The sequence below is a fragment of the Halomonas sp. CSM-2 genome (genome assembly GCF_002119345.1).
Classification (GTDB): Bacteria; Pseudomonadota; Gammaproteobacteria; order Pseudomonadales; family Halomonadaceae; genus Vreelandella; species Vreelandella janggokensis.
The window spans coordinates 1-45,746 of sequence record NZ_NBYR01000025.1 but is presented as its reverse complement, the minus strand read 5'-3'; the positions used below and the strand labels follow the sequence as shown (position 1 = coordinate 45,746).

The following is a 45,746-nucleotide window of genomic DNA, read 5'->3' as shown; positions in this document are numbered from 1 at the left end:
GCGCCAAAGCGATCACGCCGGAAGACGCCAGTGGCAACTACCTGCACTATGGCGTGCGCGAGTTTGGCATGGGCGCGGTCATGAACGGGATTGGCCTGCACGGCGGCTTTGTGCCGTTCGGGGCGACCTTCCTGATTTTCATGGAGTACATGCGTAATTCAGTGCGCATGGCATCGCTGATGGGGCAACAGGCGATTTACGTCTTCACCCATGACTCCATCGGCCTTGGCGAAGATGGCCCGACCCACCAACCGATCGAGCAGCTGACCAGCCTGCGCACCACGCCCAACCTGAACACCTGGCGCCCCTGCGATGCGGTGGAAACCGTGGCGGCCTGGGACGCCGCCCTCAAACGCCACTCCGGCCCCACCGCGCTGGTTCTCTCGCGTCAGGGCCTGCCCCATCAGCAGCGCACCAAGGCACAGCTGGCGTCGATTCAAAACGGGGCGTACGTGCTTAAAGACCCTGTTCTCAAGGACAGTGAAGGCACGCCCGTAACGCCCGAGCTGATTCTGATTGCCACCGGCTCAGAAGTGTCATTGGCGATGGACGCCGCCGCTGAGCTCGAGCAGCAGGGCAAGGCCGTCCGCGTGGTGTCCATGCCCTCGGCCTACCGTTTTAACGGCCAGGATGCCGAATACCGTGAAAGCGTACTGCCCAAGGTGGTCACCAAGCGTATCGCCATCGAAGCCGGGCATGCGGACTACTGGTACAAGTACGTGGGCCTGGATGGCCGGGTGATCGGCATGACCACCTACGGCGAATCGGCTCCGGCGGGCGACCTGTTCAAGCATTTCGGTTTTACCGTCGAAAACGTCGTCAAACAGGCCAATGAGCTACTCGGCTAGGCCTTGATCGCATTGCAACAGCGCCTCGCGCTGGCACAAGGCCAGAGGAGCCTATTCATTGCGGGATCAGTAAGGCTGTGGAATCTCGCCATCATCATCGCCATCGTCGCGCATGCGCGCCTGTCGCTCGGCTTCTTCCTCTTTGGCGTCGTCGATGACTTCCATCAGTTCATCCACGTCGGCGATATGGGTATCAAAGTCGAAATGACCGGTAAGCTTGCTGTCGGGGTGCAGCTCGCCGGATTCGTACAGTGCCCACATTTCTTTACCATAATGGGTGTCGAGAAGCGCGGGTGCATACTGGCCGAAGTAGTTGCGCATGTTATCCACATCGCGATACAGCATCGCCGCGGCGCTGTTATTACCGGCGGCGTCAACGGCCTGGGGCAGGTCGATAATCACCGGGCCATGGGCATCCACCAGCACATTGAACTCCGACAGGTCGCCGTGGATCAAACCGGCGCACAGCATGCGCACCACGTCCTGAATCACCTTCGCGAAGTAGGCCTCTGCCTGCTCCGGCGTCAAGGTGACTTCATCCAGGCGTGGGGCCACGTTGCCGTCGGCGTCGGTGATCATTTCCATCAGCAGGACGCCATCCACAAAGCCGTGGGGCTCGGGTACCCGTACGCCTGCACCGGCCAGCCGGTAAAGCGCATCGACTTCCGCGTTGAGCCAGGCCTGCTCCTGCTCTTTCTGGCCGTAACGGGTTTTCTTGGACATCGCTCTGGCGCGGCGGGTGTTACGCTCTTTACGTCCTTCCTGGTACTGGGCCGCCTGCTTGAAGCTACGCTGCTTGGCTTCCTTGAAGACCTTCGCGCAGCGCTCCTCTTCACCGCAGCGCACCACATAGACCTGGGCTTCCTTACCGCTCATCAATTGCATCAGTACTTCGTCGATCATGCCGTCATCGACCAAGGGCTGTAATCGTTTAGGAATTTTCATGGGTCGCTGCGTTGGCTCCTTTTCAGTTCACGCTCAAATAGACACTTAATGGCGAATGCGACGGACGCGAAAGGCTCGCCCTTTCAACTTATCACGCTCAAGCTTTGCCTGGGCCTGCTGAACTCTGTCCCGCTCAACCGCCACGTAGGCGCTGCGAGCAAGCACTTTTATCTTGCCTACCTGGTCACCGCGCAAGCCGCCTTCACTGGTCAGTGCACCCAAAATATCGCCGGGGCGCAACTTGTCTTTCTTGCCGCCGGCCAGTTGCAGGGTGGCCATGGGCGGCTCGAACGGCAAAGCGTTTGTTGCCTTGGGCAGCGGCTCGGTGGTCAGGGTTTCACCCAACACGTCGGCCAGCTTTTCCAGCCGGTAGGTTTCCTTGGGGGTTACCAGGGTGCAGGCAATGCCGCTCGCCCCAGCCCGCCCGGTGCGACCCACGCGGTGGACGTGGACATCCAGCTCACGGGCGATCTGGTAGTTGAACACCGCATCCAATTGGGCAATATCCAATCCACGGGCTGCCACGTCGGTGGCTACCAAAATAGACGCGCTTTGATTGGCAAACAAGACAAGCAGTCGGTCGCGGTCTTTCTGCTCCAGATCACCGTGCAGCGCGACCGCACTAAAACCGGCATCTACCAGTTGGTCGGCCACCGCCTGAGTCTCGCGCTTGGTATTGCAGAACACCACGCTGGTGGTCGGCCGGTTAACCAACAGCAGCTGTTTGAGTGCGGCAAAGCGGGCGTCTTCACTTGCGACTTGATAGAAATGCTGGTCGATGGTGGTGGCGTCATGAACCTCGGCCACCTTGACCGTCACCGGGTCCTGCATCACGCCGCGTGTCATCGCCGCCAGTCCGCCGGATGTCTGCTCATCGGGGAAGGTGGCGCTAAACAGCAGCGTCTGGCGGTCGGCCGGGGTGTCGGCAATGATGGCGTCGATCGTTTCCTGAAAGCCCATATCCAGCATGCGGTCAGCTTCATCCAGCACCAGAGTCGTTAGCGAGCCAAGCGTCAGAGAGCCTTTACGCAAGTGCTCGTCAATGCGCCCCGGTGTGCCGACCACGATATGCGCACCGTGGTCCAACGACGAAAGCTGTGGCCCCAGCGGCGCGCCCCCGCAAAGTGTGAGGATTTTCACGTTGGGCATTGCCCGGGCCAGGCGGCGTAGTTCCTCCGCCACCTGATCAGCAAGCTCCCGGGTGGGGCACAGCACCAGCCCCTGAACGGCGAACGCCTCGACGCGCAGCTCGGCCAGCAATGCCAGTCCAAAGGCGGCGGTTTTACCCGAGCCGGTTTTGGCCTGGGCCATGACATCGCGGCCGGCCAGCATGGGCGGCAGGCTTTGTGCCTGAACCGGCGTCATGTGGTGATAGCCCAGCGAGTCGAGATTACTGGCGAGTGCACTGGGCAGCGCCAGAGAAGCAAAAGAAGTGTCGGACACAGAAAAATTCCTGAAGGGGCAAAAATACCCCGCTAAGCATGAGCGGCCTTAATGCCTCGCACCATACCAGAAAGCGCCTCCTCGCGCCCTGTTGTCATGCCAGGATAGGGGCCAGTTGCGCTTGGCTGAGGGCTTGCAGATCCTTGGGCGCCAGCTCGATTTCAAGCCCGCGCCTTCCAGCGCTGACATAAATCGTGGCGAACGCGTCGGCAGAGCAGTCGATAAAGGTAGCCAGACGCTTTTTCTGCCCCAGCGGGCTGACACCCCCCAGCACATAACCCGTTGTGCGTTCCACTTCATCGGGTTGCGCCATGGCGGCTTTTTTGGCCCCGGCGGCTTTGGCGATCTGTTTCAGGTTCAACTGCCCGGTGACGGGCACAATGCCCACCGCCAGCTGCTTGCCATCCAGCTTGACGACCAGGGTCTTGAATACCTGCTCAGCCGCAATGCCGAGCTTCTCCGCTGCTTCCATACCGTAGGATTCGGCCGTCGGCTCGTGAGTGTATTCGTGAACTTGAAAGGCAATGCCTGCGCGTTTTGCGCTATTAATCGCGGGTGTCATGGAAACCTCATCGCCAACACAGTGTTCTTCGTTTAAGTCGTCGGATTGATACGCGGCAACGGGCGAGTTTGCGCTCCAAGCGCCGTCATCGACGATAGCATAATAGATGCCAGCCTCAGAGCGCTCGCTTCGCGTTGACATCGTTCGTTGAAAGAGATTTATTGGCAAAAAACACCAATGCCTTCCAAGCTATTAAAAAGCGCTAAATAAGGAGGTACCAGGACACGCCATCTTAACGACACAGGCAAGTGTCATTAGGACGTAAGACGCACCTGCCAGTGTCGACGTTGCCGTCAACCACGGAGTGAATGCCACGATGGTACGACTCGATAAGAAAGCAACCAGGCTTTACGTGTTGGACACCAATGTCCTGATTCATGACCCCGCCGCGCTCTACCACTTTGACGAGCACGATGTCGTTATCCCCATGACCGTCCTGGAGGAGTTGGACAAGCACAAAAACGGTATCCGCGAAATCGCCCGTACAGCGCGCCAGATCAGCCGTACGCTTTCAGACCTCACCAGCCAGGTCACCTTCGACGAAATTCAAAGCGGCATCCCGATTCCACGTATCACCGGGGAGTCCGGCAAGCTGCATTTTCTTTGCTACCGCGACCTCAAACCCTTTGACTCCCTGGACGACAGCCCCGATAACCGTATCCTCGCCGAAACCTGTCGGCTGCGCGAAGAACGCCCCGATGCCTCGGTGATCCTGATCACCAAAGATATCAACCTGCGCGTCAAGGCAGCAGCGTTGAAAGTGCCCGTCGAGGATTACCTGAATGATCGTGCGTTCGACGACAGCGACGCGATGATCGAAGGCGCCCAGGTATACACCTCTGCAGGCCCGCACGGCGCCTCGCTTTGGGAAGCGCTTAACGTGGAGGTGACCGTCGAACGCATCGACCATCACACCTTCTACCAACTAAGTGGCGACATGCCGCGTCACTGGCACGTGGGTATGCTGGTGTCGGATAGCGAAAACGGTGCTGAGTTCGAGGCGATCATCCGCGAGCTGGGGCCTACCTCGGCACGGCTGCAACTGCTCACCAACTACCGTCACCATGCGGGCGTTTGGGGAGTTCACGCCCACGACAGTCGGCAAAACTTCACCCTCAACCTGCTGATGGATCCGGAGATCGACCTGGTCACCATCGCCGGTAACGCGGGTACCGGCAAAACCTACATGACACTAGCCGCCGCCTTCCAGCAGACCCTGGATCAAAAGCAGTTCGAACGCATTGTGTTTACCCGCGCGCCGATTCCCATGGGCGAGGATATCGGCTTTCTACCCGGCACCGAGGAGGAGAAAATGTCGCCGTGGATGGGCGCCTTCCACGACAACATGGATAACCTGTTACGTAACGATGAAGGCGAGTCCACCTGGGACAACGGCGCCACACGGCAGCTGATCGGCTCTCGGGTACAAATACGCGCGCCCAGCTTCATGCGCGGGCGTACCCTCAACGACACCTTTCTGATCATCGACGAGGCGCAGAACTTCACGCCCAAGCAGCTAAAATCGCTGGTCACCCGGGCCGGGCGCAATACCAAAATCGTCTGCTTGGGCAATGTAGGACAGATCGACACCCCTTACCTGACCGCCAATACCTGCGGCATGGCCGCCGTGGTAGAGCGATTCCGCGACTGGCCCCATGCCGGGCATATCACGCTGAAAAGCGTCGAGCGTTCCCGCCTGGCCCTGGCCGCCGAAGAACTCCTGTAACGCTTTAAAACCAAGCCCGCCTCCTGCCCTAAGGCAGGAGGCGGAGCGCATCAGATTAGTCGTGGCGGTTATTATCCCCCGGCATTTTGGTGTCGTCCTTTTCGTGCCACGGATGCTGACGCCCCAGGGTGTCGGCGGCGTAGGCCTCGCGCTGTCCCAGCGGGCGTTCCTGACCAATGGTCGTGTCCTGGCGGGTCTGACGCTCCAGCTCGCAGTTGATTTCGGCACCCAGCAATACCACAAATGCCGAGAGTAAAAACCACAGCATCAGTACCACTACAGCCCCCAGGGAGCCGTATAGCTCGCTGAAGTTGGAAAAGTAGCGCACGTAAAGCGACAGTCCGCCCGACCCCAACAGCCAAAGCAGCGTTGCCACCATGGTGCCGACACTCAGCCACTCCCATTTTGCGGCACGCCGGTAGGGCGCAAAGCGATAAAGCAGCGCGATGACAGCACTCATCATCACCAGCAAGGCTGGCCAGCGCATAAAATCAATAATCCGGTCCAGAGGGGTAACAACCGCCAATGCATCGACCAGCATCGGCACCAGGCCTATGAATCCCAGCGTCAGAAGCGTCATGCCAATCATGCCGAGCGTCATGGTGGTAACCAGCAAAGCCAAACGCCAAACGCTGCGTTGCTCCTGTTCGCCATACACCACGTTCAGCCCCACGATCAGGCCACTGACCCCCTTGGAGGCGATATACATGGCAATCAACAGGCTCACCAGCGCCGCCATTTCATTACTCGACCCAACGCTATCCACCACCTCCTGAGCCTGGTTGTCGATCAGTTGTGCCGCCTCGGGGGGCATCAAACGGATGAGGTTGTAGAGTTGCTGGCTTGCTTCATTCGGATCGGAAAACAGCCCCCATAGAGAGATAACCGCCGCAATGGTCGGAAACAACGCAAGCAGCGCGTAGAAGGCAACACCCGCTGCCAGCAGCATGATGCGGTCACGACGTGCCGAGCGCAAAACACGCCAGACGATGTCGTGCCAGCCTGGCTTGGGAATTTCGTTGGGGAGTTCGGCTTGGCGGCCACGCGAGGGTCGAAACATGCGCCTACTCCTGAAATAACGCTTACCAGCACAGCGTCAATGTTTTAATTAGCTGCTCAGGCGCTGTAAAAGCCAGCGCCCAATATCGCTTACCTGCTGAGGGCAAAGCGAGTGGGCCATGGAGTACTGCCGGTAATTGACGGCATAGCCCAGACTCGTTAAGCGGTCAGCGCCGCTTTTGCCCAAGCTTTCCGGCACGATGGGGTCAAAGCTGCCATGCTGAACCTCAATGGGAATCTGTCGATTGGCTTCGGCCAGATCAATGCTGTCGGCGGTGGCGAAGTAGGTCGACATTGCCAAGAGTCCGCCAAGCGGCTCGGGAAACGAAAGCGCGGCATGATAAGCAACGGCGCCGCCCTGGGAAAATCCCGCCACAATAATCCGCTGGCTATCGATACCCTGATCAATCTGCTCATGAATCAGCGTTTGAATACGCTTGGCCGAAACCTTTAGCTGCGCTTCATCGACCCGGCGGCCCAGGTCCATCGCCAGGATATCGTACCAGGCAGGCATCACCATCCCGCCGTTGATGGTCACCGGCAAACGCGGGGCGTGAGGCATGATAAAACGTACATTGGCGCTGGCCGGCAAACCCAGCGCGGGAACTAAAGGTTCAAAATCATGCCCGTCGGCACCTAAACCATGCAATATGAACACACACGCATCGGCGGGTTTACCGCTTTTCGGCTCGATAATGAGTTCGCCAGGCGCTGTCATGATGATTCATCCCTTGCTTAAAAAAACCTCACCCTAGCGCAAAGCAACGTCTAGGGCGAGTAATGTGGCGATTTTTCATACACATACAAAAAACCCCGCATAAGCGGGGTTTTTCAGCACATCAGCTATCGGCTGATGGCACACATCACCGTTCTGAATTACAGAACTTTGATGTTGGAAGCCTGAAGGCCTTTTTTACCCTGGGTGACGTCGAAGGAAACCTTCTGACCGTCTTGCAGAGTTTTGAAGCCGTCAGCCTGAATTTCGGAGAAATGCGCGAACAGGTCGTCGCCGTTGTCGTCCGGAGAAATGAAGCCGAAGCCTTTAGTGTCGTTAAACCACTTAACGGTACCAGTTGCCATGATCGAAATCCTCGATAAAGCGTATTTAAAGCCGGGTAATACCCGAGTTGCAGTGGGTAGAACAAGAAACTTTCACCAGACTCAACGCTTGCGGCGCTTCGATACTGCTGACAACGTTCGACTTGCTAACCTACTGCTCAGAAGAATGCGCCTTGTTTCAGCACACGTCAATACTATCGCGTAAAAAAGTGTCAGTACGATGACCGCGCCGAAAGTATCCACCCTGCGGCTTTTTCAGCGATCATCAGCGTCGGTGAATTGGTGTTGCCGCTGGTGATCGTCGGCATCACGCTGGCATCCGCTACCCGAAGGCCAGTGACACCCCGAACCCGCAGTCGGCTATCGACCACGGCCATGGGATCGTCGTCTCGCCCCATCCGCGCGGTGCCCACCGGATGAAAAATCGTCGTGCCAATATCACCTGCCAGGCGCGCCAGCTCGTCGTCGCTCTGGTACTCAAGGCCCGGTTTTACTTCCTCAGGCTGATACTTCGCAAAGGCCGGCTGCTCGGCAATTCTACGCGTGACCCGCAAGGAATCAGCCGCCACCTGGCGATCCTCCGGCGTACTCAGGTAATTCGGCGCTATCGCCGGTGCCTGGCGCGGGTCGCGGCTTTTAATCCTGACCGTCCCGCGGCTGCTGGGATTCAGGTTACACACGCTCGCCGTAATCGCGGCATAGGGGTGCAGCGGCTGACCAAACGCTTCCAGGCTTAACGGCTGAACGTGATACTGGATATTGGCGTCGTCATACTCCTCGGAGCTGCGCGTAAATATGCACAGCTGTGACGGCGCCATGCTCATGGGACCAGTACGTTTAAGGGCATATTCCAGGCCAATTTTAGCCTTGCCTACCAGGGAATTGGCTATCGTGTTGAGCGTTTTACCCCCCTGAACCTTATACACCGAGCGGATTTGCAGGTGATCCTGCAGGTTTTCGCCCACGCCGGGCAAGGCGCTCACTGCCTCGATATCGTGCTCGGCCAGCAGGTCAGCGGGACCAATGCCGGAAAGCTGCAACAACTGAGGGGAACCAATCGACCCGGCAGACAGGATCACTTCCCGGTTGGCGCCCACACGCAGCGTTTCACCGTTGCGCACCACCTCGGCACCCACACAGCGGGGTGTTGTGCCATCGTTAGCAAATAGGAGTTGGTTGACATGGGTTGAGTGCCAGATGGTCAGGTTATGACGCTGTCGCACCGGCTTCAAAAACGCTTTTGATGTATTCCAACGCCAACCGGCACGCTGATTGACCTCAAAGTAGTCCACCCCTTCGTTGTCGCCGCGATTAAAGTCGCGTGTCCGGGGAATACCTGACTGTGCCGCTGCTTCAGCAAAATCATCCAGCACTTGCCAGCTTAACCGCTGCTTTTCCACCCGCCATTCACCGCCGTGGCCATGGAAGTCGCGGTGCTCGGGATCAGCATCGCCACCTTCGTCCAGACGATGATGGTGTTCGTGCTTGATAAAATCAGGCAGGCAGTTTTCCCAGCGCCAGGCATCGTCGCCGGTCACCTCGGCCCAGTGGTTATAATCCCGCGCCTGGCCTCGGATATACAGCATGCCGTTGATGCTCGAACAGCCGCCCAGGGTCTTGCCCCGCGGGTAAATCAACGAGCGACCGTTGAGCCCTTTATCCGGCTCGGTGCGGAACATCCAGTCAGTGCGCGGGTTATTGATGCAATACAGATAGCCCACCGGAATATGAATCCAGTGATAGTTATCGCGCCCGCCCGCCTCGATCAGTAGCACCCGATGATCGGGGTTGGCGCTCAATCGATTGGCCAGCAGGCACCCCGCGGTGCCTGCCCCCACGACAATAAAGTCAAAGGTATTGTTTGTTGTATCGGTCATGAGTTGGCTCCCGCAACGCGTCGGCGTTTACTTGGCGGTGGGCATGACAAAGTCTGCGCCACCATCAATCGAGTCGGACCAGCGCTGCATGATCGACTTCTGCTTGGTGTAGAAACGCACGCCTTCTTCACCGTAGGCATGGGTGTCGCCAAACAGCGAACGCTTCCAGCCGCCGAAGCCATGCCAGGCCATGGGCACCGGGATGGGCACGTTGATACCCACCATGCCCACTTGAATGCGACGACCAAACTCCCGTGCCACGCTGCCGCTTTCAGTGAAACAGCTGACGCCGTTGCCAAACTCATGGTCGTTGATCAATTGAATCGCCGTGGCCGCATCGGGTACCCGCACGCAGACCAGTACCGGGCCAAAAATCTCTTCTTTGTAGATCGTCATGTCCGGGGTGACGTGGTCAAACAGCGTACCGCCCATCCAGAAACCATCTGCGCAGCCGTCGCCGGTCTGTGAAGCGTCAAACTCGCGCCCGTCAACCAGCAGTTCGGCCCCCTCGGCCACGCCTTTGTCGATGTAACCGGTAATGCGCTGGTGCGCTTCGCGGGTCACAATCGGGCCCATTTCAGCGTCCACTTGCATACCGTTTTTCACTTTGAGGGACTTGGCGCGCTCCGCAAGCGCTGGCACGATCTTATCGGCCACATCACCCACCAACACGGCCACACTGATTGCCATGCAGCGCTCGCCCGCCGAGCCATAGGCGGCGCCGACCAGAGCATCAACGGCCTTATCCAGATGTGCATCGGGCATCACCACCATATGGTTTTTCGCCCCGCCGAGCGCCTGGACGCGTTTCCCGTGGCGGGCACCGCGCTCGTAAATGAGGTTGGCGATGGGCGTGGAGCCGACAAACGACAGTGCCTTGACGTCAGGGTGATCCAGCAGCCGCTCAACCGCGTCTTTACCGCCCTGCAGCACGTTGAACACACCATCGGGCAAACCGGCCTGCTTGAGCAGGTCGGCAATCATCAACGAGGCGCTGGGGTCCAGCGGGCTCGGCTTGAGGATAAACGTATTACCCGTCGCAATGGCCACAGGAAACATCCACATGGGCACCATGACGGGGAAGTTGAACGGCGTAATCCCCGCCACTACACCTAGCGGCTGGCGTACCGTCCAGTTATCGATGCCGGTGCTCACCTGTTCGGTATAGTCGCCCTTCATCAACTGGGGAATACCGCAGGCGAACTCGACGATATCGATACCCCGGGCCACTTCGCCCTGAGCATCGGTAAACACCTTACCGTGCTCTTTAGTGATCGCCTCGGCCAAGGCATCTTTATTGGCGTTGAGCAACTCCAGAAACCTGAACATCACCCGCGCGCGACGAATGGCCGGCGTATCGGCCCAGGCAGGAAACGCAGCCTGGGCGGCGTCCACGGCGGCATTCACATCGTGCTCACCGGCTAACGACACGCGCCCGCTAACCTGGCCCGTCGCGGGATTAAACACGTCCTGGGCATCGCCAGTGCCCTGGCTTACCTGGCCATTAATAAAATGCTGGATAGCGGTGGTCGTTGTGGTGGTCATGGAAGCAACCTTTATAAGTATCGTGATAGTTAAAATAGCGGTAACACCAGATTAACCGCCTAACGGGGGCAATCAATTGAGTAATTTTTAACCACGATATAAGCTTGATTAATAACAATGCGCATCAAGAAGGTCGCCCATGCAGGAATACGCCACACTACGGGCGTTCGTGGCGGTTGCCCGCGCTGGCAGCGTGTCACGCGCCGCCGAGCAACTGCACCTCACCCAGCCCGCCGTAAGCCTAAAGTTGAAGCAGCTTCAGGCCAGCCTGGGGCTCGCTCTCTTCAACCGACGTCCTCAAGGCCTGAGCCTGACCGCCGACGGCCTTGCTCTCCTGCCGGCCGCCGAAAAGGCATTGGCCAGCGCCAGCGCTTTTGAACAAACCGCCAGCGCCCTGCACAGCACGCTGCGCGGCAAACTGACCATCGGCACCATCGTCGACCCCGAGTTTATTCGTCTGGGAGCTTTTTTAAGCCGCCTGATGCTCAGGGCGCCACAGCTGGAAACCGAGCTGCACCACGGCATGAGTGGCCGCGTACTGACGCGCATTGAAAAGGGTGAGCTGGACGTGGGCTTTTACCTGGCGCCCCCGGGTGAAGGTACCGGCCACTCGGCGCTGGCCTGGCGAGAGCTGACCCAGTTTGACTATCACGTGATTGCCCCTGCCGGCTGGGAGGCGCGGCTGGCAGACACCCGCTGGACGTCTCTGGCCCGTCTACCGTGGATCGTCACGCCCCCCGACTCCGTCCACCACCGGCTCCTTCACCATCGCCTGGCCGACGGCGGCATCACGCCAAACCGTGTCGCCCAGGTCGACCAGGAAGCCTGCATGCTCGATCTAGTGCGCGCCGGCGTGGGCCTTAGCCTGGCAAGGGATGCCCTGGCCATGGCGGAACGTCAGGAGAGCGGCCTGGCCGTGGCGGAGCATGTTCGCCTGCCCTGTTCACTGGGCCTGATTTGGCGACACGATCGTTCCGTCGAGCCACCCATCGCCGCCGCGCTAAAAACCCTGGACGACGTATGGCCCCCACGCCACGGCCGGGTTTAACGAGGGGATAGCGTTCGCTTATAAGGAAAGTGAACTACCCGGCGACTTAACAACTCAGAACTGACGACAGCATGGTTCACCTACCGGGAGTCAACCTCATGATGCAACACCTACCGTTTCGCCCGTTAGCTCTGGGTATCGCTACGGCCGCCATTGGCATCACCAGTACATCGCTGCAGGCTGAAACGCCCGCGGAAGCGGTATTTGCCGGGGGTTGCTTCTGGTGCATGGAACCCCCTTACGACCGCCAGCCCGGCGTGACGGCGACCATTTCCGGCTATGCCGGCGGCGAGCTGGAAAACCCCACTTACGATGACGTCAGCAGTGGCAACACCGACCACATCGAAGTGGTCAAGGTCGAATACGACGAGGACCAGATCAGCTACGAGCAGTTGCTGGAAATTTACTGGCGCAACATCGACCCCTTCGCGGTCGGCCGCCAGTTCTGCGATGTCGGCGACCAGTACCGTTCGGCGATCTTTTATCAGAATGACGAACAGCGCGAACTGGCCGAAGCTTCCAAGGAAGAGATGGAAGAACGCTTCGAAGAGAGCGTAACCACGGAGATACTGCCGGGGGACGCTTTTTGGGCGGCCGAGGAATACCACCAGAACTACTACGAGAAGAACCCGGTCCGCTACAAGTTCTACCGCTTCAGTTGCGGACGCGACGACCGCCTGGAAGAAGTCTGGGGCGACGAGGCCGGCGGGCCCACCTTTGACTGACCGAGACGTTTATCTCCCCATAGTGAGAGGCTATTAGGCAACACCCTCTATCTTCTACTATATTACCAAGACATTCATAATAGACCAGTCGGTCAACGACTAGCGACGCGCCAGGACGCGGTTCTAAGAGCAGCGTTGATTCCACCATGTTGATCTATAGATAGGAGATCTTATGAGCAACAGCATCACCACCGTCAATCCCACCACTGGCGAAACACTCCAGACCTATGCGCTGATGGATGAAAGCCAGGCGATGCAGATCGTGGAGGCCAGCCATCAGGCATTTCTCGACTGGCGGCTCAAGCCTCTCGAACACCGTGCCAAGGTGGTCAAGGCCATTGGCGAGGCGCTCAAGGCGCACAAAGAAGAACTTGCCGACTTCATGGTCAAGGAAATGGGCAAGCTGCCCTCGCAGGCCTATCAGGAAGTCGACCTGTGTGTGGGCATCTGCGATTACACTGCCGAGCGCGGCCCGGAATCCCTTGCCGATGAAACGCGCAACCCGAGCAACGGTGAACGCGGCATCGTGACCTATTCGCCGATGGGCGTCATCTACGGCATTCAGCCGTGGAACTTCCCCGCTTATCAAGTCGTGCGTTATTCCATCGCCAACATCATGGCGGGTAACGCCGTGCTGCTGAAGCATGCCGAATGCGTCACCGGTAGCGGCCTGCTGCTGGAAAAAATCTACCGCGAGGCGGGCCTGCCGGAAAACGTTTTCCGTACGCTGGTGATTTCCCACGACGTCTCCGACCAGGTCATCGCCCATAAGGCGGTGCGCGGCGTCACGCTGACCGGCAGCGACGGTGCAGGCCGCAAGGTCGCCGCCAAGGCCGCCGAGCACCTGAAAAAGACCGTGCTCGAACTGGGCTCCAACGACGCCTATCTGGTACTCGACGACGCCGACCTGGACGTCGCCGTGGACACCTGCGTGATGGGTCGTGTCTACAACACCGGGCAAACCTGCGTGGCCGCCAAACGCTTTGTGGTGACCGAGGCCAACTACGAGGCCTTCAAGGAGCGTTTCGTCGAGCGGATGAACGCCCTGCAGGTGGGCGACCCCACGCAAGACGGCATCGATGTCGGCCCCATGGCGCGCGTCGATTTACGCGACGACCTCCATGAGCAGGTGGAAGAAAGCGTACGCCAGGGCGCGACGATCCTATGCGGCGGCCAGAAGCCCGACGGCCAAGGCGCCTTCTATCCGGTCACCGTGCTGGATAACGTCACCCCCGGCCAGCCCGCCTACGATGACGAGCTGTTTGGCCCGGTGGCGGCCTTGATTCGCGCCAAGGATGACGACGATGCCATGCGCATTGCCAATGACAGCCGTTATGGCCTCGGCGGTGGGATCATTTCCAAGGATGTGAAGCGTGCCACCGAGCTTGCCAGCCAGTACTTCGATACCGGCATGGTATTTATCAACGGCTTTGGCGTGGCCACCCCGGAAATGCCGTTTGGCGGCGTGAAAGACTCCGGTTACGGCCGAGAGCATGGCGGCTTCGGTATGCACGAATTCGTCAACGCCAAGTCGGTCATCGTCGTCAAGGAATAGGCTTCGATAAGTACAACTTGATGCAATGACGAAAAGCGCCGCAGTTTTAGCCTGCGGCGCTTTTTAGTTCAGGCGCATTGTCAGGTACTTTTTAGCGTTCGGCGTTGCCAGAACTTCAACAGTAGCGCCAGCACGACCCAGGTCACAAGGGCTGCAATCACGTCGTCCAGCACAATACCCAAGCCGCCATGAACATATTCGGCCAGGTGAATCGGCGGCGGCTTCAAGCCATCGAAAAAACGGTAGACCGCAAACGCCAGCAGCATGACCAGCGGCTGGCGCGCGGCCGTTAACCCGATGACGGCCAATGGAAAGGCGACATATTCATCGGCAACGATACTGCCGTGATCCAGACCCGCGTAATGCCAGGCAGCGACGTGACATACCGGCACTGCCACTACCAATAGCACCGCGATCACCGCTACCTGATAGCCAACGGGCCGGCCCAGCAACCACCACGCCAACGGTATGCCAATCAGCGAACCGAAGGTACCCGGGGCCACCGGCGCCAACCCCAGACCAAAACCGGTAGCGACCCAGAAATTGAGCGTATCAAGCATCAGCCGGCCTGTTGGGCTTGTTGTTCAAGCTCGCGGGCCATGTCAGGCGATAACTCAAGGGCGCTTGCCAACTGATCGAGCCAGGCGCGCTCCATGGGGTTTTGCTCGTCGGTCACGGCCACGCTGATCAGGTACATTTCCCGCGCTGCCTGGGGTGAATCCGCTTCACGGGCCAGTGCCTGGGCGTCCAGCGGTGCCTTTAGCTGCCGCTCGACCCAGTTATGCATTTCCTGATCGGCGCCCAGTTCATCAATCTGCTCGGTGATCAGCGCCTGCTCCTGCTCGTCGATGTGACCATCAGCCCGGGCGGCCATGATCATCGCTTGCAGCAACTCCAGGCTGCGGCGCTCCTGATACTCGCCGTCCAGCACCTCGACGCGCTCCCCTTCGGCGCTGCCCTGCGACTCGCCGGACGCGTTTTTGCCAGCCTGTGAGCTTTGCCAGGCCTTCCAGGCCAATACCCCGACACCCGCAATGGCACCGTACTTGAGGGCCTTGCCGCCCAGCTTACGGCCGCGCTTGGAGCCGACCAGCATGCCCATGGCGCCCCCACCCAGCAGGCTTTTCATATCGAACCCGCTCGATGAACCGCCGCTTGACTTGCCGCCCTGGTCACTCCCGCCGAGCTGTTTAGAGAGGCCACTCAGCATGCCTTTGACATCGACGCCACCACTGCTGCCGCCCTTCTGGCTACCGCCTGCCTGTTGCATCAGTTGCTGTAAAATCTTGCTTGCGTTCATCCTTGTACTCCTAAGTAGAGAGTCTTTTCAGGACTCGCTGACGACCAACCCACGTTATAGAACATGCTGCATGAACGCAGCATGAACCATGCCTGCAAAACCTAATGCCCCCTGGCATTAACGCAGTGCACCCTTTATGCCCACCGAGCTTCCTTGACGACTCGACCGCACGTCAACACGGACCGGGATTTGCTCCTTGAGTTCGCTGACGTGGGAAATAATCCCGATCATGCGACCGCCCATTTGCAGCTCACTAAGCATGGCAATCGCCTGGTCCAGCGCATCCTGGTCGAGGCTGCCAAAGCCTTCATCGATAAATAGCGTATCCAGCTGAATGCCGCCAGCGTAGGCCTGCACCACATCGGAAAGCCCCAGTGCCAGAGAGAGCGCGGCCATAAAGGATTCACCGCCCGATAACGTCGCCACCGGACGGTTCTTGCCGGTGTAGGTATCGGCCACGTCAAGCTCCAGCCCCGAGGCGCGATTGCCTTTGGATGGGTCTTCCCGGCGCACCAACTGATAGCGACCGCGGCTCATGTGCACCAGGCGTTCGGAGGCTTGAATCAGCACGTCGTCCAGCAGGACGCCGAGCACAAACCGCTGCAGGCTGATGCGGTGCCCCGTGCGGCCGTTGGCGACCTCGCTCAATGTACCCCATACCCGATACTGGGCTTCAAGGGATGCCTGGGCGGCATGGGCGGCGTCAAGCTTTTCTCGCGTGGCATCCAAGTGCTCAATCCTCGTGGCCAGCTGCTGATAGTTTTTTTCAAAGACCTGCTCCTGGGCCTTTGCCTCAGCGACCTGTTCTGCCAGGGCGGTTAGATCCGGCAATGCCTGCCCCTCAAGGCGAGTGTGAATTGCCTCCAACTGCCCTTCCAGCTTGGCCTGTTCGCGCTGAAAGTGGGCCACCGACTCGTTGAGCCGTCGCGCCTCGTCATCGGTTAACCGCGACTGGTTGAACGCTTCTTCGTCGTCGAAGACACTCTCAGCCAGGGCGTTTTGCCACGCCTGCTGCGCCTCATCAAGGGCACTACTGGCGCGGGCTTGGCGCTTTTTAGCGTCGTCCAGCGTTGTCTCGGCGCGAGCCAGCGCCGTCTGGGCCTGCTGGGCTTTTTCCTGAGCGGTTTGCCAGGCGGTTTCGGCGGCTTGCATATCGGCCTTGAGCTTGGCCTGCGCGGCTTCCAGCGCCTCCAGCGAGGACTGCTCACCCAGTTCGTCGCGTAGTCCCTGACAATGCGAGGCCTTGTCGGCGAGTTGCTGGCTTAGCTGCGCATGGTGCTGCTCGGCTTTCGAGAGCGCCTGACGGGCTTTATCGAACGCTGTACGGGCCTGTTTGACCTCGGCCTGGGTCACCGGCGCCTGTTCGGCGCTCGCCGGGGCCGGGTGGTCGAGACTGCCACAGACCGGGCAAGGCATTCGGGTTTCCAGGCGCGCCGCCAGAAGCGCCGCCTGCCCCTGATGCCAGCGCATTTCCTGCGCGGTGGCATGCTGCTCTGCGGCTTCAACGCCTGGCCGCAGTCGCGTGACCTCGGCCGCCGCGCTTTCAACCTCCTGGGCAAGCTGCTCACGCTGGCTCTCAAGCGCAGCCAGTTCCTGGCATTGCTCAACGGCACGGTGCAAGCGAAACGCCTGCTCGCGCATCGCAGGTAGCTGCTCAAACGGCGGCTTGGCATCCGCCAGCGCTCGCTGGGCATCGGCCTGCGCGACTCGCTGGTCGGCCACAGTGCGTTCTGCCTGGGCGAGCTCATCACGGGTCGACCGGGCCGTTTGCTGGGCGGCTTGCAGGCGCTGGTAAACCGTTGCCAACGCCTGTGTCTGGGCATGAGCGGCCAGCCTTGCCTGGGCGTCGTCGATGTCGTCTTTCTGATCTAGCAGTTCTTTCCTGGCCGCCTTGAGCCTGGCCTGTTGATCAAACTGGACCTGTAACTCCCTGCCCTGGCGCTCGGCGTTTTCAGCGGCCTCACGGCGCGCCCTGACCTCGGCAAGGTCGTGCTGGGCGGCCTGGCGCCGGGGCTCCAGAGAACGGCGTTCCTCGTCGAGCGCGGCATCGTTTTCCACATCGCTGGCCTGCAGGATACCCTGCACCCGCTGGCGGTGGTTATTGACGTCGCGCTCGATCTGGTTGGCCTGGGTCCGCAGATGCTCTTCGATGCGTTGAAAAATCTGTGTTTGAAACAGCTGAGAAAAGATTTTTTCGCGGTCTTTCGAGTCCGCCAGCAACATCTCGCGAAACTTGCCCTGGGGCAACACCATCACCTGGCGGAACTGGCTGGCGTCGAGCCCTATCAGGCCCTGGACCTGAGTCGTGGCGTCGTTGACGCTTTTGGCGACCAGGCAGTCGCCCTGCTCGCCTTCAGCCGTCAGTTGCCAAAGCTGGGCTTCCGCGTTTTGCGTGGTGGTTCCTTCGCCACGCGCCTTGGGGCGCTCCTGCTGGGGTACGCGGCGTATCCGGTAGGCGTTGCCGCGCAGGCGAAAGTCCAGCGTCACTTCGGTAAGCGCATCCGCCGCGGCCTGGTCGCAGCGCATCTGGCTGGCGTCACGTTCGGCACCGGTAGTCTGGCCATAAAGCGCAAAGCACAGGGCGTCCAGAATCGAGCTTTTGCCCGCACCAGTGGGGCCGTTGATCAGAAACAGCGGGCTTTGCCCCAGCGCGGTGAAGTCGAGGGTTTCACGACCGGCGAAGGGGCCAAAGGCCTGCATGGTCAAGCTTAGCGGCGTCATCGGTTCTCCTCGTCACGGTTGAGCTGGCTGATCAGCTCGTTCATGACCTCGGCCTGCTCGTCGGTCATCGCCTCGCCGCTGGTCTGGGCGAAGAAATCACTGAACATGTCCAGCGCGCTGAACCGCAGCCGCTCGCGATCCAGCTGTTGGCGGCCGCGGGATTCCAGCATGCCCGGCTTTTCCAGGTGCATGACGTTGGGGTAGACCTCCCGCAGCTTGCCCATGGGGTCGAGGATGGCATGGCGGTCGGTCAGGCGAACCAGTAGGTAGTCGTCTGCATGAGGGTCGCCAAGCCCCTGGGCAATAAGCGAATCCAGCTCGCCTTCCAGGACGCGCACGTCCAGGCGCGGCGTCAAAGGGCGGTGCTCGATGTGGCAGACACCCTGTTCGTCGATATCCACCAGGGTAACGCCCTTGCGCTGGCTTGCTTCGGAAAAGCTGTACTTGAGCAGGGAGCCACTGTAGCGGATGTGCTCTCCGCCACGGTATTGGGGGCCGTGCAAATGCCCCAACGCCACGTAGTCGAACGATTGCATGGGCTCCCAGGCGACGCTCTCGGCACCGCCGAGCGTCAACGGACGCTCGGAGTCGGATGCGCTGCCACCATCCACAAAGCAGTGGCTCATCAGCACCGTCGGGCGTGTTGGGTGGCGCTGGGCGTTGATACGCTCGACCAGGTAGCGATGGGCGCCGTCGAAGTCGCGCACGTCTACCTCTAACTGGCTGCGCACATATTCCGGGTCGGCGTAGGGAATGCCGAAGATGTCCACCTCCACGCCTTTGGCAGACAGCGTTACCGGCCGCTCGATGTCCGTCAGATCAGACAGAATGTGCAGCCCCGCCTGGCGTAAATGGCTTGCGCCAAAGCCCAGCCGCTGGGCGCTGTCGTGGTTGCCGGAAATCATCACCACCGGCAGGTTGCGTTCGCTGCACAGCGCCGTCAGCACGTCATCCAGCAATGCCACTGCTGAAGCAGGCGGCACCGAGCGGTCGTAGATATCCCCGGCGATCAACACCGCCTCGACGCCTTCGCGGTCGATGATATCGACCAGTTGATCGAGGACGTAACGCTGGTCATCCAGCAGCGAAAGGTTGTGAAACAGCCGACCCAGGTGCCAGTCGGCGGTGTGCAGTAGGCGCATGGCAAACTCAGCAAAAAGAAGAATGACGGCATCATACTAGCAAAACGCCCCGCTGTTGGCGGGGCGTTAAAGGACAAGCTCAACCGTCAGTGAATCAGCGGCGGAAAGCGTCGGGGTAGCTGGTCAAATCAACGCCCCACATCATCGGCAGCAGGATATAGACCGCCGCGACGATCAACACCAGCGCCAGGATATTGAGCCCGAAGCCGTTGCGCACCATCTCGGCGATCTTGATTTTGCCCGTGGCGAAAATGATCGCGTTGGGCGGCGTACCCACCGGCAGCATGAAGGCGCAGTTGGCGGCCATGGCCGCGGGCACCATCAGCACGAAGGGATGCACGTTTAGCGCCAGCGCCAACGACGCCAGCACCGGCAAAATCATCGTCGCCGTGGCGGTATTCGAGGTGATCTCGGTCAGGAACAGTACCATGGCGCTGGCCATCAGAATCACCAGCAGAAAGTTGACGCCTTCCAGCACGCTCATCTGCTCGCCGATCCACTCGGCCAGTCCCGAGGCGCTGAAGCCCGCCGCAATCGCCAGACCGCCACCGAACAGCAGCAGAATGCCCCAGGGCACATCCTTGGCCACCTCCCAGTCCAGCAAGCAGCCGCCGCGACGTTTGGAGGGAATCAAAAACAGCGCAATGGCCGCCACCATGGCAATCATGGTGTCGTTGATGCCGGGAATATTGAGCAACTGTCCTTCCCATAAAAACGAGCGCGTGATCCACATAAAGGCGGCGAACAGGAACACGGCCAGCACGGCTTTTTCTTCAAAGCGCGTGGCGCCCAGGGCCTGCTTTTCCTTGTCGATCACCGCCTTGCCCCCAGGCAAATCGGCAAACCTGACGCGATAAACTACCTTGGTCAGCAACAGCCAGGCCGCAAAGAGCAGAATCACCACCACGGGAAAGGCGAAGAACATCCATTCGGCAAAGGAAATCTGAACCCCAAACAGCTCCGACACGGTGGCTGCCAGGATGATATTGGGCGGCGTGCCAATCAAGGTGCCCAGGCCACCAATGGTGCCGCCGTAGCCGATACCAAATATCAGCGCCTTGCTGAATTTATCGATATCGTCGCTGTGGTCGCCATCTGTTTTGCTCAGCTCCTGGGTAACCTGGTACACAATCGCCGTGCCAATCGGCAGCATCATCATCACCGAGGCGGTGTTGGACACCCACATCGACAAAAAGCCGGTGGCCGCCATGAAGCCAAGCACGATGCGATTGATACTGGTTCCCAGCAGGCCAATGATCACCAGCGCAATACGCTTGTGCAGCCCCCATTTCTCCATGGCCAGGGCGATCATGAAGCCGCCCAGGAACAGGAAGATAATCGGGTTGCCGTAGGCCGCTGTCACCCGACTGCTTTCCAGCGCCCCGGTGATCGGCAGCAAGACAATGGGCAGTAGCGACGTGGCCGGAATCGGGATCGCCTCGGTAATCCACCACACCGCGACCCATAGCGTCGTGGCCAGCACCATCCGGCCTTCAAAACTCAGGTCGGCAGGATGAAAGAACAACACCACAAAGGCGAACAGCAGCGGGCCAAGCAGCAGCCCTACTTTTTGCGGCTTTGTATACGCCGGTGGACGCGGCTCGGGGCCCGCGCCGTTATTGCCAGACGCACTACCGCTTCCCGAACCGCCCGTGGTAGGTAGCGCGCACAGTAACAGGGTTTTTGCCTGCTGGTGGGAAGCCCAAAGCTGGTTCCACACCGTCATCATTCCATTGCTTAGCATACGACGTACTTCGCTCACCGAAAGTGTGTAAGGTTATGAAGAATACACACGACCCACCCATAGCGACCGGAACCGTCAGGGCAAGCGCCTTCTTCGGCCCCCGTTTTCCATGCCCCTGCGCCTGGCGTCCAGTGATTTATTCATCATTGATACTAAAGTATAACGACTTTAGTTTAATTCATAAGCATGGCCTCATAGGTCGGGTCGCCGCTCGGCCGGTATGTTAGCTTACTGGTTTCATCGTCATTCACCCCAAGGAGCGCCGTATGCTAGACCGCTGGACCATGCCCCTGACCCATCGCCCACTTGAACGGCTCGCCCATCGGCTTACCGGGCGTGCCACGCCCGACCAGGTGACCTTTATCGCTTTCCTGATCGGCATCACTGCTCTGCCCTTGTTGGCATGGGAGCATTACGCGCTTGCCTTGGTGGCAGTATTGTTGAATCGCCTGGGAGATGGGCTGGATGGCGCCTTGGCTCGGGTGAGCGGCCAGACGAGCGAGGCAGGGGGGTTTCTGGATATCGGTCTGGATTTCGTTTTTTATTCAGCCGTCGTGTTGGGCTTTGCGTTGGCCAACCCGGCCGAGAATGCCCTGGCTGCCGCTTTCCTGCTGTTTACCTTTATCGGCACCGGCACGTCGTTTCTAGCGTTTGCGATTGCCGCCAAACAGCGCGGCGTCGAGCGGCCCGACTTTCCGACAAAAGCGTTTTACTACCTGGAAGGGCTCACCGAGGGCACCGAAACCTTTGTTGCGTTGGTGGTGTTTTGCCTGTTTCCTCAGCATTTCCCGCTACTCGCCAGTATTTTCGCGGTGGCCTGCCTGATCACCACCACCACACGGCTATGGGGCGGTTACCTCACCCTTAGGCGTGATGTTTAGACACAAAAAAACCCCCTCTCGGGGGCCTTCATGCATCTCACCGACGTCCTGTCGTTTGTATCCCTCCCGGATACCTTTCCATGGCATGTGCTGTATGACGTCCTGTCATTTGATTTCCTATCGGGCTTGCTGGCTTATCCGTAAGCCTGCCTTCCTGGCGAGCCAGACGATTCCTTGTCCTACACACCGGTAACCTTAGATGCTAACCGCCAACATTGCAAAGATTTGCATAATTTTTTTTACTGGGACGCGAACCATGGATGACACTACCAGGCTCATAACTCCAGCCCCCTTCATTGAAATATAAACCCATGTTATTTAAATAAATGCGGTAGAAAATTGAAGGCAATTGCTGTTCAGGAAGGTGAATCTGCAATAACCTTTCGTTTGCATATCCCAGGTTATCGCACGATGAGAAGCATTATAATAGGCTCCACCTCGTACAATATAGGTACAATATAATAAACATCGGCAGAGCCCGATATTGACGACCCCGCATTCACAAGGAGACGTGCTATGCAACGCGAACAGCGTATTGAGATTTCACAGGCCGGACTGCAACTCGCCATTCAGGAAATCAAGGACGACATGTTTGACACCCCCGCCTGCGATTACACCGTGGCCAAGCTGCTTAGCCACTGCGGCCGCTTTAACGAAGCCGAACAGTTAATCGACACCATGCTGTTGCGCTGGGGCTCATCCCCGGACGTGGTTGCGCTGGTTGAAAAGGGCTACGCCAATATCGACGCCATGAGCGTGCCCATTGCGACGCCCTCAAAAAGCGCCGCCTTAGCCTAGCGGGCTATCTTCCCTCGCCCACTGACGACGGAGCATCGCCTAGCAAGCAGTTTGACAGCCGCCTGTTCTTTATATAGAACGTTCTATAAAAGGAACATTTATAAAGCCAAGAGGCGGCGCTCCCATGGATTCACTTTCACTCAAGACCCTTGGCCACCATTTACAAAGACTCCGCCTTGAACGTGGCTGGTCGCTTTCGCAGCTAGCCAGCGAGGCAGGCATCGCCAAATCCAACCTGTGCCGCCTCGAACAAGGCAACGGCAACCCTACCCTGGACACGATCTGGCGCCTGGCCGTGCAGTTGAATGTGCCCTTCGGCACCTTGGTCGCGCCTATTTCCGTGCCGCTCGGCGAAGACGGCGTTCAGGTACGCCTGATCGATCAGGGCAAGGATTGCCCCCAGGTGGATGCCTACTGGATGCGCTGCGCACCCCATACATTGCGGCATGCTGAAGCCCATACAGCGGGCACGCGAGAATCCCTCACGCTGATCAGCGGCTGGCTGGAAGCCGGGCCTGAGGGTGGCACGACAACACTGACCCCCGGGTGCCATGTCACCTTTTGCGCTGATCAACCCCACCTCTACCGCACCCAATCAGCGGCGGCCACCCTGCTAATGACCATTACCTACGGCAAAGAAGGCGAAACACCATGAGCCAGATTGCCCAACATTCGCCCGCCCGAAGCGCGTTGCAGGGCGTTCGTGAAGCCATTCCGCTACTGGGCGGCTACATACCGGTGTCCCTTTCGTTTGGCTTGATTGCCACCCAGGCAGGCTTCAGCACCTGGGAAGCGGTCGTGATCTCGACGCTTATTTACGCTGGTGCTTCGCAGTTCCTGTTCGTGGGCATGGTGGCGGCGGGGTCTCCACTATGGCTCGTCGTAGCCATGACAATGCTGATTAACGTACGCCATGTGGTGTACGGCCCTAACCTGGCGGCGTTATTACCGCGCAGCCGCCACTGGCCCTGGCTGATGCACGGCCTGACCGATCAGGTGTTTGCGCTTGCCCTGACGCGCTTACCCCAGCTGCCTGACGCCAAACGGTTTAGCTGGTTTGTCGGCGCCTCGCTGCTGGCCTGGGGCACCTGGATCATCGGCACTGCCGTGGGCGCCACCGCCGGGGAAGCGTTTACCGCCCGCTGGCCGCTATTGGGCGAGATTATGCCCTTCGCGCTCCCCGCGCTGTTTCTTACCATGGTGGCGCCTCGCTTTACCGATAAACGCTGGGCAATGGCCATGGGGCTCACCATTCTGGCTGCGCTGGGTTTGACGCTGATCGGCTGGAGCAACGTGGCGATTCCGCTGGCGGCTGCCTGCGGCGCGCTATGCTTCTATACGGTCAAATTCGAAAAAAGGAGGCGTGACTCATGAGCACCGCGCTTTGGCTCGCCGTTGTAGTGTCGGCCTTGGGGACCCTGCTGATGCGGGTGGTGCCATTCATGTGGATGCAGCGCCGCCTGGATAGCGACACCGGTATGAATGCCATGCCCCAGTGGCTTGGCATTCTCGGTCCGCTGATGATTGCCGCCGTGCTAGGCGTTTCGATTGTGCCAGTGAGCCCTGGTCTCATTTCCTGGATCGCGACCGTCATCGGGCTTGGCGTCACGCTGTTGGTGTGGTGGCGATTACGCTCGCTGGGTTGGCCTGTTGCCGCTGGCGTCAGCGTGTTTGGCCTGGTGGAAATCGTGGCGGCGTTAGTGGGGTAAACCCTCGTCAAACCGCCGCCTACCACGCCGGGATCAATCGCTTTATCGCGTCACCAGTACGATGCCAATCAGGATAACGCCGCCGTCGGCAACAACAGCAGCACCGTCACACACAATTGATAGCTCAGAGTGAGCTCCACAGGCGCCTCGGAAAGCGAGGTCTTGCGGATCACTACCGTCGTCGCTGCCCAAGATAGCCCTGCCAGCAAACCCAGCCCATCGCCGATCAGAATATCGATGCTATAGGCACCGCTCGGCGCCATGGCAATCACCATGCCCAGAAACGCCAGGCCAACGCCCCACCACTGGTGGCCGACCGGCTCGCCAGCGGGGTGTTGGTGCGCCCATTTGCGGAACAGTATCCGCTCGCTTCTCCGTTCGCCTATGAACTGATTCTGCCTTCTGAAGGCGTTACGCCACCGGCGGTGGCACGTTTCATCGAATGGTTAGAGCAAGAAGCGGCTCGCTTTCGTGGCGCAGCACGTTAGGATTTTGCTTCGGCTTCACGTTTATAATCCTGAAACAAACCATACTGCCACTGCCTTACCGCCAGCACAGATGTGGTGCCAAACCGCTGGTGAATAGGCAGCCCGCTTTCTCGTTCACACAGGGAGTGGAACTCTTTAGCAAGACGCTGCATGGTCTGCTGCCATTCGGCATTACCCGCGGGGGATAGCAAGCCATTGAGTACGACCAGCTTTTCGCTGTCGCTATCAAAGCGAGAGCGGAAAAACTCGTTGGCGATGTACTGCTGGAAGAAACGCTGGATCGGCCCGTTCACCCGCCAGCGAAAATTAACGGCTAACCGCCGCCTGATACGGTTACCGGGGAGTAGCTCAATAAGCTGAAGCCGCTCAAGCTTGAGTAACTGCCTAGTACACTCCAGTTCGCTTAGCTGGTACTGGTGATGAATTTCGTCGAAGCTATAGCCATTGATAACGCAGACCGCTACCAGAAACAGCTCACGGTCATCGACGATACTTTGCTCCTGGGCCTGAGTCAGTTCCTGCAGACGCTGCTCCCCTGCCTGCATGGTCTGCACCAGTTCGACGAACTCAAGGTTAAGCTGATCACAGATGCACTCTAGCCGCGCCAAAGTAAAGTGCTTTTCAGCGAACAGGCGCTTCACCGAGGCCTCGCTCAGCCCCAACCACCGGGCAACATCGGCATAGGTTTTACCCTGAGCACGAAGCTGGCGTTTTAGCGTTTCAATCAGCGAATCGGCTTGGGACATAGACATCTCGTAAGCGGAATGAAGGCGCACCATACATAAAAAGTAGCAGATAATGATACCAACCAGCACTTATAACACAACTTTTCGCAAATTAGTTGCAACACGCAAGCCTTACTTAGAAAGTGCGAATACTTACAGGGACTTATAAGGCTACACAACCATGCACCGACTGCTGCAATTGAAAGGCGCTTTGCCCTACCTGATCGCCATCTTCCTCAATGCTTTTGTGGATCTGGGACACAAGATTGTCATTCAGAACACGATCTTCAAAAGTTACGACGGTGAAACACAGGTCGTCCTCACCGCGTTGGTCAACGGACTTATCCTGCTGCCCTTTATTTTGCTGTTTAGCCCGGCGGGGCACGTGGCAGACAGCTACCCCAAGGTGCGCATTCTGCGCACATCAGCCTGGGCTGCCGTTGTGGTTTCACTGGGCATCACCGCCGCTTACTATCAAGGCTGGTTCTGGCTGGCCTTTGCGATGACGCTACTGCTGGCGATCCAATCGGCTTTCTACTCCCCGGCCAAGTACGGCTTGGTAAAAGGGCTGTTCGGCAAGCCGCGCCTGGCAGAAGCCAACGGGTTGATCCAGGCCGTCACCATTGGGGCCATTCTGGCAGGCACCGTGGCGTTTACCGCACTGTTTGAAACCTGGATAACACCTACCGATCAAACGCCAGCGCAGCTGTTGCGCCAGATAGCGCCCCTGGGCTGGCTACTGGTACTCAATAGCGCTATTCAGGTGGCAACGCTTTACCGTCTTCCGCTTGATAGCACTTCACAATCTGATACTCCATTGACTTGGCAACGCTACATTAGGGGTGCTGCACTAAAAGATAACCTGCAGATTATCGTCCGCCAGCCCGTGATCAGGCTGTCCATTATCGGCCTGGCCACCTTCTGGTCGGTGGGCCAAGTGCTACTGGCGGCCTTTCCCGCCTATGCAAAAGACGCCCTCAGTATCGATAACACCCTGGTACTGCAAGGCATTCTGGCGGCTAGCGGTATCGGGATTGCGCTGGGCTCCATGCTTGCCAGCAAGCTTTCACATAACCGCATAGAAACGGGCTTGATTCCCGTCGGTGCTGTTGGGGTAGCCGTGTGGCTATGGTGCCTGCCGCTGTTCACCACGCCTGTTGGTCAAGCGCTGAACTTTGTGTTTATTGGCATGATGGGTGGACTGTTTATCGTACCGCTTAACGCGCTGATTCAGTTTCACGCCGCCGACAACGAGCTAGGCACCGTGCTGGCTGCCAACAACTGGATTCAAAACATCGCCATGCTGGGCTTTTTGGTGCTCACGGCGCTGTTCGCACTGGCAGGAGTAGACAGCCACTACCTGCTGTTGCTCATTGCCACGGTGGCGATGGTCGGCGGCGGTTACACCATTGTTAAGCTGCCCCAAAGCCTGGTGCGCTTCCTGTTGAGCTTCTTGATGACTCGTCGCTACCGGGTCGATGTGCATGGCTTGCAGAACCTGCCCGCCCAGGGAGGTGTGCTGCTACTGGGCAACCATATCAGTTGGGTGGATTGGGCCATGGTACAGATCGCCAGCCCCCGCCCCGTGCGCTTTGTCATGCTCAGATCGGTTTACCAGCGCTGGTACCTGCGCTGGTTCTTAAAATCCTTGGGCTGCATTCCCATCGAGCGTGGCAGCGGTGCCGAAAAGGCCCTGGCCGATGTTGCTGAACAACTCAACGCAGGCGAGGTGGTGTGCCTGTTTCCTGAAGGGGCGATCAGCCGCACTGGCCAGCTGGGTGAGTTCCGCCGGGGCTACGAGCGCGCCTGTAGAATGGCTAACCCCGACGTAAAAATCGTGCCTTTCTACCTGCGCGGCCTCTGGGGTAGCCAGTTTTCCCGCTCGTCCAGCAAGTTAAAGGAGCTGCGCAATGCGCCCCTGCACCGCTCGGTCGTGGTCGCCTTTGGCAAACCGCTGCCCAAAGATACCCCCGCGGATGTGCTGAAACGGCGTATTTTCGAGCAGGCGACCCGCTCCTGGCAGCAGGCCATGGACGACCTACCCACCCTGCCTAATGCCTGGATTCAAAGTGTTAAGCGTCGCCCTGGCGAACTTGCCTTGGCCGATACCCAGGGCCACCCACTCAACGCAAGCCAGGCACTCACCGCAAGCCTGCTCATGGCTAAACGGATTCGCAAACTCAACCCAGGACAGAACGTTGGCCTGCTGCTGCCCACCAGCAGTGCCGGGGTTATCGCCAATATGGCCACACTGCTGGCGGGTAAAACGCTGGTAAATCTCAATTATACCGCCGACCAGGAAGCATTGACGTCCGCCCTTTCCCAGGCGGAAATCACCACCGTATTCACCTCACGGCGATTTTTGAAGACGCTTGAGCAGCGCGGACTCGACGTTAGCCAATGGCTTGGTGAGCAGCAGGTGGTCTTTTTAGAAGACCTGCAGACCACGATTGGTCATGCCGAACGTTTGAGCACCTGGCTTGCGGTGAGAATACTGCCGACTTGGCTGCTACAGCGCTGCTTCTGCCACGGCCACGATGCCGACGCGACTGCCGCCATTCTGTTCTCCAGTGGCATCGAAGGCGAACCGAAGGGCGTGATGCTGAGCCACCGCAACCTGATGGCCAATATCAAACAAACCTCGGATGTACTCAACACCCAGAGCAACGACGTGGTAATGGGCTCACTGCCGCTGTTTCACGCCTTTGGCCTCACAGTGACCCAACTGCTGCCGTTGATTGAAGGGCTTCCGCTGGTATGCCATCCCGCCCCCACCGATGCTCCAGGTATCGCCGGCGCCATTGCCAAGTACCAAGTCAGCCTTATGTTTAGTATGCCCAGCTCGCTGCCGTTGTTTGTCGATAGCTCAGAGGTTTACCCGCCAATGCTGGATAGCTTGCGGGCGGTCGTCGTAGGGGCCGAGACGTTCGATGAGAGCGTACGCGCCAGCTTTGCTCAAAAATTCAGCACGCCTATCTACGAAGGCTATGGCGCGACTGAAACCGCACCGGTAGCATCGGTCAACCTGCCCGACGCCATGGGCGCTAACTACCAGCAGGTGCAACGCGGCAGCAAGCCAGGCACCGTGGGCATGCCACTGCCCGGCACCAGTTGCAAAATCGTTGACCCTGAAAGCTTTGCAGAACTGACTACCGGCGAGGCGGGCATGATATTGATCAGCGGGCCGCAGGTGATGAAAGGCTATCTTAGTGACCCGCAGCGCACAGACGCCGCCATCAAGGAGCTCGACGAACAGCGTTGGTTTGTCACCGGCGATGAAGGATTTATCGATGAAGATGGTTTTTTGACCTTGATTGCTCGTTAACCTTTCAGTCATTGAGCAATCGTGGTCAGGGTAAAATGATGCAAAGTGAGTTATAGATGTTTTGAAAAGAAACCCATCAGCAACTCGTAATGCCTATTCTGCCCAGCGCTGCTGGGTAGGTATATGACCCTCGTCTTCGTAGTAGTGCACTTCCGGGCTGCGACCGTGCTCACGCAGGCGTTTTTCCAGGCACTTGGTCATTTCAACCGACCACACCGCCGCTTGAGTAGCCATAAGGGAACGCCAAGAAGCCATGGGCGGCGAATAGTACCGCGTCCCGGTGGCTCCCCCCCACGCGCCTTCAGAACCATGCAGCAGCATGATGGCAGGAAAGGGTCCATCACCCGGCGGGCCGTAAGTAGCGCCCCAGTCGGGCAACTCGCGCTGCACGATGTTTAAAGGCATTTAGACTCCCTTCAGGCTTCCCTCATCCTCACCCCCGTCGCCTACCGTCGACGCTGATGCATTCTATTCCGACGGCTCCCCCTCAGCGTTATCCGCCTCCGAGGAGCTTTTAACTTTCGCCCCACGCGCAACATCCTGATGACTGATAACCACGACGTCTCTCGGCCACCATTCGGGATGATTATCGCGGATAAATGCCATGAGCTTTTCTCTTACGTTCATTTCCGCTGTCCACCCGGCCATGGGGTCAGAGGTCATTAAATAACAGGACACGGTTTGCGCCGTTGCCGTCTGGGCCGTCACATAACACAGCAGCTTGTGGTGCTCGATAACGCAGTCCTCTTCCTTTGCGAACTCCAGAAACTTGTCTCTGATCAGCCCGATATCCGCACTCAGGTGCAGGGTCAGTTCCACGTATCGGTACATCTTGATACTCTTGACCGAGAGATTCTGGAAAGGCTTGGACGTAAAGTAGGTAACAGGCACGATCAACCGCCGTTCGTCCCAGGTTCTCAAGCGGATGAAGGTATAAAAAATGCCTTCTACATAGCACCACTGGTCTTCAAAGATCACCAGATCACCAATGCGAATCGGCTTGGCAAACGATAATTGAAAAGACGCTAGAATATTGCCCAACACCGCCTGACCGGCAACACCCACCAGTACCGCCAGAACGCTGGCAGACGCCAGAATGGATAACCCCATGGATTCAAAAAGCTGTATCTGGCCGAGGACATAAATCGACACGCCGGTGACGGAAACCAGGATAATGATGCGGCGTAGCGCGTAGAGCGACGTCAGTAATTTGCGATCATCCTTGGGCTTGGTGTCATCAATTTCCCCTACCATGCGTCGGGTCATGCGCAGCATCAGGGTATCCACGAAACGCATCGCGATGGTGCCAGCCGCCCAAGCAAGAATACCAATGAGTAGAACACGAAAAGTGGTCGTCGCCACCGCCGAAAACGAGACGACGTAATTCAACAGCATTTGGGTGAATAGCGACATCACGATCAATGCCGTCGGCATACCAATCTGCTCGGCAAACATGCGGAAAGCGCCGGCGGGCAACCAGTTCGACATCAAACCGATCAAGCGATGGACCCCCCAGCCCACCATGCCCACGAACAACAAGAAAACCGGAATAGCGAGCCATTCCCACAGTCGCAATATGCCAAACGACGTCTGCAAGCGTTCAGGGATATATTGCTCCAGCATCGATGGCCCGAACTCTTCATACAGCACTGGAATATACGAGACGCTGATGGGCATGATCAGCCACATCGGTTCATCATCACCCACGCGATAGCGAGCAAGCCGGATATCATAGGTTTGCCCGTTAGCCCGTAATGATGCCAACTCCAGGTTACGCCGCGTTTCGCCAACAAGGGGGTTTTGGCCAGCGGGGTCTTCTATCACGGCGTCTTCTCGCCCCGACAGGTTATCGACGCTGATCCGTTCGCCACGCTTGAACACTTCCGCCAACTGTCGAGCCAGTTCCTGGCCTTTTTCGCGCTGCTCACTGTTGCTCAATTCCGACAGATTGAGTATGTGCGCCGCTTTTTCGTACTCCCCCTGTTCGGTGAGATCAAGAAAGCTTCGCATGGCTTCCCTTGGTGTGACGCGGTTGGCTTCTTCAGGTACTTCGCCAAGCCCCGTGTTGAGCGAATCAACGCTAAACCACCGACGGTTCTCGCTCTCTTCTCCTTGAGTTTGCGCCGCGCACAGGCTGGAAAAAGTGAAGGTCAGAACCAGCACTAGCCACGCGGGCCACGAGACGGTTGCTTTCATACTTACCTTATTGATTGAGATGGGCCACTTGTCTGCCGACGACAGGCCGGGAATGCGCCATTCCAGGCCTTCCTGGTCAGTGAAGTCAAGAGTACAGCCTACCTGGCTTTATGAAGCAAGGTGGAGTGCATCAATAACCTGCGGCGATGCAGGCGACTTGGACAAGGAAGTTGTTAACTTAGTCCACTCACCGCTCGCCTTCCGTTCCAATATCGCAACAATGATTCCCAAAAACCCCATCTACTGCGCCTTTTGTTCTAGCAGTATGATTTCTGCGTGACAACATATCTCTGCCAACAGGAGTACATGATGAAAAAACTGTTGCGTGTGACGAATGCGCCACGGGCTCATTGGGTAGGCGATGGATTTCCTGTTCGTTCGCTTTTTTCCTATGGTCAACGTTCAGAACAGCTGAGCCCTTTTCTGTTACTCGATTACGCGGGCCCTGCAAACTTTACGCCTGCAAAACGGCCTCGCGGCGTGGGGCAGCACCCGCACCGTGGGTTCGAAACGGTAACGATTGTTTACCAGGGTGAAGTGGCGCACCAAGACTCCACCGGTAAAGGGGGTGTCATCGGCCCCGGGGATGTGCAGTGGATGACCGCAGGCGCAGGCATTCTGCACGAAGAGTTTCATTCTCCGGCATTTACGCAGTCAGGCGGCTCGCTGGAAATGGTCCAGCTGTGGGTCAACCTGCCAGCAAAAGACAAAATGGCAGCCCCTGGCTACCAGGCTATTTTTAATGCTCAGATCCCTGTGATCGAATTGCCGGATCAAGCAGGCCAAGTACGCGTTATTGCCGGTGAGCACCTTGACCATGCAGGGCCTGCGCGCACTTACTCCCCCATGAACGTCTGGGACGTTCAGTTAAAAGGCGGCAAAGTCGCCACGCTGAACCAACCCACCGGTTGGACGACGCTTCTGGTGGTACTGCATGGCACCGTACAGGTCAATGGCGAACAGGTAGTTCGGGAAGCACAGGTTGTCGAACTCTCAAGGGAAGGAGAAGCAATGAGCATCGAAGCCAATAACGACACCTCTTTTCTGCTGCTCAGTGGTGAGCCGCTGAATGAGCCAGTCGTAGGTCACGGACCTTTTGTCATGAACAGCGAGCATGAAATCATTGCGGCAATCGATGATTTCAACTCTGGACGTTTTGGAAAGATGCCCGCCTGAAGCTCACTTTTGAGCTAACCCGCTAGCTGCCTTGGGCAGCTAGCTTTTGGTTTTATGTTCCAGGCTGCCCTGGGAAAGGAATAAATTCCGCATCATCGCCCTGGGGAAGGCGAAAGCGACCATGCTCAAAATCCGCTTCTACCCAAGCCTGCTTGGCAGCCTCCAGTTTTTCACGGGAAGAGGCGACGAAATTCCAAGAGATATACCGTGGCCCATTCAGGGTTTCGCCTCCCAGTAACATCAACCGAGAACCCGCTTTTCCTGCCACCACTGTTATCGGGTCGCCCGGTCGGAAGACCATCATGCGGCCAGCCTCAAAGGTCTCGCCTGCGATAAGGACACTGCCGGACATCACATAAATACCTCGATCTTCATGATTATCCGGTAACGGTAGCTTTGCGCCTGGCTGCAATATCGCATCCGCATAAAACATTTCGGAGAAGGTCTCTACCGGCGCCCGTTCTCCCCATGCCGTGCCCAAAATCAGGCGCACTTCCTTGCCCTCGCCTTTAAGTATCGGCAGCGCTTCCTCGCTGTGATGCTCAAAGCTGGCTGGCTTGTCTTCATGCGTCTCAGGGAGCGCTACCCAGGTCTGAACACCTAATAGCGGGTGTTTGTGCTGGCGAGTGATCGCACTGGTGCGCTCAGAGTGGGTGACCCCATTGCCCGCCACCATCCAATTAACCGCGCCAGGACGAATCATTTGGTCAGTACCCAGGCTATCGCGATGCTGGAACGCCCCCTGATACAGGTACGTCACCGTGGCAAGCCCAATATGCGGATGGGGGCGAACATCAATGCCTTCACCCTTCAGAAATTCAACGGGCCCCATCTGATCAAAAAAGATGAAAGGTCCCACCATCTGGCGTTTAGGAGCAGGAAGCGCACGGCGCACCTCGAAACCACCCAGGTCCCGAGCACGGGGAACAATCAGTGTCTCGATATCATTCACGCTACCGGCGGATGGGCATTTGGGCTCTAAATCAGGCATCCAGCTCATAGGGTTTTCCTCCAGCAGTGAGAGGCAGACAACGATGTCGTGTGCCTGGTTGTATGAGGCAGTCAACTGCCAGTACTCGCTTCTATTAAGTTAATCCATATCAGCGAAACATCCATGGGGCGACCAGACGGACGACGCGAGGCATCACCACATAGATCACCAGCCCTACCACGCTGGCCGCGACGATACCGTGCCTGATCCCCCACGCACTCAGCCAGGGGAGCAGTGCAAAGAGCGGTGTCAAAAGAACAGGAACCAGAAGGGTAAGCGGCCAGATAACCGAGGTGGTCACGAGCCACTGTTTCCAGCGCACAGGCTGCTTGTTGGTGGGCGCACTAGGTGGCGAAAACCAGTAGTCGATACCGCTCTGAATCTCGATTACCTCCTCTTCCCGAAAAGCAGGTAACGCATCATTGATCAGTGCTTTTCGCTCGGCAGACTCAAGCCATCTTCCTGCATCGGCATGGGAGGCAAACCTTAGCGCGATTTCATAGTCATTGTGCCCCTCAGCAGGGCGCAAAATATGCACGCCTAGATGCCCCGGATACTGAGCGGCCACATAAATAATTCTTTTTAACCATGACTCGTACTCGGCCCGGGCATCGGACTTTACACGATGGCATATCTTCAGTGTGATCGCCCTCGACTCGCTAGGTGGAGCTGCAAGAGATTCAGAGATCATTGTGATCTTCCATCACCAATGGACACGCGGTGGGTGCCATCCTGAAAAGCCATGACGGAGGCGCACTCGCCCCCGTCATGGGTACGATTTACTTGCTGGTCAGCGTGCTGTAACTATTCATTAAATTACGGTAGTCAGGTAGGTGGTTGGCAAACAGCGTGCCGAGACCTTCTACATCATTGCGCCAATCGCGATGCAGCTCACAGGCTGCGCCAAACCATGTCATCAGTTGTGCGCCTGCAGTGGACATACGATCCCAGGCGGCATCACGAGTGAGCTCATTAAAGGTGCCCGAAGCATCGGTAATCACGAAGACGTCAAATTCCTCTTCAAGAGCAGAGAGCGCCGGGAAAGCCACACACACTTCGGTTACCACACCGGCGATGATCAACTGCTTTTTGCCCGTTGCTTTTATGGCGCTAACGAAATCCTCGTTATCCCAGGCATTGATCTGCCCAGGACGTGCGATGTAGGGAGCGTCTGGAAACATCGCTTTCAGTTCGGGCACCAGAGGGCCATTGGGACCGTCTTCAAAACTCGTGGTGAGAATGGTGGGCAGTCCAAAATATTTAGCCAGATCCGCCAGCGCTAATACGTTATTTTTAAAACGATCCGGATCAATGTCACGTACTAGCGACAGCAACCCGGTTTGGTGATCTACCAACAGAACAGCGGCATTTTCTTTATCAAGACGAACATAGGGCTTGGCCATGATGTACTCCTTTTTATCTACAAGGCTGAGTGAGCAGTGGCTAATGAAGTGCCAACATGCGTTTCCACATGCTTTATAGAGTGTAGTATTCCGCTTATTCGAGGATTAGATAAAGAAATTAGGACACAGCGTTGCATAGGGAGAACACACATGACGGCCCCCAACCTTAACGATCTGTATTACTTTGTGAAGGTCGTCGACCACGGTGGTTTTTCGCCAGCGGGGCGTGCCTTAGGCATCGCAAAATCCAAGCTGAGCAGGCGCGTGGGCGAACTAGAAAATCAGTTGCAAGTTCGCCTGATGCACCGCTCGACCCGCCACCTGACGCTTACCGATATTGGCCACCGTTATTACCAGCACTGCAAGGCGATGCTGGTGGAAGCGGAAGCCGCCCAGCAGTTCATTGAAGAGAGCAAGCAGGCCCCTTGCGGCGTTATCCGTATAAGCTGCCCCACCGGGCTGTTGAGCTTTCACGTGAGTGCCATGCTGGCGGACTTCATGACCCTTTACCCCGAGGTAGAGGTTCATCTCGAAGGCACCAATCGGCGCATTGACCCGCTCGTGGAAGGCGTGGATATCGCTCTGCGTGCCCGCCCCCTCCCCCTGGAAGACAGCGACCTGATTCTTAAAGTGCTGTCGGATCGCGGTCAGTGCCTGGTGGCAAGTCCGACACTGCTTGAGGAGTATGGTGTCCCCTCTACCCCCGAGATGCTCGCCAACCTGCCCAGTTTAAGCCGGGCACGGCCGGAAGAACCGCATGTTTGGTGCTTGAAGCGTGACGGTGACGAGCGTGTGGTGGAACATTCACCACGCTTTATTACCACCGACATGACCGCGCTCTATAAAGCGGCTTTAGCTGGTGTCGGCGTGGTGCAACTGCCTAGCTTGATGCTGGGAGATTCGCTCAGGTCAAAAACGTTGGTGCAAGTAGTGCCCGAGTGGGAACCACGGCGGGAAGTCATTCATGCGGTTTACCCATCGCGACGCGGCTTACTGCCTTCGGTCAGAGCGTTGCTGGATTTTCTTGCCGAACGCTATGCCGCGCTTGGTTCTGAATACTGACATGGGAGATTACCGAGCCGATGCTCCCAGCATATTAAGCTCACTATCATGGAGAGCAACCAGTAAGGGTTCGCCATCTTCATTGACACGAAAACGGCCGTAACGGGCAGGCTCGTAGCGTTCAGCATGACCTTCCTGGAAAAAGAAGGCATCAGTGGCAAAGCGCACTCGGCCAGTGCGAATCCGATAGCGCAGCTGCTGTTCGTCGTCGGCTAAAGAGGTGCCATCATCCAGGCGCTGGAAGCGAGCGATACGCTGTTCATCCAAGCGCACAACCACATAACCATTGCTGGCTTGCTGTGAGTCCTCAGCCTCAGCTTGACCAAGCGCGCTTTGAATGCGGTTACTGAGGGCGAAGTCGAGGGCCATATAGTCACCCTGCATCAGTGAACGCGGGTCGACGGGCGCCAGCTCAAGGTAAACGATGTCACCCTCGGCCAGGTGGCGCTCTTTCTCCCAAATTGCCCAGTTGACCACCGCAAGAATCAGCAAGGTGGTCACAATAATGACAACGCGGCTCCACTTGGCACTAAGCATCATGACCTGGGCTCCCGCGGTGTGATGGCGCCATGCCACACACGCAGTGACTTGCGCAGCACCCAACGCAGCACGAAGGACAGTACCCCTATCACTAACAGCGTTAATGCCTTGATGAGTAGCGTCGTATCCAGCCAGTAGTAATAGCTGCCCATCCCCACCAGCAGCGACAGCACACCTAGCCCCATCAGTAGGCGATGACCTATGGCAACCCCCAGCAACATCACCACGACACCTTGCACAACCATTGGTACGTATAGAGACATCAAGAGCAACGCGGCAACCCCTACAAAGACGCTCCAATGCCGCGGTTGCGTTTTGAAAACCCTTTGCAGCAGCAGTGCCAGCGTCAGCGCTAATACGAGGGTATTCAACCACGGCGCCAACCACCCTCCGGTGCCTGTACTGTGACTTTCAAATTGAACCAATAACGGCTGCCCGACATGCGCGACTCCCTGCAATACCAGCAGGCCCACCAAGAGGCCATAGCCCCAGGCCTGGACACTTCTGATATGCCTGGGCCAGCGAAACTCATTCAGCCAGAACAGCGTAAGCGCCAACAGCACCAGCCCGCTCGCGGCTTGGTCCAAAGCACTCATCGCCAAGGCCATATACAGCGCCAAGCTGGCGGCAAAGGCAGAAAAGCTTCGATGAACCAGACTCGGCATGACCAGCGCCAGCACGACCTGCAAACCCAACAGTGGCCACCAGAGATAAGCAGACGTTTCCCAGACCATCACCCATGCCCAAGCCACTAACAGTTGGCCGACCAAACTCACTGCCAGCGCCAAGTGTTCAAGCACATCACTGCGAGCCGCACGTAATAATGCAAACGCGGCAACGATCATGGCGATTCCCAGCCCCATCGACGCCTTCGAACTTTCCACCACCGACATAGCCCCCAGGCCGATAAAGCCAAGCAGGAACAACGCCGCCAGCCAACCGGAAAATGCCTGCAACAGGCGTACAAACCAAGGCACTTCCGGGGATGCTGCTGTGTCGTGCTCGTTTAACGGGATACCCGCCTGATCCAACCGGATGATTAGAGGTGTCGTTTCGCGCGTCATTGGGTAACCTCCAAGTGTAAACGCTTCAACCACACCACGGTCCTAGCCCCCAGTGCTAACACCACAAGCGCAAGCATCAGCATACTGCCCGCCTGCCACTCGTCCTTCCCTATCAAGAACCTGGCCATCAGTAACGTCACGACACTAATCACCGATACACAGCCCCCCGCCACCAACAGTAAATCGGGGCGCCAGAGGCGATACATGCTATACAGGGCCAACAACCACAGCGGGTAAACCACTAGCGTCGGTGCAAAAGACGCCGAATTGACGATCCATGTCATCATCAGGAACGTGACAGTCACCCCACTTCCCAGCGCCAATAAGCGTATACCCCAACGACTCGAGCGCCAGCCCCGGCGCTGTAGCCCCCACTCCCACACAGCAAGTGCGCAAGTATTGAGCGCAAATAGCCACCAGAAAATGGCATCACTGCTGATAAACCAAATATCCAGCGCCCCGCCCCACGTATCGAAATAAAGCCAAAGCGAGACGTTAAGCAGCCCGAGCCACAACACCCAGAGCACTTCAAAACGCGCCACCCAAACCCAGGGCAGCGTAAGCACCGCCCAAGCAAAGAACAATTGCCATGGGTCAGCGCCGGTTTGATACACCTGACCCAAAAACGCCAAGAGCACCCCGACCAGCAGGCACGCTGCCATTATCGCAACCCTAAAGATCAACCGCCGAGTAGTGCCCCAAACGGCAACCCCGGCTGCCAACACCAGCGCCACCTGCACCAGTGCAAAACGCGGCCAGCGGCCCATCTCTGCCCAGTTATACGCGATGAAAAACAGCACTGCGAAAGCCAGCGCCAGCCCGCCTAGCCATAACAGCAGCCGATCAATCAACACAGCCCAGGCCCGGGAGGAAGGAGATAATTCGGCAACGTCCACCGCGCGCGCCACCTGCTCGGGCGGTAGTGTTCCCTGTTCAATTAACGACACCAGTTCACGGCGTTTTGAAGCCATGGTTTTCCTTGTCAGTCGGTCAGAGCAATAAGGTTTTGAAACTGTCTACTAAATAGGATGACCGAGCCAGCGTTCATCGTTACACCCGCTCGGCAAGAAAAAGATCACCTGCAACTTGTTTTTATAAGCTTTTACATACAAGTTGTGTAGAACCCTTCATCCAATTCAGCGTCGAATGCGTATGCTTTAAGACGATGCTGATGTTATAGCGAACCCAGCCACCCTCTGTCGACGGCTTACCCCCACAGGAGGCATCCAATGCTTATAAAGATTGCCAAACCGAGTGACTTGCACGAATCCGATGTCACGCCCGAGTCTATCTACCTATCCCGACGGCGCTTTATGGGCGGCATGGCAGGCCTGGGGGCAGGGCTCGCGCTCTCTGGTGGTGCCCAGGCCGCCGCCGACGACTATTCGGACGTTCCCGAAGGCGATGCCCCCGGTTGGCTGAAAGAAAAGATCAGCGACGCCAAGTGGGATGCCATCAGCCCAAGCGACCCTGAAAAGGACAAGCTCGCGCCCTTTGATGACGCTAGCCAATACAATAACTTTTTTGAATTCGGCACCGACAAGGGCGACCCTGCCCGCCATGCGGGTAGCCTGGAAACCCAGCCGTGGAGCGTGGTGGTCGACGGTGAGGTGAACAACGGCGGACGTTTTGCGCTTGAGGACCTGGTCAAACCGTCGCTGTTTGAAGAACGCATTTACCGCCTGCGCTGCGTCGAAGCGTGGTCGATGGTGATTCCCTGGCTGGGCATCCCGCTGGCCGAAATCATCAAGCGCGCCGATCCCACCAGCAAAGCCAAGTACGTACGTTTTGAAACCCTGGTCGACCCGGAGCAGATGCGCGGTCAGCGTTCATCCTTCTCGATCATCGAATGGCCCTACGTGGAAGGCCTGCGCCTGGACGAAGCCATGCACCCATTGACGATAATGGCCATGGGCATGTATGGCCGCGAACTGCCCAACCAGAACGGCGCCCCCTTGCGGCTGGTGGTTCCCTGGAAGTACGGCTTCAAGAGCATCAAGTCGATTGTGCGCATCTCGCTGGTCGAAGAACAACCGGTCAACTCCTGGCAGAAGATTGCCTCGGATGAGTACGGCTTTTACGCCAACGTTAACCCCAATGTGGACCATCCCCGCTGGAGCCAGGCAACCGAGCGCCGCCTACCCAACACCCTGTTCAATTCCAATACCATCGACACCCGGATGTTCAACGGCTACGAAGATGAAGTCGCCGAGCTCTATGCGGGCATGGACTTGAGGAAGCACTACTGATGGCAACGCAGCGCAAATGGTTGGCCTGGCGGGTGGCAGTGTTTCTCGCTGCACTCGCGCCGCTGATAGTCTGGAGTTGGCAGGTGGCGAACAACGCCGCTGGCCCGGAGCCAGGGCGCTACCTGCTGCTCAACATCGGGATTGGCGGGCTTTGGATGCTGCTGTTTACCCTCAGCCTGACGCCGCTAACAAAGCTAACCCGCTGGAAAGGCTTCGCGCTGATCCGGCGCCAGCTGGGTTTGTGGACGCTCGCCTACGCCACCCTGCATATGCTCAGTTACGCGCTGTTTATTCTGGGGCTTAACTGGGCGCTGCTGGGCAGCGAAATCGTCAAGCGCCCGTATATTATCGTCGGCATGATCGCGCTGATCGGCCTGGCCGTACTCGGGGCAACGTCCAACAAATGGTCGATGCGTCGCCTGGGCAAACGCTGGAAGCCGCTGCACAAATTTTCCTACGCTATCTTGGGCCTCGTTCTGCTGCACTTTTTCTGGGTGGTACGCGCCGATATGGGCGAATGGGCAATGTATGCGGCCATTGGCGCGCTCGTCATGGCCACCCGTCTGCCCCCTGTCTCCCGCACGCTGCCCAAACTACGCCACCGGTTGGGTCGAGCGTAGGTAGCACAACGCAATGCATCTGATGATTGGCGTCTAGCCGTTATGCCGTTCACTCCAGTTTAGTGAAACGCAATTGAGCAATCCGCGAAGGCGGTAAGAACGAATCTGACCGGGCGTTTTCCCAGTAGTGCTCAAAGACTGTGTGATGGCAGTTCCCGGTCAGCAACTCGTTAGGCTTCAAGAACGTGAAAAGCTGATCGTAGGATTGAATCTCATTTTCTGACACCCGCCGGATAATGTGCTCTGGGCCCAGCTCACTGGTATGACCAAGCCCGGCGGCGGCGAGCATCTCTGCCAACGCTCTTAGGGTGTTGCGGTGGTAGTGATAGACCCGTTCAGACTTATCGGCGACATCCAAATGCTGCCCCCGCTTCGGGTCCTGGGTTGCCACCCCGCTGGGGCATTTATCGGTATGGCAGTTGAGCGCCTGAATACACCCCAGTGAAAACATGAAGCCTCGACCGGCGTTGCACCAATCGGCTCCCAGGGCGATAGTGCGGGCAATATGAAAACCGGACATAATCTTGCCCGCCGCTCCAATGCGAATTTCGTCACGCAGCCCAGCACCCACCAGCGTATTGTGAACCAGAGTCAGCGCCTCGGTTAGCGGTACCCCGAGCCGATTGATAAATTCCAGCGGCGCTGCCCCTGTGCCGCCCTCGCCTCCGTCAACCACAATAAAATCCGGCCGCTCGCCGGTTTCAAGCATGGCTTTGACAATGGCAAACCACTCCCATGGATGGCCAATCGCCAGCTTGAAGCCCACCGGTTTACCTTCGGAAAGCTCACGCAGGCGGGCGATAAAATGCATTAACGCCAGCGGCGTTGAAAACGCCGTATGGGCGGCGGGTGAGACAACATCCTCGCCTATCGGTACGCCCCGCGCCTCAGCGATTTCAGCAGTCACCTTGGCGCCTGGCAGAATGCCTCCATGACCGGGCTTTGCCCCCTGGGAAAGCTTGATCTCTATCATCTTCACCTGATCGTCGCAGGCATTCGCCGCAAAGCGCTCCTCGCTGAAGGTTCCATCGTCGTTACGGCAGCCGAAGTAGCCCGAGCCTATCTCCCACACCAAATCACCACCGTGCTTGCGATGGTAGCGGGAGATCGATCCCTCACCGGTATCGTGATAAAAGCCACCCTTGTGCGCTCCGGCATTAAGCGCCTCAATCGCATTGGCCGACAGCGAACCAAAACTCATCGCCGAAACATTGAACACACTGGTGGAATAGGGCTTACGGCAGCGGCTGCCGCCCACCTGCACACGAAAATCGTGATCGTCGATAGTGCTGGGTTGAAGGGAATGATTGATCCATTCATGGCCCGGCTGATACATGTCCAACAACGAGCCAAACGGCTTCTTGTCGCTTTCATTCTTGGCACGCTGATAGACCACCGCCCGCTGTTCCCGCGAGAAAGGCCGCGCGTCCAAGTCCGACTGGATAAAATACTGCCGAACCTCCGGGCCTATCGACTCAAGGATATAGCGCAGGTGGGCCAGGATGGGGTAATTACGGCTAACGGTACGCCGACGCTGACGTAAATCGTGGACCCCAAGCGCCGACAGCAGGCCGAAGACCACCACGCCCCACAGCCACATCATTGAAAACATCAGCCCAATCAGCGAGATCGCCAACAGCAACAAACAGGCAATAAAGGTGGCATGTCGGAGAGGAATGCGGGTAAGCCCCCGGGGGTTGATCATAAGCGTACAAACTCCGTTTGAGTCGTTTCACACCACATGGCGAAACCGCCTAGCATAACGCAGAGAGTGCACGATCGACCAAGCCGCTTTTACCCCATGACGGGCGCATGCTGCGCCATCAACTCGACGACCCAATCGATGAACACACGCAGCTTGGCACTGACGTGTCGATTGGGTGGAAAGGCGATGTACATTGGCATCGGCTCCAGGTGCCAATCATCAAACAAACGTACCAACTCGCCGCAAGATACGTGATCCCTAGCCATATAATCAGGCAACCAAATAACGCCGAGCCCCGCCAGGCCCGCGGCAAGCCCAGCATTGCCATCGTCGACCGAGATCACATAGCGCCCCTGCACGGTGACACGCTCTGAGTTGCGGTGCAGGGCATAGGGAAAGGCAGAGCCTGTGCGTGCCCATCTGAAACCGACAATGTAGTGAGGCGGGAGCGACAGTTCTTGGGGGTGCGAAGGAACACCTGCCCGTTTTAGATAGTTTGGTGCAGCGTAAACACCCAGCGTCAGATCACCCACGCGACGTGCCATCAAAGATAAATCGGTAAGCTCTCCGCCCCGCACCACACAGTCCACGCTTTCATCGATTAAATCCACCATGCGATCACTGACGCCCATATCGATTTGAATATCGGGATATTGAGCGTGAAAAGCAGGTAAGGCAGGAATCAGGATCATGCGAGCGAAAGGGCTGGGCACATCTACTCTCAGTCGGCCACGAGGCAACACCGAGGCGTTGGACAGGCTGGTTTCGGCATCATCCATATCAGCCAGCAGCTTGATGACGCGCTCGTAGTAGGCGGCACCGTCCGCCGTGACGTTAACCTTGCGGGTGGTGCGATTGAGCAGCTTGACGCGCAGGCGCGCTTCCAGTTGTTGCACGAGCTGCGTCACGCTGGTCTTGCTCATGTGAAGTGTGTCAGCCGCCTTGGTAAAGCTACCCGTCTCCACCACCCGAGCAAAGGCCTGCATTGCATTGAAACGATCCATGGTTGCGACAAGCACCTCGTGATTGTTTGAAAACTACAAACAATGTTGAACAGAATCCCCCGTTTATCCACCACAAAGGCAGGCCTAAAGTGATATCACCGTAACTCACCGGTCGACTTCGACCACTGAAGGAGATTCACATGGCTAAGCGAGACGTCGTTTTTCCCCAGGGCCGCCAGGCGCTTTATGAGCAGAACACCTATTCCGCCGCCGTCCGCTCGGGCGACTTTCTGTTTGTGTCGGGCCAGGTCGGCAGTCGTGAAGACGGCTCCCCCGAGCCGGACTTTGCATCTCAGGTGCAGCTTGCCTTCGACAATCTACACAGTGTCTTTGAAGCAGCGGGGGCAAGCTTCGACGATATCGTCGATGTGACGAGCTTCCATACCGACCCGGAAGCCCAATTCCCTATCTGGTTGGAAGCCAAGGCGCGCGCGTTTCCGGAAAAACCCTACCCGAACTGGACCGCGGTCGGCGTGACGTGGCTGGCGGGGTTCGACTTTGAAATCAAGGTCATTGCCAAGCTACCCGAGTAAACACCCTGATAACTCAAGCGCCTACTCATCTCGGCTGAGCAGCGCTTCTACTGGCGGCCCCGATAGTTTTCTGCAAGCGCAGCGCGTCACGCTTTGGTGGCATCTTGAAAAGGCGACCGTATTCGCGAGTGAACTGAGAGACACTCTCGTACCCGACTTCAAAGGCGGCATTGCTCGCGGTCACACCTTCGTCAAGCATCAGGCGGCGTGCTTCGATCAAGCGCAGCCGCTGCTGGTATTGGCCCGGCGTTAGCGACGTCATGTGTTTGAAATGCTTGTGAAACGAGCTAAGACTCATGCCTGCCTCAGTCGCCAACTGTTCCACCGGCACACGTGACGTGTAGTTGGCTCTGAGAATCTCGATAGCGGCCGCGAGGCGGCTTGCGTAGCTATCCGGATCGGCAATCTCACGCAGTGCATTGCCGTGAGGCCCCGAGAGCAGCCAATAATGCAGCTCCTGCATGATGCCGGGACGCAGAAGCGGCGCGGAATCGGGGCGATCCAGCAGTTTTATCAGCCGTGATGCGCAGTCAATCAACTCGGCTTCAGTGTTTTCGGCGAATAGCGTCTGCATCTCGGATGGGCGCTGGGTGCGGGTGCTGCCCATATGCGCGGTAAGCTCGCGCAATATTCTTCTATCCAGGTCAATCGCAACGGCCAGGTAGGGCTCGTCCTGACTGGCTTGGATAATCCGTCCGACGACCGGCATATCCGCGCTCACGACCACCGACTCCCCACCAGCGACCACTCGGGTCTGGTGCCCGACCGTCATCCGCTTTGCCCCCTGTAACACCAGGCAAACCAGCGGTTTGTAGACCGATTGCAAATCACCGGCGGGGGTTTCGACGCACATCATGCTAAGCCCGGGCACTGAGGTGAACACCAAGCCATCGTGATTGGCGTGGTGCTTGGCATAGACTTGAACCGCCTGTTTGAGTGAATTCATCTGCTTTCCTCTCGCCGCCTGTTGATCAACGTTAGCATCCATCGACAGGAAACTCGCTGCACTTACAGGATTAGGCAAGTTTTGCGCATGGGCTGGCAAGCCCCGCCGTCACTGAATGATTAACACTGGGGCAGCTCGGCGATCACACCCACGCCGAAGGCATTCGTCATACCGAGTTATTCAGAAATGGAGGCGTTAACCATGAAAACATCAGGCAATACCATGCTCATTACCGGCGGTGGTTCCGGGATTGGCCGCGAACTAGCCTTGCGATTCAACGCGCTGGGCAACACTGTGATCGTCGCCGGGCGGCGCATGGAGCCGCTAGAGGAAACCATTGCAGGCCAGCATGACATGCACGCAATGGCCCTCGATGTCGAAGACCCAACGGCCATTACCACCTTTGCGGAGCGCGTCGTCGCCGAGCATCCCAGGCTCAACGTTTTGATCAACAATGCGGGCATCATGCGCCGCGAGGACTTGACCAGCACCCATGACCTCATTGATGCCGAACAGACGATCGTCACCAATCTGCTCGGCCCGATCCGACTGACCAATGCCCTGACCGACCACCTGGTCAACCAACCGGACGCCGCCATCGTGAATGTCTCCTCAGGGCTGGCGTTTGTGCCGTTAAGCGGCACGCCTACCTACAACGCCACCAAGGCAGCCATCCATTCCTATACGATCTCGCTCCGCGAGCAGCTCAAGGGCAAGGTTGAACTCATCGAGCTGGCCCCACCTGCGGTACAGACGGAGCTGACACCTGGGCAGTCGACCCGCGAAGGCTATATGCCGCTTAATGACTATATGGAAGAGGTCATGACACTGTTTCAAAAGCAACCCACGCCCAAGGAAATCCTGGTGGAGAACGTAAAATTCCTGCGTTGGGCGGAGCGCGACGGACACTTCGATCAGGCGGTCGAGATGCTCAGTAAAATCCTGAATCCGTGAGACCGGCCCCCGGAAGCACTTCTAACCCACTGACCTGCATGGCAATATAGCCATTATCGCCATTCACCCAGACAGTGC

General features: G+C 57.9%; 44 protein-coding genes. 18 read left to right on the top strand and 26 right to left on the bottom strand.

Going from position 1 to position 45,746, the window contains the following annotated elements:
* On the top strand, nucleotides 1-848 hold an 848-nt coding region (locus B7L15_RS17650), incomplete at its 5' end, for a transketolase family protein (protein ID WP_303393822.1).
* 66 nt (nucleotides 849-914) lie between these two features.
* Here B7L15_RS17650 and B7L15_RS17645 read toward each other — a convergent pair.
* The 3 genes from B7L15_RS17645 to ybaK form a co-directional block, all read right to left on the bottom strand.
* Nucleotides 915-1,793 (bottom strand): PA4780 family RIO1-like protein kinase, encoded by an 879-nt coding sequence (locus B7L15_RS17645; protein ID WP_085920221.1) that lies wholly within the window; start codon nucleotides 1,791-1,793, stop codon nucleotides 915-917.
* Nucleotides 1,794-1,838: 45 nt separating this feature from the next.
* Nucleotides 1,839-3,236: an ATP-dependent RNA helicase DbpA gene (gene dbpA / locus B7L15_RS17640; RefSeq protein ID WP_085920220.1), complete on the bottom strand. Its 1,398-nt coding sequence runs from the start codon at nucleotides 3,234-3,236 to the stop codon at nucleotides 1,839-1,841.
* 94 nt (nucleotides 3,237-3,330) lie between these two features.
* Nucleotides 3,331-3,798 (bottom strand): Cys-tRNA(Pro) deacylase, encoded by a 468-nt coding sequence (gene ybaK / locus B7L15_RS17635; protein ID WP_085920223.1) that lies wholly within the window; start codon nucleotides 3,796-3,798, stop codon nucleotides 3,331-3,333.
* A 316-nt stretch (nucleotides 3,799-4,114) separates the two neighbouring features.
* Here ybaK and B7L15_RS17630 point away from each other — a divergent pair, with 316 nt between their 5' ends.
* Nucleotides 4,115-5,524, top strand: a complete 1,410-nt coding sequence (locus tag B7L15_RS17630) for a PhoH family protein (RefSeq protein WP_085920219.1) — start codon at nucleotides 4,115-4,117, stop codon at nucleotides 5,522-5,524.
* 55 nt (nucleotides 5,525-5,579) lie between these two features.
* Here B7L15_RS17630 and B7L15_RS17625 read toward each other — a convergent pair whose 3' ends face one another.
* The 5 genes from B7L15_RS17625 to B7L15_RS17605 all read right to left on the bottom strand — a co-directional run bounded on the left by B7L15_RS17625 (nucleotide 5,580) and on the right by B7L15_RS17605 (nucleotide 11,064).
* Nucleotides 5,580-6,584: a YihY/virulence factor BrkB family protein gene (locus tag B7L15_RS17625; RefSeq protein ID WP_085920218.1), complete on the bottom strand. Its 1,005-nt coding sequence runs from the start codon at nucleotides 6,582-6,584 to the stop codon at nucleotides 5,580-5,582.
* 48 nt (nucleotides 6,585-6,632) lie between these two features.
* A complete protein-coding gene (locus B7L15_RS17620; RefSeq protein WP_085920217.1) occupies nucleotides 6,633-7,301 on the bottom strand; it encodes an alpha/beta hydrolase in 669 nt (222 codons plus the stop codon).
* A gap of 158 nt (nucleotides 7,302-7,459) precedes the next feature.
* Complete coding sequence (locus B7L15_RS17615) at nucleotides 7,460-7,663, bottom strand: cold-shock protein (RefSeq protein WP_009101184.1); 204 nt, start codon at nucleotides 7,661-7,663, stop codon at nucleotides 7,460-7,462.
* 191 nt (nucleotides 7,664-7,854) lie between these two features.
* Nucleotides 7,855-9,519 carry a GMC family oxidoreductase gene (locus B7L15_RS17610; protein WP_085920216.1) on the bottom strand — a complete coding sequence of 555 codons (1,665 nt, stop codon included), beginning with the start codon at nucleotides 9,517-9,519 and terminating at the stop codon, nucleotides 7,855-7,857.
* Between the two features lie 27 nt (nucleotides 9,520-9,546).
* Nucleotides 9,547-11,064, bottom strand: coding sequence for a CoA-acylating methylmalonate-semialdehyde dehydrogenase (locus B7L15_RS17605; protein WP_085920215.1), 1,518 nt, complete (start codon nucleotides 11,062-11,064; stop codon nucleotides 9,547-9,549).
* A 139-nt stretch (nucleotides 11,065-11,203) separates the two neighbouring features.
* Here B7L15_RS17605 and B7L15_RS17600 point away from each other — a divergent pair, with 139 nt between their 5' ends.
* From B7L15_RS17600 to B7L15_RS17590, 3 genes are all read left to right on the top strand, one after another.
* Entirely contained in the window at nucleotides 11,204-12,112 is a 909-nt protein-coding gene (locus B7L15_RS17600; RefSeq protein WP_085920214.1) for a LysR family transcriptional regulator, read from the top strand.
* Between the two features lie 98 nt (nucleotides 12,113-12,210).
* On the top strand, nucleotides 12,211-12,837 hold the full coding sequence (gene msrA / locus B7L15_RS17595; protein ID WP_422823502.1) for a peptide-methionine (S)-S-oxide reductase MsrA: 627 nt from the start codon (nucleotides 12,211-12,213) through the stop codon (nucleotides 12,835-12,837).
* A 172-nt stretch (nucleotides 12,838-13,009) separates the two neighbouring features.
* Nucleotides 13,010-14,392, top strand: coding sequence for an NAD-dependent succinate-semialdehyde dehydrogenase (locus B7L15_RS17590; RefSeq protein WP_085920213.1), 1,383 nt, complete (start codon nucleotides 13,010-13,012; stop codon nucleotides 14,390-14,392).
* A gap of 80 nt (nucleotides 14,393-14,472) precedes the next feature.
* Here the strand turns inward: B7L15_RS17590 and B7L15_RS17585 are convergent, their stop codons facing one another.
* The 5 genes from B7L15_RS17585 to B7L15_RS17565 form a co-directional block, all read right to left on the bottom strand.
* Nucleotides 14,473-14,952 carry a phosphatidylglycerophosphatase A family protein gene (locus B7L15_RS17585; RefSeq protein WP_085920212.1) on the bottom strand — a complete coding sequence of 160 codons (480 nt, stop codon included), beginning with the start codon at nucleotides 14,950-14,952 and terminating at the stop codon, nucleotides 14,473-14,475.
* Nucleotides 14,952-15,692: a tellurite resistance TerB family protein gene (locus B7L15_RS17580; RefSeq protein ID WP_085920211.1), complete on the bottom strand. Its 741-nt coding sequence runs from the start codon at nucleotides 15,690-15,692 to the stop codon at nucleotides 14,952-14,954. Before B7L15_RS17580 ends, B7L15_RS17585 begins: the two co-directional genes overlap by 1 nt.
* Nucleotides 15,693-15,809: 117 nt before the next feature.
* A complete protein-coding gene (locus B7L15_RS17575; RefSeq protein ID WP_085920210.1) occupies nucleotides 15,810-18,413 on the bottom strand; it encodes an AAA family ATPase in 2,604 nt (867 codons plus the stop codon).
* A complete protein-coding gene (locus tag B7L15_RS17570; protein ID WP_085920209.1) occupies nucleotides 18,410-19,555 on the bottom strand; it encodes an exonuclease SbcCD subunit D in 1,146 nt (381 codons plus the stop codon). The genes B7L15_RS17575 and B7L15_RS17570 overlap by 4 nt, the downstream gene beginning before the upstream one ends.
* Nucleotides 19,556-19,649: 94 nt before the next feature.
* Nucleotides 19,650-21,281 (bottom strand): SLC13 family permease, encoded by a 1,632-nt coding sequence (locus B7L15_RS17565; protein ID WP_085920208.1) that lies wholly within the window; start codon nucleotides 21,279-21,281, stop codon nucleotides 19,650-19,652.
* A 284-nt stretch (nucleotides 21,282-21,565) separates the two neighbouring features.
* Here B7L15_RS17565 and B7L15_RS17560 point away from each other — a divergent pair, with 284 nt between their 5' ends.
* The 5 genes from B7L15_RS17560 to B7L15_RS17540 all read left to right on the top strand — a co-directional run bounded on the left by B7L15_RS17560 (nucleotide 21,566) and on the right by B7L15_RS17540 (nucleotide 24,687).
* Nucleotides 21,566-22,180: a CDP-alcohol phosphatidyltransferase family protein gene (locus B7L15_RS17560; RefSeq protein ID WP_085920207.1), complete on the top strand. Its 615-nt coding sequence runs from the start codon at nucleotides 21,566-21,568 to the stop codon at nucleotides 22,178-22,180.
* Nucleotides 22,181-22,696: 516 nt separating this feature from the next.
* Nucleotides 22,697-22,978, top strand: a complete 282-nt coding sequence (locus B7L15_RS17555; RefSeq protein WP_085920206.1) for a hypothetical protein — start codon at nucleotides 22,697-22,699, stop codon at nucleotides 22,976-22,978.
* A 124-nt stretch (nucleotides 22,979-23,102) separates the two neighbouring features.
* Nucleotides 23,103-23,633: a helix-turn-helix domain-containing protein gene (locus B7L15_RS17550; RefSeq protein ID WP_085920205.1), complete on the top strand. Its 531-nt coding sequence runs from the start codon at nucleotides 23,103-23,105 to the stop codon at nucleotides 23,631-23,633.
* On the top strand, nucleotides 23,630-24,352 hold the full coding sequence (locus tag B7L15_RS17545) for an AzlC family ABC transporter permease (protein WP_085920204.1): 723 nt from the start codon (nucleotides 23,630-23,632) through the stop codon (nucleotides 24,350-24,352). Before B7L15_RS17550 ends, B7L15_RS17545 begins: the two co-directional genes overlap by 4 nt.
* The gene (locus tag B7L15_RS17540) at nucleotides 24,349-24,687 is read left to right on the top strand and encodes an AzlD domain-containing protein (protein WP_085920203.1); all 339 of its coding nucleotides are present in this window, start codon (nucleotides 24,349-24,351) and stop codon (nucleotides 24,685-24,687) included. The genes B7L15_RS17545 and B7L15_RS17540 overlap by 4 nt, the downstream gene beginning before the upstream one ends.
* 68 nt (nucleotides 24,688-24,755) lie before the next feature.
* Here B7L15_RS17540 and B7L15_RS17535 read toward each other — a convergent pair whose 3' ends face one another.
* Entirely contained in the window at nucleotides 24,756-24,962 is a 207-nt protein-coding gene (locus tag B7L15_RS17535) for a hypothetical protein (protein WP_254902977.1), read from the bottom strand.
* A gap of 63 nt (nucleotides 24,963-25,025) precedes the next feature.
* Between B7L15_RS17535 and B7L15_RS17530 the strand changes: the two genes are divergently transcribed.
* On the top strand, nucleotides 25,026-25,175 hold the full coding sequence (locus B7L15_RS17530) for a hypothetical protein (protein ID WP_233337359.1): 150 nt from the start codon (nucleotides 25,026-25,028) through the stop codon (nucleotides 25,173-25,175).
* Here B7L15_RS17530 and B7L15_RS17525 read toward each other — a convergent pair.
* Nucleotides 25,172-25,921 carry a helix-turn-helix domain-containing protein gene (locus B7L15_RS17525; RefSeq protein ID WP_085920202.1) on the bottom strand — a complete coding sequence of 250 codons (750 nt, stop codon included), beginning with the start codon at nucleotides 25,919-25,921 and terminating at the stop codon, nucleotides 25,172-25,174. The genes B7L15_RS17530 and B7L15_RS17525 overlap by 4 nt on opposite strands.
* A 160-nt stretch (nucleotides 25,922-26,081) precedes the next feature.
* Here B7L15_RS17525 and B7L15_RS17520 point away from each other — a divergent pair, with 160 nt between their 5' ends.
* On the top strand, nucleotides 26,082-29,225 hold the full coding sequence (locus B7L15_RS17520) for an acyl-[ACP]--phospholipid O-acyltransferase (protein ID WP_085920201.1): 3,144 nt from the start codon (nucleotides 26,082-26,084) through the stop codon (nucleotides 29,223-29,225).
* Nucleotides 29,226-29,318: 93 nt separating this feature from the next.
* Here the strand turns inward: B7L15_RS17520 and B7L15_RS17515 are convergent, their stop codons facing one another.
* Both B7L15_RS17515 and B7L15_RS17510 read right to left on the bottom strand, forming a co-directional pair.
* Entirely contained in the window at nucleotides 29,319-29,630 is a 312-nt protein-coding gene (locus B7L15_RS17515; RefSeq protein ID WP_254902976.1) for a hypothetical protein, read from the bottom strand.
* A 63-nt stretch (nucleotides 29,631-29,693) separates the two neighbouring features.
* Nucleotides 29,694-31,421, bottom strand: coding sequence for a mechanosensitive ion channel family protein (locus B7L15_RS17510; RefSeq protein ID WP_085920200.1), 1,728 nt, complete (start codon nucleotides 31,419-31,421; stop codon nucleotides 29,694-29,696).
* 309 nt (nucleotides 31,422-31,730) lie between these two features.
* Here B7L15_RS17510 and B7L15_RS17505 point away from each other — a divergent pair, with 309 nt between their 5' ends.
* Nucleotides 31,731-32,597, top strand: a complete 867-nt coding sequence (locus B7L15_RS17505; RefSeq protein ID WP_085920199.1) for a pirin family protein — start codon at nucleotides 31,731-31,733, stop codon at nucleotides 32,595-32,597.
* Between the two features lie 52 nt (nucleotides 32,598-32,649).
* Here the strand turns inward: B7L15_RS17505 and B7L15_RS17500 are convergent, their stop codons facing one another.
* From B7L15_RS17500 to ycaC, 3 genes are all read right to left on the bottom strand, one after another.
* The gene (locus B7L15_RS17500) at nucleotides 32,650-33,597 is read right to left on the bottom strand and encodes a pirin family protein (RefSeq protein WP_085920198.1); all 948 of its coding nucleotides are present in this window, start codon (nucleotides 33,595-33,597) and stop codon (nucleotides 32,650-32,652) included.
* A gap of 100 nt (nucleotides 33,598-33,697) precedes the next feature.
* On the bottom strand, nucleotides 33,698-34,279 hold the full coding sequence (locus B7L15_RS17495) for an antibiotic biosynthesis monooxygenase (protein ID WP_085920197.1): 582 nt from the start codon (nucleotides 34,277-34,279) through the stop codon (nucleotides 33,698-33,700).
* Between the two features lie 88 nt (nucleotides 34,280-34,367).
* Nucleotides 34,368-34,991 (bottom strand): isochorismate family cysteine hydrolase YcaC, encoded by a 624-nt coding sequence (gene ycaC / locus B7L15_RS17490; RefSeq protein ID WP_085920196.1) that lies wholly within the window; start codon nucleotides 34,989-34,991, stop codon nucleotides 34,368-34,370.
* Between the two features lie 150 nt (nucleotides 34,992-35,141).
* Here ycaC and B7L15_RS17485 point away from each other — a divergent pair, with 150 nt between their 5' ends.
* Nucleotides 35,142-36,053: a LysR family transcriptional regulator gene (locus B7L15_RS17485; RefSeq protein ID WP_085920195.1), complete on the top strand. Its 912-nt coding sequence runs from the start codon at nucleotides 35,142-35,144 to the stop codon at nucleotides 36,051-36,053.
* 9 nt (nucleotides 36,054-36,062) lie between these two features.
* Here B7L15_RS17485 and B7L15_RS17480 read toward each other — a convergent pair whose 3' ends face one another.
* From B7L15_RS17480 to B7L15_RS17470, 3 genes are read right to left on the bottom strand one after another with little or no spacing between them, the layout of a single operon-like run.
* The gene (locus B7L15_RS17480; RefSeq protein ID WP_085920194.1) at nucleotides 36,063-36,593 is read right to left on the bottom strand and encodes a GDYXXLXY domain-containing protein; all 531 of its coding nucleotides are present in this window, start codon (nucleotides 36,591-36,593) and stop codon (nucleotides 36,063-36,065) included.
* Nucleotides 36,590-37,657 (bottom strand): DUF4401 domain-containing protein, encoded by a 1,068-nt coding sequence (locus B7L15_RS17475; RefSeq protein WP_085920193.1) that lies wholly within the window; start codon nucleotides 37,655-37,657, stop codon nucleotides 36,590-36,592. Before B7L15_RS17475 ends, B7L15_RS17480 begins: the two co-directional genes overlap by 4 nt.
* Complete coding sequence (locus tag B7L15_RS17470) at nucleotides 37,654-38,628, bottom strand: DUF2157 domain-containing protein (RefSeq protein ID WP_085920192.1); 975 nt, start codon at nucleotides 38,626-38,628, stop codon at nucleotides 37,654-37,656. The genes B7L15_RS17475 and B7L15_RS17470 overlap by 4 nt, the downstream gene beginning before the upstream one ends.
* A 258-nt stretch (nucleotides 38,629-38,886) precedes the next feature.
* Between B7L15_RS17470 and msrP the strand changes: the two genes are divergently transcribed.
* Together msrP and msrQ are read left to right on the top strand one after the other, a co-directional pair.
* Nucleotides 38,887-39,906, top strand: coding sequence for a protein-methionine-sulfoxide reductase catalytic subunit MsrP (gene msrP / locus B7L15_RS17465; protein WP_085920191.1), 1,020 nt, complete (start codon nucleotides 38,887-38,889; stop codon nucleotides 39,904-39,906).
* Nucleotides 39,906-40,526, top strand: coding sequence for a protein-methionine-sulfoxide reductase heme-binding subunit MsrQ (msrQ, locus tag B7L15_RS17460; RefSeq protein WP_085920190.1), 621 nt, complete (start codon nucleotides 39,906-39,908; stop codon nucleotides 40,524-40,526). The genes msrP and msrQ overlap by 1 nt, the downstream gene beginning before the upstream one ends.
* Nucleotides 40,527-40,575: 49 nt before the next feature.
* On the opposite strand, the gene B7L15_RS17455 is transcribed toward msrQ, so the two are convergent.
* The gene (locus B7L15_RS17455; RefSeq protein WP_085920189.1) at nucleotides 40,576-42,231 is read right to left on the bottom strand and encodes an FMN-binding glutamate synthase family protein; all 1,656 of its coding nucleotides are present in this window, start codon (nucleotides 42,229-42,231) and stop codon (nucleotides 40,576-40,578) included.
* 89 nt (nucleotides 42,232-42,320) lie between these two features.
* Nucleotides 42,321-43,235: a LysR family transcriptional regulator gene (locus B7L15_RS17450; protein ID WP_085920188.1), complete on the bottom strand. Its 915-nt coding sequence runs from the start codon at nucleotides 43,233-43,235 to the stop codon at nucleotides 42,321-42,323.
* A 140-nt stretch (nucleotides 43,236-43,375) separates the two neighbouring features.
* On the opposite strand from B7L15_RS17450, the gene B7L15_RS17445 reads away from it, so the two are divergent.
* The gene (locus tag B7L15_RS17445; protein ID WP_085920187.1) at nucleotides 43,376-43,768 is read left to right on the top strand and encodes a RidA family protein; all 393 of its coding nucleotides are present in this window, start codon (nucleotides 43,376-43,378) and stop codon (nucleotides 43,766-43,768) included.
* 25 nt (nucleotides 43,769-43,793) lie between these two features.
* Here the strand turns inward: B7L15_RS17445 and B7L15_RS17440 are convergent, their stop codons facing one another.
* Entirely contained in the window at nucleotides 43,794-44,714 is a 921-nt protein-coding gene (locus B7L15_RS17440; RefSeq protein ID WP_085920186.1) for an AraC family transcriptional regulator, read from the bottom strand.
* A gap of 201 nt (nucleotides 44,715-44,915) precedes the next feature.
* On the opposite strand from B7L15_RS17440, the gene B7L15_RS17435 reads away from it, so the two are divergent.
* Nucleotides 44,916-45,668 (top strand): SDR family oxidoreductase, encoded by a 753-nt coding sequence (locus B7L15_RS17435; protein ID WP_085920185.1) that lies wholly within the window; start codon nucleotides 44,916-44,918, stop codon nucleotides 45,666-45,668.
* Nucleotides 45,669-45,746 lie beyond the last annotated feature (78 nt).

Excerpts from the sequence above, each read along its gene's own strand:
- B7L15_RS17555 (WP_085920206.1), top strand. The coding sequence starts at position 22,697 with ATGCAACGCGAACAGCGTATTGAGATTTCACAGGCCGGACTGCAACTC.
- B7L15_RS17545 (WP_085920204.1), top strand. The coding sequence starts at position 23,630 with ATGAGCCAGATTGCCCAACATTCGCCCGCCCGAAGCGCGTTGCAGGGC.
- B7L15_RS17480 (WP_085920194.1), bottom strand. The coding sequence starts at position 36,593 with ATGATGCTTAGTGCCAAGTGGAGCCGCGTTGTCATTATTGTGACCACC.
- B7L15_RS17435 (WP_085920185.1), top strand. The coding sequence starts at position 44,916 with ATGAAAACATCAGGCAATACCATGCTCATTACCGGCGGTGGTTCCGGG.
- B7L15_RS17495 (WP_085920197.1), bottom strand. The coding sequence starts at position 34,279 with ATGATCTCTGAATCTCTTGCAGCTCCACCTAGCGAGTCGAGGGCGATC.
- B7L15_RS17645 (WP_085920221.1), bottom strand. The coding sequence starts at position 1,793 with ATGAAAATTCCTAAACGATTACAGCCCTTGGTCGATGACGGCATGATC.
- B7L15_RS17560 (WP_085920207.1), top strand. The coding sequence starts at position 21,566 with ATGCTAGACCGCTGGACCATGCCCCTGACCCATCGCCCACTTGAACGG.
- B7L15_RS17470 (WP_085920192.1), bottom strand. The coding sequence starts at position 38,628 with ATGGCTTCAAAACGCCGTGAACTGGTGTCGTTAATTGAACAGGGAACA.
- B7L15_RS17515 (WP_254902976.1), bottom strand. The coding sequence starts at position 29,630 with ATGCCTTTAAACATCGTGCAGCGCGAGTTGCCCGACTGGGGCGCTACT.
- msrQ (WP_085920190.1), top strand. The coding sequence starts at position 39,906 with ATGGCAACGCAGCGCAAATGGTTGGCCTGGCGGGTGGCAGTGTTTCTC.
- B7L15_RS17450 (WP_085920188.1), bottom strand. The coding sequence starts at position 43,235 with ATGGATCGTTTCAATGCAATGCAGGCCTTTGCTCGGGTGGTGGAGACG.
- B7L15_RS17525 (WP_085920202.1), bottom strand. The coding sequence starts at position 25,921 with ATGTCCCAAGCCGATTCGCTGATTGAAACGCTAAAACGCCAGCTTCGT.
- B7L15_RS17505 (WP_085920199.1), top strand. The coding sequence starts at position 31,731 with ATGAAAAAACTGTTGCGTGTGACGAATGCGCCACGGGCTCATTGGGTA.
- B7L15_RS17620 (WP_085920217.1), bottom strand. The coding sequence starts at position 7,301 with ATGACAGCGCCTGGCGAACTCATTATCGAGCCGAAAAGCGGTAAACCC.
- B7L15_RS17580 (WP_085920211.1), bottom strand. The coding sequence starts at position 15,692 with ATGAACGCAAGCAAGATTTTACAGCAACTGATGCAACAGGCAGGCGGT.
- ybaK (WP_085920223.1), bottom strand. The coding sequence starts at position 3,798 with ATGACACCCGCGATTAATAGCGCAAAACGCGCAGGCATTGCCTTTCAA.
- B7L15_RS17485 (WP_085920195.1), top strand. The coding sequence starts at position 35,142 with ATGACGGCCCCCAACCTTAACGATCTGTATTACTTTGTGAAGGTCGTC.
- B7L15_RS17475 (WP_085920193.1), bottom strand. The coding sequence starts at position 37,657 with ATGACGCGCGAAACGACACCTCTAATCATCCGGTTGGATCAGGCGGGT.
- B7L15_RS17605 (WP_085920215.1), bottom strand. The coding sequence starts at position 11,064 with ATGACCACCACAACGACCACCGCTATCCAGCATTTTATTAATGGCCAG.
- B7L15_RS17610 (WP_085920216.1), bottom strand. The coding sequence starts at position 9,519 with ATGACCGATACAACAAACAATACCTTTGACTTTATTGTCGTGGGGGCA.
- B7L15_RS17500 (WP_085920198.1), bottom strand. The coding sequence starts at position 33,597 with ATGAGCTGGATGCCTGATTTAGAGCCCAAATGCCCATCCGCCGGTAGC.
- B7L15_RS17570 (WP_085920209.1), bottom strand. The coding sequence starts at position 19,555 with ATGCGCCTACTGCACACCGCCGACTGGCACCTGGGTCGGCTGTTTCAC.
- B7L15_RS17520 (WP_085920201.1), top strand. The coding sequence starts at position 26,082 with ATGCACCGACTGCTGCAATTGAAAGGCGCTTTGCCCTACCTGATCGCC.
- B7L15_RS17590 (WP_085920213.1), top strand. The coding sequence starts at position 13,010 with ATGAGCAACAGCATCACCACCGTCAATCCCACCACTGGCGAAACACTC.
- B7L15_RS17585 (WP_085920212.1), bottom strand. The coding sequence starts at position 14,952 with ATGCTTGATACGCTCAATTTCTGGGTCGCTACCGGTTTTGGTCTGGGG.
- msrA (WP_422823502.1), top strand. The coding sequence starts at position 12,211 with ATGATGCAACACCTACCGTTTCGCCCGTTAGCTCTGGGTATCGCTACG.
- B7L15_RS17575 (WP_085920210.1), bottom strand. The coding sequence starts at position 18,413 with ATGACGCCGCTAAGCTTGACCATGCAGGCCTTTGGCCCCTTCGCCGGT.
- B7L15_RS17535 (WP_254902977.1), bottom strand. The coding sequence starts at position 24,962 with ATGGTGATTGCCATGGCGCCGAGCGGTGCCTATAGCATCGATATTCTG.
- B7L15_RS17565 (WP_085920208.1), bottom strand. The coding sequence starts at position 21,281 with ATGACGGTGTGGAACCAGCTTTGGGCTTCCCACCAGCAGGCAAAAACC.
- B7L15_RS17615 (WP_009101184.1), bottom strand. The coding sequence starts at position 7,663 with ATGGCAACTGGTACCGTTAAGTGGTTTAACGACACTAAAGGCTTCGGC.
- ycaC (WP_085920196.1), bottom strand. The coding sequence starts at position 34,991 with ATGGCCAAGCCCTATGTTCGTCTTGATAAAGAAAATGCCGCTGTTCTG.
- B7L15_RS17440 (WP_085920186.1), bottom strand. The coding sequence starts at position 44,714 with ATGAATTCACTCAAACAGGCGGTTCAAGTCTATGCCAAGCACCACGCC.
- B7L15_RS17550 (WP_085920205.1), top strand. The coding sequence starts at position 23,103 with ATGGATTCACTTTCACTCAAGACCCTTGGCCACCATTTACAAAGACTC.
- B7L15_RS17455 (WP_085920189.1), bottom strand. The coding sequence starts at position 42,231 with ATGATCAACCCCCGGGGGCTTACCCGCATTCCTCTCCGACATGCCACC.
- B7L15_RS17625 (WP_085920218.1), bottom strand. The coding sequence starts at position 6,584 with ATGTTTCGACCCTCGCGTGGCCGCCAAGCCGAACTCCCCAACGAAATT.
- B7L15_RS17445 (WP_085920187.1), top strand. The coding sequence starts at position 43,376 with ATGGCTAAGCGAGACGTCGTTTTTCCCCAGGGCCGCCAGGCGCTTTAT.
- msrP (WP_085920191.1), top strand. The coding sequence starts at position 38,887 with ATGCTTATAAAGATTGCCAAACCGAGTGACTTGCACGAATCCGATGTC.
- B7L15_RS17510 (WP_085920200.1), bottom strand. The coding sequence starts at position 31,421 with ATGAAAGCAACCGTCTCGTGGCCCGCGTGGCTAGTGCTGGTTCTGACC.
- B7L15_RS17540 (WP_085920203.1), top strand. The coding sequence starts at position 24,349 with ATGAGCACCGCGCTTTGGCTCGCCGTTGTAGTGTCGGCCTTGGGGACC.
- B7L15_RS17600 (WP_085920214.1), top strand. The coding sequence starts at position 11,204 with ATGCAGGAATACGCCACACTACGGGCGTTCGTGGCGGTTGCCCGCGCT.
- B7L15_RS17630 (WP_085920219.1), top strand. The coding sequence starts at position 4,115 with ATGGTACGACTCGATAAGAAAGCAACCAGGCTTTACGTGTTGGACACC.